General features: G+C 68.9%; 46 protein-coding genes, 1 tRNA gene and 1 pseudogene (1 of these 48 running past the window's edge). 31 read left to right on the top strand and 17 right to left on the bottom strand.

The annotated features are described in order from the left end of the window. Positions 1 to 75 precede the first annotated feature (75 nt). The 15 genes and pseudogenes from AC3WQR_RS15570 to AC3WQR_RS15500 all read left to right on the top strand — a co-directional run bounded on the left by AC3WQR_RS15570 (position 76) and on the right by AC3WQR_RS15500 (position 14,792). A complete protein-coding gene (locus tag AC3WQR_RS15570; protein WP_354344627.1) occupies positions 76 to 438 on the top strand; it encodes a phenol hydroxylase subunit P4 in 363 nt (120 codons plus the stop codon). Positions 439 to 460: 22 nt separating this feature from the next. After that, complete coding sequence (locus AC3WQR_RS15565) at positions 461 to 1,519, top strand: NADH:ubiquinone reductase (Na(+)-transporting) subunit F (protein ID WP_369630167.1); 1,059 nt, start codon at positions 461 to 463, stop codon at positions 1,517 to 1,519. Positions 1,520 to 1,532: 13 nt separating this feature from the next. Next, a complete protein-coding gene (locus tag AC3WQR_RS15560; RefSeq protein ID WP_070062844.1) occupies positions 1,533 to 1,877 on the top strand; it encodes a 2Fe-2S iron-sulfur cluster binding domain-containing protein in 345 nt (114 codons plus the stop codon). A gap of 31 nt (positions 1,878 to 1,908) precedes the next feature. Then, on the top strand, positions 1,909 to 2,841 hold the full coding sequence (locus AC3WQR_RS15555; protein ID WP_492742653.1) for a catechol 2,3-dioxygenase: 933 nt from the start codon (positions 1,909 to 1,911) through the stop codon (positions 2,839 to 2,841). A 13-nt stretch (positions 2,842 to 2,854) separates the two neighbouring features. Further along, positions 2,855 to 4,309, top strand: coding sequence for a 2-hydroxymuconic semialdehyde dehydrogenase (locus AC3WQR_RS15550; protein WP_492742652.1), 1,455 nt, complete (start codon positions 2,855 to 2,857; stop codon positions 4,307 to 4,309). Between the two features lie 10 nt (positions 4,310 to 4,319). Continuing rightward, positions 4,320 to 5,144, top strand: coding sequence for an alpha/beta fold hydrolase (locus tag AC3WQR_RS15545; protein WP_492742650.1), 825 nt, complete (start codon positions 4,320 to 4,322; stop codon positions 5,142 to 5,144). A gap of 45 nt (positions 5,145 to 5,189) precedes the next feature. Next, positions 5,190 to 5,972 carry a 2-oxopent-4-enoate hydratase gene (gene dmpE / locus AC3WQR_RS15540; RefSeq protein ID WP_492742648.1) on the top strand — a complete coding sequence of 261 codons (783 nt, stop codon included), beginning with the start codon at positions 5,190 to 5,192 and terminating at the stop codon, positions 5,970 to 5,972. Between the two features lie 13 nt (positions 5,973 to 5,985). After that, positions 5,986 to 6,915, top strand: a complete 930-nt coding sequence (locus AC3WQR_RS15535; protein WP_492742647.1) for an acetaldehyde dehydrogenase (acetylating) — start codon at positions 5,986 to 5,988, stop codon at positions 6,913 to 6,915. 10 nt (positions 6,916 to 6,925) lie between these two features. Then, the gene (gene dmpG, locus AC3WQR_RS15530) at positions 6,926 to 7,999 is read left to right on the top strand and encodes a 4-hydroxy-2-oxovalerate aldolase (RefSeq protein ID WP_492742646.1); all 1,074 of its coding nucleotides are present in this window, start codon (positions 6,926 to 6,928) and stop codon (positions 7,997 to 7,999) included. Further along, positions 7,996 to 8,784, top strand: a complete 789-nt coding sequence (gene dmpH, locus AC3WQR_RS15525; RefSeq protein ID WP_492742644.1) for a 2-oxo-3-hexenedioate decarboxylase — start codon at positions 7,996 to 7,998, stop codon at positions 8,782 to 8,784. The genes dmpG and dmpH overlap by 4 nt, the downstream gene beginning before the upstream one ends. A gap of 33 nt (positions 8,785 to 8,817) precedes the next feature. Further along, positions 8,818 to 9,015 (top strand): annotated as a pseudogene (gene thmT, locus AC3WQR_RS15520) (2-hydroxymuconate tautomerase); the annotation flags it as partial. 264 nt (positions 9,016 to 9,279) lie between these two features. Further along, complete coding sequence (locus AC3WQR_RS15515; protein ID WP_492742642.1) at positions 9,280 to 10,920, top strand: ATP-binding cassette domain-containing protein; 1,641 nt, start codon at positions 9,280 to 9,282, stop codon at positions 10,918 to 10,920. Between the two features lie 29 nt (positions 10,921 to 10,949). Next, positions 10,950 to 12,266, top strand: a complete 1,317-nt coding sequence (locus AC3WQR_RS15510; RefSeq protein ID WP_492742640.1) for an HlyD family type I secretion periplasmic adaptor subunit — start codon at positions 10,950 to 10,952, stop codon at positions 12,264 to 12,266. 18 nt (positions 12,267 to 12,284) lie between these two features. Further along, on the top strand, positions 12,285 to 13,778 hold the full coding sequence (locus AC3WQR_RS15505; RefSeq protein WP_492742639.1) for a TolC family protein: 1,494 nt from the start codon (positions 12,285 to 12,287) through the stop codon (positions 13,776 to 13,778). A gap of 282 nt (positions 13,779 to 14,060) precedes the next feature. Continuing rightward, complete coding sequence (locus tag AC3WQR_RS15500; RefSeq protein WP_492742638.1) at positions 14,061 to 14,792, top strand: hypothetical protein; 732 nt, start codon at positions 14,061 to 14,063, stop codon at positions 14,790 to 14,792. A 71-nt stretch (positions 14,793 to 14,863) separates the two neighbouring features. Here AC3WQR_RS15500 and AC3WQR_RS15495 read toward each other — a convergent pair. Then, positions 14,864 to 14,940 (bottom strand) — tRNA-Met (locus tag AC3WQR_RS15495). A 167-nt stretch (positions 14,941 to 15,107) separates the two neighbouring features. Here AC3WQR_RS15495 and AC3WQR_RS15490 point away from each other — a divergent pair. After that, positions 15,108 to 15,782, top strand: a complete 675-nt coding sequence (locus AC3WQR_RS15490; RefSeq protein WP_492742637.1) for a sigma-70 family RNA polymerase sigma factor — start codon at positions 15,108 to 15,110, stop codon at positions 15,780 to 15,782. Continuing rightward, the gene (locus AC3WQR_RS15485) at positions 15,779 to 17,044 is read left to right on the top strand and encodes a hypothetical protein (protein WP_492742635.1); all 1,266 of its coding nucleotides are present in this window, start codon (positions 15,779 to 15,781) and stop codon (positions 17,042 to 17,044) included. The genes AC3WQR_RS15490 and AC3WQR_RS15485 overlap by 4 nt, the downstream gene beginning before the upstream one ends. Before the next feature lie 45 nt (positions 17,045 to 17,089). Here AC3WQR_RS15485 and AC3WQR_RS15480 read toward each other — a convergent pair whose 3' ends face one another. Next, positions 17,090 to 17,869: an enoyl-CoA hydratase gene (locus AC3WQR_RS15480; RefSeq protein WP_062481985.1), complete on the bottom strand. Its 780-nt coding sequence runs from the start codon at positions 17,867 to 17,869 to the stop codon at positions 17,090 to 17,092. 133 nt (positions 17,870 to 18,002) lie between these two features. Here AC3WQR_RS15480 and AC3WQR_RS15475 point away from each other — a divergent pair, with 133 nt between their 5' ends. Beyond that, entirely contained in the window at positions 18,003 to 18,611 is a 609-nt protein-coding gene (locus tag AC3WQR_RS15475; RefSeq protein ID WP_492742633.1) for a DUF2325 domain-containing protein, read from the top strand. A gap of 10 nt (positions 18,612 to 18,621) precedes the next feature. Here AC3WQR_RS15475 and AC3WQR_RS15470 read toward each other — a convergent pair whose 3' ends face one another. Genes AC3WQR_RS15470 through AC3WQR_RS15460 form a run of 3 tightly spaced genes read right to left on the bottom strand, consistent with a single transcriptional unit; the run spans position 18,622 to position 22,376 of the window. Then, on the bottom strand, positions 18,622 to 20,478 hold the full coding sequence (locus AC3WQR_RS15470; protein WP_492742632.1) for a M61 family metallopeptidase: 1,857 nt from the start codon (positions 20,476 to 20,478) through the stop codon (positions 18,622 to 18,624). 4 nt (positions 20,479 to 20,482) lie between these two features. After that, on the bottom strand, positions 20,483 to 21,202 hold the full coding sequence (locus tag AC3WQR_RS15465) for a DsbC family protein (RefSeq protein WP_070062774.1): 720 nt from the start codon (positions 21,200 to 21,202) through the stop codon (positions 20,483 to 20,485). 46 nt (positions 21,203 to 21,248) lie between these two features. Continuing rightward, on the bottom strand, positions 21,249 to 22,376 hold the full coding sequence (locus AC3WQR_RS15460; RefSeq protein WP_492686528.1) for an FAD-dependent monooxygenase: 1,128 nt from the start codon (positions 22,374 to 22,376) through the stop codon (positions 21,249 to 21,251). A 57-nt stretch (positions 22,377 to 22,433) separates the two neighbouring features. On the opposite strand from AC3WQR_RS15460, the gene AC3WQR_RS15455 reads away from it, so the two are divergent. Further along, positions 22,434 to 23,348, top strand: a complete 915-nt coding sequence (locus tag AC3WQR_RS15455; RefSeq protein ID WP_492742630.1) for an MOSC domain-containing protein — start codon at positions 22,434 to 22,436, stop codon at positions 23,346 to 23,348. 341 nt (positions 23,349 to 23,689) lie between these two features. On the opposite strand, the gene rbsD is transcribed toward AC3WQR_RS15455, so the two are convergent. The 6 genes from rbsD to AC3WQR_RS15425 are packed head-to-tail and all read right to left on the bottom strand — an operon-like array spanning position 23,690 to position 29,773. Next, a complete protein-coding gene (gene rbsD / locus AC3WQR_RS15450) occupies positions 23,690 to 24,085 on the bottom strand; it encodes a D-ribose pyranase (RefSeq protein ID WP_492742628.1) in 396 nt (131 codons plus the stop codon). Beyond that, positions 24,082 to 25,050 carry a ribokinase gene (gene rbsK / locus AC3WQR_RS15445; RefSeq protein ID WP_492742626.1) on the bottom strand — a complete coding sequence of 323 codons (969 nt, stop codon included), beginning with the start codon at positions 25,048 to 25,050 and terminating at the stop codon, positions 24,082 to 24,084. The genes rbsD and rbsK overlap by 4 nt, the downstream gene beginning before the upstream one ends. Next, a complete protein-coding gene (locus tag AC3WQR_RS15440) occupies positions 25,047 to 26,126 on the bottom strand; it encodes a LacI family DNA-binding transcriptional regulator (protein ID WP_492742625.1) in 1,080 nt (359 codons plus the stop codon). Before AC3WQR_RS15440 ends, rbsK begins: the two co-directional genes overlap by 4 nt. Positions 26,127 to 26,150: 24 nt before the next feature. Then, positions 26,151 to 27,155, bottom strand: coding sequence for an ABC transporter permease (locus AC3WQR_RS15435; RefSeq protein WP_062482008.1), 1,005 nt, complete (start codon positions 27,153 to 27,155; stop codon positions 26,151 to 26,153). A 5-nt stretch (positions 27,156 to 27,160) separates the two neighbouring features. After that, on the bottom strand, positions 27,161 to 28,783 hold the full coding sequence (locus AC3WQR_RS15430) for a sugar ABC transporter ATP-binding protein (protein ID WP_492742623.1): 1,623 nt from the start codon (positions 28,781 to 28,783) through the stop codon (positions 27,161 to 27,163). Between the two features lie 36 nt (positions 28,784 to 28,819). Then, the gene (locus AC3WQR_RS15425; RefSeq protein WP_062479141.1) at positions 28,820 to 29,773 is read right to left on the bottom strand and encodes a sugar ABC transporter substrate-binding protein; all 954 of its coding nucleotides are present in this window, start codon (positions 29,771 to 29,773) and stop codon (positions 28,820 to 28,822) included. Positions 29,774 to 30,036: 263 nt separating this feature from the next. Here AC3WQR_RS15425 and ychF point away from each other — a divergent pair, with 263 nt between their 5' ends. Continuing rightward, positions 30,037 to 31,128: a redox-regulated ATPase YchF gene (ychF, locus tag AC3WQR_RS15420; RefSeq protein WP_095948031.1), complete on the top strand. Its 1,092-nt coding sequence runs from the start codon at positions 30,037 to 30,039 to the stop codon at positions 31,126 to 31,128. Between the two features lie 95 nt (positions 31,129 to 31,223). On the opposite strand, the gene AC3WQR_RS15415 is transcribed toward ychF, so the two are convergent. Then, positions 31,224 to 32,213: a trypsin-like peptidase domain-containing protein gene (locus tag AC3WQR_RS15415; protein WP_492742622.1), complete on the bottom strand. Its 990-nt coding sequence runs from the start codon at positions 32,211 to 32,213 to the stop codon at positions 31,224 to 31,226. A 134-nt stretch (positions 32,214 to 32,347) separates the two neighbouring features. Between AC3WQR_RS15415 and AC3WQR_RS15410 the strand changes: the two genes are divergently transcribed. Continuing rightward, complete coding sequence (locus AC3WQR_RS15410) at positions 32,348 to 33,022, top strand: glutathione S-transferase (protein ID WP_492742620.1); 675 nt, start codon at positions 32,348 to 32,350, stop codon at positions 33,020 to 33,022. Between the two features lie 19 nt (positions 33,023 to 33,041). Here AC3WQR_RS15410 and AC3WQR_RS15405 read toward each other — a convergent pair whose 3' ends face one another. Beyond that, positions 33,042 to 33,512, bottom strand: coding sequence for a YqaA family protein (locus AC3WQR_RS15405; protein WP_056577751.1), 471 nt, complete (start codon positions 33,510 to 33,512; stop codon positions 33,042 to 33,044). Positions 33,513 to 33,695: 183 nt separating this feature from the next. On the opposite strand from AC3WQR_RS15405, the gene dusB reads away from it, so the two are divergent. Genes dusB through purH form a run of 3 tightly spaced genes read left to right on the top strand, consistent with a single transcriptional unit; the run spans position 33,696 to position 36,639 of the window. Next, the gene (dusB, locus tag AC3WQR_RS15400) at positions 33,696 to 34,754 is read left to right on the top strand and encodes a tRNA dihydrouridine synthase DusB (protein ID WP_492742619.1); all 1,059 of its coding nucleotides are present in this window, start codon (positions 33,696 to 33,698) and stop codon (positions 34,752 to 34,754) included. Positions 34,755 to 34,778: 24 nt separating this feature from the next. Further along, on the top strand, positions 34,779 to 35,015 hold the full coding sequence (locus AC3WQR_RS15395; RefSeq protein WP_056577757.1) for a Fis family transcriptional regulator: 237 nt from the start codon (positions 34,779 to 34,781) through the stop codon (positions 35,013 to 35,015). Positions 35,016 to 35,031: 16 nt separating this feature from the next. After that, positions 35,032 to 36,639: a bifunctional phosphoribosylaminoimidazolecarboxamide formyltransferase/IMP cyclohydrolase gene (gene purH, locus AC3WQR_RS15390; protein WP_492742617.1), complete on the top strand. Its 1,608-nt coding sequence runs from the start codon at positions 35,032 to 35,034 to the stop codon at positions 36,637 to 36,639. A 72-nt stretch (positions 36,640 to 36,711) separates the two neighbouring features. Here purH and AC3WQR_RS15385 read toward each other — a convergent pair whose 3' ends face one another. After that, positions 36,712 to 37,188, bottom strand: coding sequence for a hypothetical protein (locus tag AC3WQR_RS15385; RefSeq protein WP_062479124.1), 477 nt, complete (start codon positions 37,186 to 37,188; stop codon positions 36,712 to 36,714). A gap of 143 nt (positions 37,189 to 37,331) precedes the next feature. Further along, a complete protein-coding gene (locus AC3WQR_RS15380; protein ID WP_062479122.1) occupies positions 37,332 to 38,228 on the bottom strand; it encodes a LysR substrate-binding domain-containing protein in 897 nt (298 codons plus the stop codon). Positions 38,229 to 38,387: 159 nt separating this feature from the next. Here AC3WQR_RS15380 and AC3WQR_RS15375 point away from each other — a divergent pair, with 159 nt between their 5' ends. After that, positions 38,388 to 39,377, top strand: a complete 990-nt coding sequence (locus AC3WQR_RS15375) for a Bug family tripartite tricarboxylate transporter substrate binding protein (protein ID WP_492742615.1) — start codon at positions 38,388 to 38,390, stop codon at positions 39,375 to 39,377. A 45-nt stretch (positions 39,378 to 39,422) separates the two neighbouring features. Continuing rightward, a complete protein-coding gene (locus AC3WQR_RS15370) occupies positions 39,423 to 40,823 on the top strand; it encodes an amidase family protein (RefSeq protein WP_492742613.1) in 1,401 nt (466 codons plus the stop codon). A 16-nt stretch (positions 40,824 to 40,839) separates the two neighbouring features. Here the strand turns inward: AC3WQR_RS15370 and hemL are convergent, their stop codons facing one another. Continuing rightward, positions 40,840 to 42,120 (bottom strand): glutamate-1-semialdehyde 2,1-aminomutase, encoded by a 1,281-nt coding sequence (hemL, locus tag AC3WQR_RS15365; RefSeq protein ID WP_492742612.1) that lies wholly within the window; start codon positions 42,118 to 42,120, stop codon positions 40,840 to 40,842. Further along, a complete protein-coding gene (gene thiD, locus AC3WQR_RS15360; protein ID WP_062479115.1) occupies positions 42,120 to 43,085 on the bottom strand; it encodes a bifunctional hydroxymethylpyrimidine kinase/phosphomethylpyrimidine kinase in 966 nt (321 codons plus the stop codon). Before thiD ends, hemL begins: the two co-directional genes overlap by 1 nt. A 111-nt stretch (positions 43,086 to 43,196) precedes the next feature. Here thiD and AC3WQR_RS15355 point away from each other — a divergent pair, with 111 nt between their 5' ends. The 5 genes from AC3WQR_RS15355 to AC3WQR_RS15335 all read left to right on the top strand — a co-directional run. Next, a complete protein-coding gene (locus AC3WQR_RS15355; protein ID WP_007838397.1) occupies positions 43,197 to 43,367 on the top strand; it encodes a rubredoxin in 171 nt (56 codons plus the stop codon). Between the two features lie 81 nt (positions 43,368 to 43,448). Further along, positions 43,449 to 43,847: a response regulator gene (locus AC3WQR_RS15350; RefSeq protein ID WP_021012487.1), complete on the top strand. Its 399-nt coding sequence runs from the start codon at positions 43,449 to 43,451 to the stop codon at positions 43,845 to 43,847. Beyond that, a complete protein-coding gene (locus tag AC3WQR_RS15345; protein WP_062479114.1) occupies positions 43,847 to 44,212 on the top strand; it encodes a response regulator in 366 nt (121 codons plus the stop codon). The genes AC3WQR_RS15350 and AC3WQR_RS15345 overlap by 1 nt, the downstream gene beginning before the upstream one ends. A gap of 19 nt (positions 44,213 to 44,231) precedes the next feature. Further along, the gene (locus AC3WQR_RS15340; protein ID WP_062479111.1) at positions 44,232 to 44,765 is read left to right on the top strand and encodes a chemotaxis protein CheW; all 534 of its coding nucleotides are present in this window, start codon (positions 44,232 to 44,234) and stop codon (positions 44,763 to 44,765) included. Positions 44,766 to 44,807: 42 nt separating this feature from the next. Continuing rightward, on the top strand, positions 44,808 to 46,363 hold the 5' portion of the coding sequence (locus AC3WQR_RS15335; RefSeq protein ID WP_492742610.1) for a methyl-accepting chemotaxis protein. It continues 772 nt past the right edge of the window; the window shows 1,556 of its 2,328 coding nt (coding positions 1–1,556); it begins with the start codon at positions 44,808 to 44,810; its stop codon lies off the right edge, out of view.

Below are 46,363 nucleotides of genomic sequence, written 5' to 3'. Positions count from 1 at the left end.
CTCATCGACCCCCGCGCTCCCGCCGTGCCCCACGCACGGCGTGGGCGGCGCTCACCCCGAAACAAGGAGACCAACATGTCTGTTGTTGCACTCGCCCCCGGTTACACCGGCACCGTCATGGACAGCGAAGACCGCTTCCACGGCAACCGCCTGCTCTACATCGGCTGGGAAGACCACCTGCTCTTCTGCGCCCCCGTGTGCCTGCCGCTGCCCGCGGCCATGCCCTTCGGCGCGCTCATCAGCGACGTGCTGCCCGGCGTGTACGGCAGCCACCCCGACTTCGAAAAGGTCGACTGGTCGAAGGTCGAATGGTTCGACTCCGGCAAGCCCTTCGCGCCCGACGCGGCGAAGTCGCTGGCCGACAACGGCCTGGTCCACAAGTCGGCGCTGCGTTTTCGAACGCCCGGGCTCACGGGCATCGGCGGCTCGTTCAGCTGAGCACAGGAAGGAGGGCCTTGCCATGAGCTTCCAGATCATGATCGAGCCGCTCGGCCAGGCCGTGGCGGCGCGCGACGGACAGACCGTGCTCGACGCCTGTCTGCGCGCCGGCGTGTGGCTGCCCCACGCCTGCGGCCACGGCGTGTGCGGCACCTGCAAGGTGCAGGTGCTCGAAGGCGAGTGCGAGCACGGCGACGCGTCCAACTTCGCGCTCATGGACTTCGAGCGCGACGACGGCAAGATCCTCGCGTGCTGCGCGATGGCGCAGGCCGACCTGGTCATCGAGGCCGAGATCGACGAAGACCCCGACGCGCAGTTCCTGCCACTGGAAGACTTCGACGCCGAGCTGGTCGAGGCCCGCATGCTCACGCCCACCATCCGCGGCCTGTGGCTGCGCACCGACCGGCCAGCACCGTTCCAGGCCGGCCAGTACGTGATGCTGCACGTGCCGGGCGTGGAGGGCGCGCGCGCCTTCTCGATCGCCAACGCACCCGACGACCACCTCGTCGAGCTGCACATCCGCCGCGTGCCCAACGGCCGCGCCACGGGATGGCTGCACGACGAACTGCAGGTGGGCCAGCGGCTGCGCTTCACCGCACCCAACGGCCGCTTCTTCGTGCGCAAGTCGGCGGGGCTGCCGATGATCTTCGTGGCCGGCGGCTCGGGCCTGTCGAGTCCGAAGTCGATGGTGCTCGACCTGCTGGCCGAAGGCTGCACCTTGCCGATCACGCTGGTGCAGGGCGCGCGCAACACCGAAGAGCTGTACTACCGCGCGCTCTTCGAGCAGCTCGCCGAGCGGCACCCCAACTTCACCTACGTGCCCGTGCTGTCCGACCTGCCGGCCGACAGCGACTGGCATGGGGCGCGCGGCTTCGCGCACGAGGCGCTGAAGGCCCACTTCGCGAACGACTTCCGCGGCCACAAGGCCTACCTGTGCGGGCCGCCGCCAATGACCGAGGCCTGCATCGCCACGCTGATGCAGGGCCGCCTGTTCGAGCGCGACATCTACACCGAGAAATTCTTCACCGCTGCCGATGCGGCCTCTGCAGCGCCGCGCAGCCCGCTCTTCAAGGCGTTGTGACGTGGAGCCGGTCATGCGCTTTTCCGTCGCCATCGGCAACACCCACGAGCACTACCTGTGCCGCGCCGACCAGACCCTGCTCGGCGGCATGGAGCAGCTTGGCCGCAAGGGCATCCCGGTCGGCTGCCGCGGCGGCGGTTGCGGCGTGTGCAAGGTGCGCATCGAGTCGGGCGCCGTGCGCCGCGAGCGCATGAGCCGCTGCCACGTCAGCGCCGAAGAAGAAGCGCAGGGCTACGTGCTGGCCTGCCGCGCCTACCCGCAGAGCGACCTGGCCCTGCGCGCCGTCGAGAAGCTGGCGCGCTGCATCGAGCGGCGCCTGGCCGCGTCGCAGCCCGCCGTTCCCCGTTCCCCCACCTGAACCTTTCCCTCACCCACCAAAGGAGACTTCCATGGCACTCACTGGCATCATTCGCCCCGGACACGTGCAACTGCGCGTGCTCGACCTCGGGGCCGCCCTCATGCACTACCGCGATGTGCTGGGCCTGATCGAAACCGGGCGCGATGCGCAGGGTCGCATCTACCTCAAGGCCTGGGACGAACACGACCACCACAGCGTCGTGCTGCGCGAAGCCGACGAGGCCGGCATGGACTTCATGGGCTTTCGCGTCGACTCGCCCGCCACGCTCGACCAGCTCGCCGCCGACCTGAAGGCCAGCGGCCTGGCCACCGACATGCAGTGGATCGACGCCGGCGAGCACCTGCGCACCGGCCCGCGCTTTCGCTTCACCGTGCCCACCGGCCATGCCATCGAGCTCTTCGCCGAGAAGGAGAAGGTCGGCAACGGCATGCCGTATGAAAACCCCGAGGTCTACCCCGACGACCTCAAGGGCATGGCGCCCTCGCGCTTCGACCACTGCCTGCTGTACGGCGACGACCTCGACGGCACCATGAAGCTGTTCACCGAGGTGCTGGGCTTCCAGCTGGCCGAGAGCGTGGTGGCGGGCCCCGAGCGCATGTACATCGCGGCCTTTCTCACCTGCTCGACCAAGCCGCACGACATCGCCTTCATCCGCCACCCCGAGAAGAACAAGTTCCACCACGCCTCGTTCCTGCTCGACAACTGGGGCGAGGTGCTCAAGGCGGCCGACATCATCACCAAGAAGCGCGTGTCGCTGGACATCGGCCCCACGCGCCACGGCATCACGCGCGGCGAAACCATCTACTTCTTCGACCCGAGCGGCAACCGCAACGAGGTGTTCTCGGGCGGCTACATCTTCTACCCCGACAAGCCGCCGCTGGTGTGGACCGACGACGAACTCGGGCGCGCGATCTTCTATCACGACCGCAAGCTCAACGAGAACTTCCTGAGCGTGGTGACCTGAAGGAGACGGTGCGATGAAACAGTTCATGAACTTCATCGGCGGCGAGTTCGTCGCCACGACGAAGACCTTCGACAACCGCGCGCCGGTGGACAACCGCGTCATCGGCAAGGTGCACGAGGCCGGCCGCAGCGAGGTCGATGCGGCCGTGCGCGCCGCACGCGCGGCGCTCAATGGCGAGTGGGGCCGCATGAGCGTCGCGCGCCGCGTCGAGCTGCTGCATGCCGTGGCCGACGAGATCAACCGGCGCTTCGACGACTTCCTGGCGGCCGAGATGGCCGACACCGGCAAGCCGCACGCGCTGGCCTCGCACGTCGACATCCCGCGCGGCGCGGCCAACTTCAAGGTGTTTGCCGACATCGTGAAGAACGTACCCACCGAGAGCTTCGAGATGACGACGCCCGACGGCGGGCAGGCGCTGAACTACGCCGTGCGCTCGCCGCTGGGCGTGATCGGCGTCGTGTGTCCGTGGAACCTGCCCCTGCTGCTCATGACCTGGAAGGTCGGCCCCGCGCTGGCCTGCGGCAACACGGTGGTGGTCAAGCCTTCGGAAGAAACGCCGGCCACCGCCACGCTGCTGGGCGAGGTGATGAACGCGGTCGGCATCCCGCCCGGCGTCTACAACGTGGTGCACGGCTTCGGGCCCGACTCGGCCGGCGAGTTCCTCACCACGCACCCGGGCGTGGACGGCATCACCTTCACGGGCGAGACGCGCACCGGCGAGGCCATCATGGGGGCGGCCGCCAAGGGCGTGCGGCCCGTGTCCTTCGAGCTGGGCGGCAAGAACGCCGGCATCGTGTTCGCCGACGCCGATTTCGACAAGGCCGTGGCCGGCATCACGCGCTCGGCCTTCGAGAACTGCGGCCAGGTGTGCCTGGGCACCGAGCGCGTCTACGTGCAGCGGCCGATCTTCGACAAGTTCGTCGCGGCGCTCAAGGCCAAGGCCGAGGCGCTCAAGCCGGGGCCGTCGGAAGAAGTCGGCGTGGGCATCGGCCCGCTGATCTCGCGCGAGCACCAGCAGAAGGTGCTGTCGTACTACGCGAAGGCCGTGAAGGAAGGCGCCACCGTCGTCACCGGCGGCGGCGTGCCATCCATGAAGGGTGCGCTGGCCGAGGGGAACTGGGTGCAGCCCACCATCTGGACCGGCCTGCCCGAGACGGCCTCGGTGATCCGCGAGGAAATCTTCGGCCCCTGCTGCCACATCGCGCCCTTCGACACCGAGGAAGAAGCCATCGCGTTGGCCAACGCCACCGACTACGGCCTGGCGACCACCGTGTGGACCGAGAACCTGGGCCGCGCCCACCGCGTGGCCAAGCAGGTGCAGGTCGGCATCTGCTGGGTCAACAGCTGGTTCCTGCGCGACCTGCGCACCGCCTTCGGCGGTGCCAAGTCGTCGGGCATCGGCCGCGAAGGCGGCGTGCATTCGCTCGAGTTCTATACCGAGCTGCGCAACGTTTGCATCAAGCTGTGAGGGCCCGGCGGTGAGCAACCCCGAAATCGCGAACAGCATCCGCACGGGTGCGTTCCACACCAACGTCCACGACCTGGGCGAGGGCGCGCCGGTGCTCTTCATCCACGGCTCGGGCCCGGGCGTGAGTGCGTGGGCCAACTGGCGGCTGGTGCTGCCGGTGCTCGCGCAGACGCGCCGCGTGATCGCGCCCGACATGGCCGGCTTCGGCTTCACCGAGCGCGTGCCCGGCGCGGCCTACACCATGGACGCCTGGGTGCAGCAGGCGCTCGACCTGCTCGACGCGCTCGACATCGAGCGCCCCGACGTGGTGGGCAACTCCTTCGGCGGTGCGCTGGCATTGGCACTCGCCATCCGCGCGCCGCACCGCGTGCGCCGGCTGGTGCTCATGGGCAGCGTGGGCGTGCCGTTCGCGATCACGCCGGGGCTCGACGCGGTGTGGGGCTACACGCCCTCGTTCGCGAACATGCGCCGGATCATGGACGTGTTCGCGTTCGACCGCGCCCTCGTCACCGACGAGCTCGCGCAGCTGCGCTACGAGGCCAGCACGCGGCCCGGCTTCCAGGAGACCTTCGGCGCGATGTTCCCGGCGCCGCGCCAGCGCTGGGTCGATGCCATGGCGAGCCCGGAGGCTGCCATCCGCGCACTGCCGCACGAGACGCTGCTGATCCACGGCCGCGAAGACCAGGTGATCCCGCTGACCACCTCGCTCACGCTGAGCCAGTGGATTCCCCGCAGCCAGCTGCATGTGTTCGGCCGCTGCGGCCACTGGACGCAGATCGAGCACAGCGCGCGCTTCGCCCGCCTGGTCGGCGACTTCCTGAACGAAGCCGATTGACCGATTGATTGATTCACCCGAGACAGAGCAAAGGAAAGACCCCCCATGGACCCCACCCTCATCCAGCGGCTCGGCGACGAGCTCTACGACGCGCTGCGCGAGCGCAGCGTCGTGGAGCCGCTCACCAGCCGGCACGCAGGCATCACCATCGCCGACGCCTACGGCGTGCAGCAACGCATGATCGCGCGCCGACTCGACGCCGGCGAGCGCGTCGTCGGCAAGAAGATCGGCGTGACCTCGCGCGCCGTGATGAACATGCTGGGCGTGTTCCAGCCCGACTTCGGCTACCTGCTCGACGGCATGGTCATCGGCGAGGGCGAGTCGATCGACAGCCGCACGCTCATCCAGCCCAAGGCCGAGGGCGAGATCGCCTTTCTGCTCAAGCGCGACCTCATGGGCCCCGGCATCGGCAACGCCGACGTGCTGGCCGCCACCGAGTGCGTGATGCCCTGTTTCGAGATCGTCGATTCGCGCGTCCGCGACTGGAAGATCCAGATCGCCGACACCGTGGCCGACAACGCCTCCTGCGGCGTGTTCGTGCTCGGCGACCACGCGGTCGATCCGCGCCGCCTCGACCTGGCCACCTGCGGCATGGTGCTCGAGAAGAACGGCGAAATCATCGCCACCGGCGCGGGCGCCGCTGCGCTCGGCTCGCCGGTGAATGCGGTCGCGTGGCTGGCCAACACGCTGGGCGCGCTGGGCATCGGGCTCAAGGCGGGCGAGGTGATCCTGTCGGGCGCGCTCGCAGCGATGTTCCCCGCCAAGGCCGGCGACAACTTCCGCGTCTCGATCGGCGGCCTCGGCGGCTGCTCGGTGCGCTTCCACTGAAGGAGACAACCCCATGACGACCCCAACGAAGATCAAGTGCGCGCTGATCGGCCCCGGCAACATCGGCACCGACCTGCTCGCCAAGCTGCAGCGCAGCCCGGTGCTCGAACCCGTGTGGATGGTGGGCATCGACCCCGAATCCGATGGCCTGAAGCGCGCCGGCGAGATGGGCCTGAAGACCACGGCCGAGGGCGTGGACGGTCTCTTGCCGCATGTGCAGGCCGACGGCGTGCAGATCGCGTTCGACGCCACCAGCGCCTACGTGCATGCCGAGAACAGCGCCAAGCTCAACGCGCTCGGTGTGCTCATGATCGACCTCACGCCGGCGGCCATCGGTCCGTTCTGCGTGCCGCCGGTCAACCTCAAGAGCCTGCTCATGGCGGGCGGTGCGCGGCCGGCCAACGTCAACATGGTCACCTGCGGCGGGCAGGCCACCATCCCGATGGTGGCGGCGGTGTCGCGCGTGCAGCCGGTGGCCTACGGCGAGATCGTGGCCACCGTGTCGAGCCGCTCGGTCGGCCCGGGCACGCGCAAGAACATCGACGAGTTCACGCGCACCACGGCCGGTGCGGTCGAGCGCGTGGGCGGCGCGGCCAAGGGCAAGGCGATCATCATCGTCAACCCGGCCGAGCCGCCGCTGATCATGCGCGACACGGTGCACTGCCTCACCGAAGGCCCGCCCGACGAGGCGCGCATCATGGCCTCGGTGCACGAAATGATCGCCGAGGTGCGCAAGTACGTGCCGGGCTACAAGCTCGTGAACGGACCGGTGTTCGACGGCCACCGCGTGTCGATCTACCTGGAGGTCGAGGGCCTGGGCGACTACCTGCCCAAGTACGCCGGCAACCTCGACATCATGACCGCCGCCGCGGCGCGCACGGCCGAAATGTTCGCCGAAGCGATGCTCGCCAGCCTCCCGCAACCCGAGCCCGCCGTGGCCTAGGAGCACACCCATGACCACCCCCACGAACACCCACCTGCAGGGCCGCCGCGTCACCCTGCACGACATGACGCTGCGCGACGGCATGCACCCCAAGCGCCACCTGATGACGCTCGAACAGATGACGCACATCGCCAGCGGGCTCGACGAAGCGGGCGTGCCGCTGATCGAGGTGACGCACGGCGACGGCCTGGGCGGCAGCTCGGTCAACTACGGCTTTCCCGCGCATTCCGACGAAGCGTATCTGGGCGCCGTGATCCCGCTGATGAAGCAGGCCAAGGTGTCGGCGCTGCTGATTCCTGGCATCGGCACCGTGGACCATCTGCGCATGGCGCACGGCCTGGGCGTGCACACCGTGCGCGTGGCCACGCACTGCACCGAGGCCGACGTGTCCGAGCAGCACATCACGATGGCGCGCCGGCTCGGCATGGACACGGTGGGCTTTCTCATGATGGCCCACATGGCCTCGCCCGAGACGCTGGTGCGCCAGGCATTGCTCATGGAAGGCTACGGCGCCAACTGCATCTACGTGACCGACTCGGCCGGCCACATGCTGCCGGACGATGTCACGGCGCGCATCGGCGCGGTGCGCGCGGCGCTCCAGGCCGACACCGAGCTGGGCTTTCATGGCCATCACAACCTCGCGATGGGCGTGGCCAATTCGGTCGCGGCCGTTGCGGCCGGCGCCAACCGCATCGACGCTGCCGCCGCAGGCCTGGGCGCGGGCGCGGGCAACACGCCGATGGAGGTGTTCGTGGCGGTGTGCGACCGCATGGGCATCGAGACCGGCGTCGATGTGTTCCGCATCCAGGACGTGGCCGAGGACCGCGTCGTGCCGATCATGGACCACATGATCCGCGTCGACCGCGACTCGCTCACGCTGGGCTATGCGGGCGTGTACTCGAGCTTCCTGCTGTTCGCCAAGCGCGCCGAGAAGAAGTACGGCGTGCCCGCGCGCGAGATCCTGGTGGAGCTGGGGCGACGCGGCATGGTCGGCGGCCAGGAAGACATGATCGAAGACACGGCCATCACGCTGGCCCGCGCACGCCAGGCCGTGCAGCAACCACAGGAAGGAGTGGCGGCATGAAGCTCGACAAGAACACCATCGCCGCGCTCGCCGAGCACCTGGAGACCTGCGAGCTCGAGGCGCGCGACACGCCCAAGATCACCGACGAACATCCCGAGATGGACTGGGACGATGCCTACGCCATCCAGAACGAGATCCGCCGCCGCAAGCTCGCGCGCGGCCACCGCATCATCGGGCTGAAGGCCGGGCTCACCTCGCACGCGAAGATGAAGCAGATGGGCGTGACCACGCCGGTCTTCGGCTTCATGGCCGACAACTACGCGCTGCCCGAAGGCGGCGAGTGCAAGGTGAGCGATCTCATCCATCCGAAGGTCGAGCCCGAGATCGCGTTCGTCACGAAGCGCGCGCTCAGCGGCCCGGGCTGCCACATCGGTGCCGTGCTCGCGGCCACCGACTTCGTGCTGCCGGGCATCGAGGTGATCGACAGCCGCTACCGCGACTTCAAGTTCGACCTGAAGAGCGTGGTGGCCGACAACACCTCGGCCTCGCGCTTCGTGGTGGGCGGGCGCGCCGTGCCCGCGAGCGAGGTCGACCTGCGCACCGTGGGCATCGTGCTGGAGAAGAACGGCCAGCCCGTGGCCTTCGGCGCGGGCGCCGCGGTGCTCGGCCACCCGGCCGCGGCGATCGCGATGCTGGCCAACCACCTGGGCGCGCGCGGCGAGGAGATTCCGGCGGGCACGCTGATCCTGTCGGGCGGCATCACCGAGGCCGTGGCCGTGCAGGCGGGCGATGCCGTCACGCTGAAGGTGCAGGGCATGGGCAGCGTGGGCCTGCGCTTCGTCTGATCTGCATCAACCACTGAAGCACACAGCAGGAGTACACGAATGCCCTTTGCACAGATCTACCTCATCGAAGGCCGCACCGAAGAACAGAAGCGCGCGCTGATCGAGAAAGTGACCCGCGCCATCGTCGAGGCCGTCGACGCGCCGAAGGAGAACGTGCGCGTGTGGCTGCACGACATGCCCAAGGAAAACTGGGGCATCGGCGGCGTGTCCGCCAAAGACCTCGGACGCTGACCGCTTCGCGCTGCGGCGCTGTCTTCTTCAAGGCCCTTGCGAGTCGCTGACTCGCAAGGGCCTTGTGCTTTGTACGAACTCCTGGGGGCTTTGTTCACAGTTTCGCCCTGTGCCTATGTTTGTCGCACCCGCTTTCGGACTCGTCCGATGGATGGAACGGGACCGTCTTCCTAAAGTCATCGGTCAACAAACCGTATGAGCTGGCGCCGCGCGTGCGCGTGCCGCTGCGGTCCCGTTTTTCATTCAGCAAGCACTAGGAATCACATGGCAACGAAGAAGACGAAGGTCGTCGTCAACAGCAACGGCAGGAACATCGATCACACGGTGGAAGCGGCAACGAACGGCACCAAGATCGGTGAAGCCGTGTTCGAGTTCAGCGCGCGCCACGTGCGCTCGCACCTGGTGGACATGGCGGGCAAGAAGGCCGATCTGATCCTGGGCTCGATGCTGTTTCGCAAGCTGCTGTCCACGCGCATGGAGCACAAGCCGCAGTCGTCGGGTTCGTCGGCCAACCAGCTGCGTGAGTTCGAGTCGGTGCGCGACTTCGTGACCTCGGCCACCATCTCGACGCTGTCGGACCTGCCGTTCTGCCTGCTGTTCGTGGGCATCATCTTCATGATCGGCGGGCCGCTGGCGCTGGTGCCGCTGCTGTCCATTCCACTCATCATCCTCATCAGCGTGGCCATCCAGTGGCCGCTGGCCAAGGTGATGCAGGAGAACCTGCGCGAGGGTTCGCTCAAGCAGGGCCTGCTCATCGAATCGATCGAAGGCATCGAGTCGCTCAAGGCCGCGCGCGGCGAGGGCGTGATGCAGCAGAAGTGGGAAAACTTCAGCGCGCTCGCGGCCACCAGCTCCATGAAGTCGCGCAAGCTCTCGAGCATGGCGGTGAACCTCGTCACGCTGATCCAGCAGGTGCAGACCGTGGTGCTGGTGGTGTGGGGCGTGTACCTCATCCATGCGGGTGAGTTCACGATGGGCGCGCTGTTTGGCACGGTCATCCTGGCCGGGCGCTCGACCTCGCCGCTGGCGGCGGTGGTGGGCCTGGCGGTGCGCTACCAGCAGGCCAAGACGGCGCTGACCTCGCTCAACCAGGTGATGGCCAAGCCGGCCGACCGCGTGGCGGAGCGCCGCTACCTGGCCAAGCCGGTGTTCAACGGCCACGTCACGCTCAAGAAGATCAACTTTGCGTACCCCGCGCCGCCGATGCAGCCGGCACCGCCGGTGCTGCAGGACGTGAGCCTCGCGATCAAGGCCGGCGAACGCATCGCCATCCTGGGCAACATCGGTTGCGGCAAGTCGACGCTGCTGCGCGTGATGGCCGCGATGTACCAGCCCGGTGCCGGGCAGGTGCTGCTCGACGGCGTCGACGTGGGCCAGATCGACCCGGCCGACGTGCGCGCCGCCGTGGGCCTGCTGAGCCAGGACGCGCGCCTGTTCCACGGCACGCTGCGCGACAACGTGACCATCGGCCACCCCTCGGCCACCACGGAAGAGTTTCTGCACGTGGCGCGCATCACCGGCATCGACGCGATTGCGGCGCGCCATCCGCGCGGCTACGACATGCCCATCGGCGAGGGCGGCCACGGCCTCTCGGGCGGGCAGCGCCAGCTGGTGGCACTGGCGCGCTGCCTGCTGCTGCGCCCGCGCATCCTGCTGATGGACGAGCCCACCAGCTCGATGGACCTGCAGACCGAACATGAATTCCTGCGCCGCATGGCGCACGTCACGCAGGGCCAGACCCTGGTGGTGGCCACGCACCGGCTGTCGGTGCTCGACCTGGTCGATCGCATCGTCGTGATGGACGGCGACGGCAAGGTGTTTCTCGACGGACCGAAAGACGCCGTGCTGGCGCGCCTGCGTGGCGCGGCCGGCAATGAACCGAACGAACAACCGGTGCCCGCATGAGCGCGCACCCGATGCAAGGAAACGATGCCATGAACACGAATGAAACCACCGCGGGGCCCATGCCCGGCGCGGCCTTGCCGGCGAAGGTGCCGGCCCCCGTGGCGAAGCTGCCCGCGAAGCGCCCGGGCCCGAGCGGCCAGGCACGCAACGAAGACTCGCCCTTCGTGAAGGACCTGCGCGAAGCGATGCTGGTGCAGAAGACGCCGGGCAGCCTGGCGGTGCTGTACCTCATCGCAACGATCCTCGTGGTCGGCGGCGTGTGGGCGCACTTTGCCAAGGTGGAAGAGATCACGCAGGGCGAAGGCCGTGTGATTCCGGCCAGCCGCGAGCAGATCATCCAGAGCCTGGAGGGCGGCATCCTGGAAGAGATGAACGTGCACGAAGGCGACGTGGTCGAGCGCGGGCAGATCCTGCTCGAGATCGACCCGACGCGCGCGGGCGCGTCGTACCGCGAAGGGCTGTCGAAGGTGCAAGCGCTGAAGGGCTCCATTGCCCGCCTGCGCGCCGAGGCCTATGCGCAGCCGCTGGCGTTTCCGCCGGACGTGCAGGGCGTGGACTCGATCGTGCGCGACGAGACGCAGGCCTACAACGCACGCCGCCAGACGCTCAACGAGAGCGTGGGCGCGCTGCAGCGCAGCCTGCAGCTGGCCGAGCGCGAGATCTCGCTGTCGGAGCCGCTGTCGGCGCGCGGCCTGATGTCGGAAGTGGAAGTCTTGCGCATGAAGCGCCAGGCCAACGAGTTCCGCCTGCAGATCGCCGAGCGCCAGAACAAGTACCGGGCCGAGGCCAACGCCGAGCTCACGCGCTTCGAGGGCGAGCTGGCGCAGGCCAAGGAGAACATGGGCGCGCGCGAAGACGTGATGAAGCGCACCACCATCAAGGCGCCCGTGAAGGGCACCGTGAAGAACATCCGCGTGAACACCATCGGCGGCGTGATCCAGCAGGGCGCGGACATCATGGAGATCGTGCCACTGGAAGACCAGCTGCTGGTGGAAGCCAAGATCAAGCCCTCGGACGTGGCCTTCATCCGCCCGACGTTGCCGGCCACCGTGAAGATTTCGGCCTATGACTACGGCATCTACGGCGGCCTCACCGGCACGGTGGAGCACCTGAGCCCCGACACGTTGAAGGACGACGACAAGGCACGCCAGGGCGCGCGCGGCGACACGTCGTACTACCGGTTGCTGGTGCGCACGGACAAGGCCTCCTTGAGCGCGGGCGACAAGGAGTTCCCCATCATTCCCGGCATGACCGCCACGGTCGAGATCCGCACGGGCGAGAAATCAGTTCTGAGCTACCTGCTGAAGCCGGTGCTCAAGGCGCGCGAAGCGTTCCGCGAACGCTGAGCAGGAGTCGAAGTCATCATGAAAACGAAGAAGAACAAATCCATGCAGTCGGGCGTGTGCGCGTTGCTGTCGGTGTCGATGCTGTTCGGCGCCGGTGCGTCGGTGGCGCATGCGTCGCAGGACGAGGCGCCCGCGCTGAAGGTGGCGCGGCGGTTGGCTGCAGCACCGACCGTGGCGGTTGCCGTGGCGCCTGTGGCCATGCCGATGCCGGCGCCGTTCGTGGCCGCATCGCCGCCGCCGTTCCAGAGGCGCAAGGTGGTGGCGTCCGCTTCGGCGATGGGCCTCAGCGCCGACGCGGGCGAGCGCCTGCGCGCCTACCTCGACGAGAACGTGCGCAAGGCGCTCGAGCTCAGCGCCGAGGCGCGCGAGGCGCAGGCCAACTGGAAGGCGGCCGAGTACGACATCGACCAGGCCAAGGGCCAGCGTTGGCCGCAGGTGCAGGTGGGCGTGTCGTCGCCTTCCGCGACCTTCGGCGGCGGCGCCAACAACAGCGGCACGCGCAGCGCGTCGGGCAACCTCGCGATCACCACGCCGGTGTACGACTGGGGGCGCCTGAGCGCCACCATCGACAGCCGCACCGAGACCTCGAAGGCGGCCTACCAGGCGGCGCAGCAGGTGCGCCAGAAGATCGCGTACGACACCGTGTCGGCGCTGCTCGAACAGCGGCGCCACCAGGCGGCGCTCGAGGCCAGCCAGGGTTATGTGAAGCGCATGGAAGAGCTGGTCGACATGCTGAGCCAGATCGTGCAGAGCGACCGCGGCCGCGCCAGCGAACTCACGCAGGCGCGCGCACGCCGCCTGCAGGCCGTGACCGGCCGCGACGCCATCGTGGCCAAGCTGCGCGAAGTGCAGGTGAGCCTCGTGAAGCTGGTCGGCGAAGAGGTGCAGTGGCCGGCCGACCTGGCATGGGAGATCCGTCCGGTCGCGCTGCAGGACGCCCTGATTGCGGGCGCCGAGCATCCGGCCATGCAGCAGGCGCGGGCCGAGGCGAAGGCCGCGGGCCTGTATGCGGAGTCGGTAAAGGCCGGGCGCCTGCCGCAGCTGAACTGGGTGGTCGGCAAGAGCACGCAGGAAGATTCGGCGGGCAACAAGCAGCCGTGGTCCACGGGCCTGTCGCTGCAGTGGAACGCGTTCCAGGGCGGCTCGGGGCGGGCGTCGGAACGCGCGGCCTTCGAGCGCGCGGCGGCCGGCGAGGAAAAGGCCGAGGCCTCGGCGCGCGACCTGGCCTACCGGCTGCGCACCTCCGCCGAGCAGCGCGACGCGGCGGCCAGCCGTGCCGGCGAGTACACCGAGCTGATCCAGGAAACCGACCGCGTGCGCAAGATCTTCTACGAGCAGTGGTACCACCTGGGCAAGCGCACGCTGCTGGACGTGCTCACGGCCGAGAGCGACCACTACAACAACCAGTCGGCCCAGGTGACGACGCGCTTCGACGCCGAGGCCGCCGACCTGCGCATGCGCGCCGACTCGGCCATGCTGCTGGACTGGCTGCGCGGCGCAAAGGTGCTCTGAGGGGCGCGAAAGGCGCGGCTTTTCGGAATAGTCCTATGTACGGGCCGTGCGGGCCTTCCTAGGATGGGTGAACGCCGGGTTGCCTCAGTGGGCCCGCTGCCTTGTGCCGCATCGCATGCGGCATGAAGCGCGGGCGCAGCGGACGCGGCTTCATTCATTCTTTTGAGAATTTCGAGCACCCATGCCGGTCCTGATCACCGGGGTCGCGAACCGCGGCCCGAGCCCCCGAAAGCATTGCCCCGCAGCCGTTGGCGCCACGGCGAACCGCGAGGCCGCTCGCGCATGAGCCGCTTCTTCGCCGCACCCTCGGAGCCCCTGGCGCGCCCCGCCCGCCGCATCGGCGTGCTCGGCCATGCGCTGCGCGAGCGCGAGTACGCGCGGCGCGTGCTGCGCGCGCTGGGCGTGGCGCCGCTGGTCTTCACCAGCATCGACGAACTGGCGACGCTGGGCGACCGCCTGAACCTGCTGTTCCTGGCCGACGTGCCCGAGGCGGCGAGCGAGGAGGCGCCGGACGTGCTGTCGTTGATGGGGACGAAGGTCGTTCCGCTGGCGCAGGAGGCGCCCGCGCCCACGCGGCACCTGCGGGGGCGCCCGCCCGCGGCGGCACCGGCGTTCGACGACTTCTACCGCACCATCCTGCTGTCGCTCCGAACGCGCGGCCTGGCGTGCGCGATGCCAACGCCGCTCGTGTGGGGCGCCTACAGCTTCCAGCCGATGGACCGCAGCGTGAGCTTCCCGGGCCGCACGCAGCGCGTCGACCCGGTCACCTTCGACCTCGCGCTGGAGTTCTTCTTCAACGCCGAGCGCGTGCTGTCGATTCCGCGGCTGCGGCAGATGCTCAACCCCGTGCGCGGCGCGCGCAGGTTCTGGGGCAACGAACTCATCGGCACGCTGACGGACGTGGTGGACGAGTTGCAGCTGCACGGCGCCCACGGCTGGCGCCTGGTGCACTGCGAGCCCGAGGCGTTCCGGCTGGACCGGGTGCCGGTGGGCGAGACGGCATCGGACGCCTGAACGAAAAAAGCCCTAAGTCGTTGAAAACTTAGGGCTTTTTGAGCCATTCCGCCGGGGCGGGGAGGCTGTGTTGGTGGCTCTTCACGGACTCGAACCGCGGACCTGTGGATTATGATTCCATCGCTCTAACCGACTGAGCTAAAGAGCCGTCAGTGCAATTCAGCACCGAGCCCAAAATTATAGCCCAGGCTTTGGGCCCAGTTCAACTCCCGGCGTTTTCAGGTCGATTTTTCTGCAATCGAATGCGTCGGATCGCGTTTCGACCTAACCCCGATCGCCGCCGTGAGCCGTACAAGCTCGGGTGACAATCCTGCGATGTCTGCGCTGCCACGCGCCCCTTCTGCTGCTGCCCGCACCGCCACCGAGCGCGACGCCATGCCCGACGATCAGTTGATGCTGGCCTACGCCCACGGCGACGCCGCCGCCTTCGACGTGCTCTATGCACGCCACGAAGGCGGCCTGTTCCGCTTCGTCAAGCGCCTGCTCGGCGCGCGGCTGGCCGCGCAGGCCGACGAGGTGTTCCAGGACACTTGGGTGCGGATCATCTCGGCGCGCGACAGCTTCTCGCCGCAGGGCGCCACCTGGCGCACCTGGGCCTTCACCATCGCGCACAACCTCGCGATGGACCGCCTGCGCGTGAGCGGGCGCGAGGTGACGCTCGATGGCCATGCGACCGACGACGAAGGCGATGCGGTGCCGGCGCTGGACCGCGGCGTGCACGGTGCCACCGACTTGTCGGCGCATCCGTCGGCCGAAGAGCTGGCGTTCTGGCGCGCCGCCGGTCGTCGGTTGCTGATCTGCCTCGACGAACTGCCGGCCGAGCAGCGCGCGGCTTTTCTTCTGCACCATGAAGACGGCCTCACCGTCGACGCGCTCGCGGCCCGGCTGGAGATCGGCTTCGAGACCGTGCGCAGCCGTCTGCGCTACGGGCTGCAGAAGCTGCGCGGCTGCATGGAACGCTACCTGTCGGTGCTGGAGCAGCGGGCATGAGCACCGGCATGGACGACGACCTGCACGACGCGCGGCTGCGTCGCGCGCTGGACCACGCGCCCGACCGCGACGCCGTGCCCGCGGCCCACACGCGCGAGGCGATCCTGAAGATGGCGCACAACCTCGCCGCGGCCTCCGCGCCGGCGGCCGGCCCTACGGTGCAGGCCGCGCCGTGGTGGCGACGCCTGTTCGGCGGCGGCAGCCCCCGCTCGCGCATGCCGTGGAACGCGGCCTTCGCGACCGTGCTCGTGGCGACCTTCGTCACCGTGCTGTGGCATCGCGAGCCGGTGCCCGACGCGCGGCTTGATGGCGAGGCGCAAGTGGCCGGGGCGCCCGCGCCGGCGTCAGCACCGCCTGCGCAAACGGCGGAAGCGCCGGCAGTGGCAGCGGCTCCTGTGCCACCTGCGCCCGCCGCTGAGCCGGCCGCAACGGCGGACATGACACCGCCCGCAGCGCAGCGCAGCGAAGCGGCGCGCGATGCGAAAGAAACCCTGAAGCAGCGCGAGACGCAGGACACGCGTGAAGCGTCGCGGCGGCGCGAAGCCCCTGCGGCGGCGTCGGTCCAGAAGGACGAAGCACGGACCATGGAAAAGGCGGCGCCCGCGGCCCCGGTGGTGCAAGCCCCGGCGCCCGTGACTGCACCCGCCGCACCGGCCATCGCATCCGCGCCCATGCCGGTCGCGCCGCCCATGGCCGATGTCGGCCAGAGTCCGATGCCCTACGCAGCCGCACCGCCGGCGCCGGCCGTAGCGCCTGCAGCGCCTGCAGCGCCGATGCAGCGCGAGTCCGCAGAGACGGTGCAGTCGCTTGCCGCGCAAGGCGGTGCCAGCGCGAATGTCGCCGGCATGCAGCGCCGCGCCGCTCCCGTGCAAGCCGCGCCGGCTCCGTCGGCCGCCGCCAAGGCGGCGCCGCGCGCAGTCACCGAAGCCGTCGCGACCGGCGGCTTCACGGCCCTGGACCGCTGGACCACCCTCGACATCACGCGCGCCGGCGCCACCACGCGCCAGGCGCGCGGCGACACCGAAGGCCTCGCGGCGCTGGTGAACACCGTGGCGCGCGCGGCCACCGTGTCGGGCGGGGAATTGGGTGCGCCGGTCGAGGCGCGCATCGAACTGCGACGCGACGGCGCGTTGCTGGCCGTGCTCGAGATCGCGGGCGACCAGGTGCGGTGGACGCCGCAGCCGGGCGGCCCCGCCGCCATCGGCATGCCGCCGGCGCAGGCGCTCGACGCGCTGCGCACGGCGCTGTCGCGAGCCCGCTGACGGCAACCGCTGCTGCGGCCGCCGGGCCCGCGACGATCAGTCTGATCAGGCGTTCTTGAAATCCGGCTGGCGCTTGGCCAGGAAGGCGTCCATGCCTTCCTTCTGGTCCTGCGTGGCGAACAGCGCGTGGAACAGGCGGCGTTCGAACATCACGCCGTCGCTCAGGCCGCTCTCGAAGGCGCGGTTGACCGATTCCTTGGCCGCCATCACGGCGATCTGCGAGAAGCCCGCGATGATCAGCGCGGCGCCCAGCGCCTCGTCGGCCAGCTTTTCAAAAGGCACCACGCGGCTCACGAGGCCCGCGCGCTCGGCTTCGGCGGCGTCCATCATGCGGGCGGTGAGCGCCATGTCCATGGCCTTGCTCTTGCCCACCGCACGCGGCAGGCGCTGGGTGCCGCCGGCACCGGGGATCACGCCGATCTTGATCTCGGGCTGGCCGAACTTGGCGTTGTCGGCCGCGATGATGAAGTCGCACATCATCGCGAGTTCGCAGCCGCCGCCCAGTGCGAAGCCGCTCACGGCCGCGATCACCGGCTTGCGGATCGAGCGGATGGTTTCCCAATTGCGCGTGATGTAGTCGCCCTTGTAGGTGTCGATGAAGCTGTACTTGGCCATCGCCGCGATGTCGGCGCCGGCCGCGAAGGCGCGCTCGCTGCCCGTGAGGATGATGCAGCCGATGGCGTCGTCGGCGTCGAAGGCCTTGAGCGCCTGGCCCAGCTCGGTCATCAGCGCGTCGTTCAGCGCATTGAGGGCCTTGGGGCGGTTGAGGGTGATGATGCCGACCTTGCCTGCTTCGGTCCGCACGTCGATGTTTTCGTAGCTCATGGTGTCGCTGTCTCCGGGGGAGGTGGGGAAAAAAACGCGTCCCACTATACCCAGCCAGGCTTCGGGCCCGCTGACGCGCGGGTGTTTCATTTGAGAATTGTTCTCATCTAGAATGGCCGCCATGGACTTCCCGATGCAAGAACATGCCGTGTTGCTGCGGGCCTATGCCCGGGTGCAGGAGCGTTGCTCGCGCCTGCTGGTGGAACAGGCCGCCCGGGTCGAGCGGCTCGAGGCGCAGATCGTGCGGTTGCGCGGCGCACTGGTGGCGCGCGACTCGGCGATCGCCATCGTGCGCGAGGAACTGGCGGCGCGCGCCGACAGAGGCACTGCCTTGCCCCAGCGCCTGCATGCGCTGCTGGCGCCGGGCGGCCGGCGCCACCATGCCTTGCCGCCAGGGCCGCAGATGCCGGCCGACCTGCGGGCCAAGTCGGTGCTGTGCGTGGGCCGTTCGGAAGCGACGCCCGAGGCGCCTTCGCTGGCGCGCCAGCTCGTGGAGATTGCCGGTGGCCGTTACCTGCACCACGACGGCGGCGACGAGGCCGACGACCCCGCGGCGCTCGAGGCGGGCCTGCGCGCCGCCGACCTCGTGATCTGCCAGACCGGCTGCGTGAGCCACGGCGCCTACTGGCGCGTGCAGGACCACTGCCGCCGCACCGGCAAGCCCTGCGTGCTGGTGGGCGAGCCGCAGCCGATGCTGTTCGTGCGGCCGCCGCTGGCGGCGGCCGTCGATCACCCGGCCTGAACGGAAGAAATTACGGCTTGGCTGCGAGCCAGGCCGAGATCCTGGCCGCGTCGTGCGAGAACAGCCGCCACGTGGTCGAGCCCGTCGGCAGCGTGAGCGGCAGGCGCAGCAGCCGGCGGTCGCGGGCGACGAGGGCGGTGCACTTGGTGGCATCACCGAGGTACAGCGCCAGGTCGTCGAGCTTGGTGAGGCGCCAAGCCTGTGCGGGTTGCGCCGCACCCTTGCCGCGACCACCGACGGCCGGCAACTCGATACCGAGCCATTCGTCGTTGGCCGAGAAACCGGCCTTTTCGGCGGCGCCGCCGCGCAGCACCACCTTGATCTGCACGCTGCCGCCGGTTTCGGCCACGCGCAAGCCGAGCGCCTGCGCGGGTTGCGAGGGGTCGTCGAGCGTGGCCACGCCGTGCGCGCGCAGCAGGTCGGCCAGCGGGAGTTCGTCGGTCGAATGCACCCAGCGTGCGAGTTCCGGGGCGTACGAGCGCCCGCCCACGGCTTCGAGCGCGGCGGCGATGTCGGCCTCGCTGATCGGGCCGCCGTTGCTGTGCGTCCAGAGGTGGCGCATCACGTCGTCGAGCGTGCCCTTGCCTTCCTGACGCAGCGTGAGGTCGAAGCACAGCGCCACCAGCGCACCCTTGGTGTAGTAGCTGACGGTGCTGTTGGGCGTCTGCTCGTCCTGGCGGTAGTACTTGACCCAGGCGTCGAAGCTCGCGTCGGCCACCGGCTGCACCAGCCGGCCGGGCGTCTGCAGCACCTGGTTGATGGTCTTGTTGAGCAGGCGCAGGTAGGCGGCGTCGTCGATGCGGCCGGCGCGGCGCAGCAGCAGGTCGTCGTAGTAGCTCGTGAAGCCTTCGAAGAACCACAGCAGCTGCGTGTAGTTCTCGCGGCTGTAGTCGTAGCTCGCGAACTCCGCCGGGCGCATGCGCTTGACGTTCCAGGTGTGGAAGTACTCGTGGCTGATGAGGCCTAGCAGCGTGGTGTAGCCCTCGGGCTGCTTCTTCTTTTCGCCGCGCAGCGGCAGGTCGCGGCGGTTGCAGATGAGCGCGGTGGAGTGGCGGTGCTCGAGCCCGCCGTAGCCGTCGTCCACCGCGTTGAGCATGAACACGTAGCGGTCGATCGGCAGCTTCGGCCCGCCGCGCTTGCCGGCCTTGTCGCCGTGCCAGAAGCGGATCTCGGCTTCGCAGATGGCCTTGGTGTCGGCAATGAGGCGCTCGCCGTCGAACGAGGCCGCGGCGCCCGCGATCACGAAGCGGTGCGGCACGCCGCAGGCGTCGAACTCGGCGCTCCAGAAGGCGCCCATCTCGACCGGGCTGTCGGCCAGTTCGTCGTAGCCGGCGGCGCGGTAGCTGCCGAAGCCGTGCTTGTCGGCCTTCGTCGGCACGAGCGCGGTGGCACACGACCAGCGCGCGGCGTCGGCCGGCAGCGCGGGCGGCACGATCTCCAGCGCGTGCGGCGCCTCGGTCTGGCCTTCGACGCGCAGGCACACGCTGGTGCCGTTGAAGAAGCCGCGCGTGGCGTCGAGCCAGGCGGTGCGCACCGAGTTGTCGTAGGCGCAGACCTGGTAGTGCAGCACCAGCGGCTGGCCCGGCACGCAGTCGAGCTGCCAGCTGCACTTGTCGAGCTGCGTCAGCACCGGCTTGCGGCGGCCCTGCGTGGCGCGCAGGCCCTGCAGGTTCTTGGCGAACTCGCGCACGAGGTAGCTGCCCGGAATCCACACCGGCAGCGCCACGCGCTGCTGCGCGGCGGGCGCGGCGATGGTCAGCGTGACGGCGAACAGGCGCGCATGCAGGTCGGCGCACTCGATGCGGCAATGCACGGCGGGCGCGGCGGTGGCCGCGGCCGTGCGCCGGGAAGCGGAGGTCGTCGCCATCGGATCAGTTGGCGGCGGCGAGCTGCTTCTCGACCTGCTCGGCGGGAATGGCGCCCGGGACGCGGCTGCCGTCGGTGAAGATCAGCGTGGGCGTGCCGGTGATGTTGTACTTGCGGCCGAACTCCACGTTGCGCTCCAGCGCCGTCACGTTGCAGCTGGTGGCTGCGGCGGCGGGCTTGACGTTGCCTTCCATCCAGTCGGCCCAGGCCTTGCCCGGGTCCTTGCTGCACCAGATGTCGCGCGACTTGGCGGTCGAATCGGGGCCGAGCACGGGGTACAGGAACATGTAGACGGTCACGTTGTCGACCTTCTTCATGTCCTTCTCGAAGCGCTTGCAATAACCGCAGTTCGGGTCTTCGAAGACCGCGACCTTGCGCTTGCCGTTGCCGCGCACGATCTTGATGGCGTCTTTCAGCGGCAGCTTGTCGAAGGCGACGGCGGTGAGCTTCTCGACGCGCTCTTCGGTGAGATTGCGGCGGGTCTTGGCGTCGATCAGGCTGCCCTGCAGCAGGTAGCCGCCTTGCTCGTCGGTGTACAGGATCTGGCTGCCGTTGACGCGCACTTCGTACAGGCCCGGCACGGGCGTCTTGGTGACTTCCTCGATGGGCGGCAGCTGCGGGATGTGCGTCGGCAGGTTCTTGCGGATCTCGGCCTCGCCCGCGCCGGCGGTGGAGAGCGTGAGCAGCGCGCAGGCGGCGACGAGAAGGTGGCGGACGAAGGTCATCGGGAAGGTTTCGGGAAAAAGGTGGAGGGCTGGTGGGCGCGGGGCGTCAGGCCTTCAGGCCCATGGCTTGTGCGGTGATCCAGTGCTTCACGAAGCGCGTGCGGTCGAAACCGCGCATGCCCCAGTTGCGCAACGCAGGCAGTGGCCCCAGGTTGTGCGAGAAAAGTTGCTGCAATCCGTCGGTGGCCAGGCTCATCTGCAGCACGTCGGCGCGGCGGGCGCGTTCGTAGCGGCGCAGCAGGCGGGCGTCGCCCACGCTGCGCCAGTAGTCGCGGGTGCGGATCACGTCGGCCAGCGCGGCCGCATCGGCCAGGCCGAGGTTCAGGCCCTGGCCCGCGAGCGGATGCACCGTGTGGGCGGCGTCGCCCGCGAGCACCCAGGACTGGGTGGGCTGGCCCGGCATCGCACCCGACCAGCGGTCGGCGATGGCGCGCGACAGCGGCCACACGGCGCGTTCGCTCGTGAGCCGCAGCGAGCCCAGCTCGCCGTGGCTGGCCTCACTCACGGCGGCATTGAATTCTTCGGCGCCTTGCGCGACCAGCTCGGGCACGCGCAGCTGGTCGACCGACCACACCAGCGCCAGCGTCTTGCCGTGCACGCCGCCCAGCGGCAGCAGGGCGAACACCTCGCCGCGGTCGTTGAACCATTGGCGCGCGATGCCGTCGTGCGTGTGCGCGGCCTCGAGCCGCGCGGCAATGGCGTGCTGCGGGTAGCGCGTGACCTCGTAGCTCACGCCCAGCGCCGCGCGCGAGGCGCTGGCCTTGCCTTCGCACACCACCGTGAGCGGCGCGGCCACGGGCTCGGTCACCACGTCGATCAGGGGCTGGAAGCGCACCGCGTCGGCCAGTTGCTGCTCGAGCGCGGGCACGTCGACGATCCAGGCCAGCGCCTCGACCTTCTGGCGCGCGGCGCTGAACTGCACGCGGCCGCCGTCGTCGCCATGCACCTGCATCTCGTGCACCGGCGTGGCATGGGCGGTGTCGGGCCAGGCGCGCAGCGATTCGAGCATGGTGCGGGACGCCGCGTTGAGCGCGTACGCCCGGATGTCTTCCTTGCCCGCAGGGGCCGGCGGCACCACGAGCGCGACACGCACGCGTTCGCGCGCCAGCAGCAGCGCCAGCGTGCGGCCGACGATGCCGGCGCCGCGGATACAAACTTCGGGAGAAAGGGCCATCGGATGATTGTAGGAGTTGCCTCGCGCGCGGGCGCCGATACCCGTTCATGCGGGAGAATGGCCAGCGATTTCAAAGGAACCCCCACCGTGTCGCAGCCGCCCGCTTTCGATCTCCAGGCCACCATCGCCCGCCTGTTCGTGTACCCCGTCAAGTCGTGCGCCGGCGTCGAGCTCGACGAGATGCTGCTCACCGAAACCGGCCTGGAGTTCGACCGGGCCTGGATGGTGGTCGATGCGCAGGGCGAGTTCGTCACCCAGCGGCAGCTGCCGCGCATGGCGCTCATCCAGCCGCAGATGAAGCACACCGAGGTCGTGCTGCGCGCGCCCGGCATGCTGGCGCTGCACCTGGCCTTCGACCGCGTCGAGCAGCCGGTGCGCGTGCGCGTGTGGAAGGACGAGGTGGCGGCCTACGACATGGGTGACATCGCGGCCCAGTGGTTCAGCGATTTCCTCTCCGAGCCCGGCAAGCCGCAGACGCTGCGCCTGGTGCGCTTCGACCCCGAGCACCAGCGCCTGTCGAGCCTGAAGTGGACCGACGGCGTCGAGGCGCTGAACCAGTTCGCCGACGGCTTCCCGCTGTTGGTGGCCAGCGAAGGCTCGATCGCCGAGCTCAACGAGCGCCTGGCGGCGGCGGGCCACGGCCCGGTCGGCATCGAGCGCTTCCGCCCGAACATCGTGCTGGCCGGCATCGAGTCGCACGACGAAGACCGGGTCGACGCGCTGCACGTCACCACCGGCGAAGGCGAGGCCGAGCTGCGCCCGGTCAAGCCCTGCACGCGCTGCCCCATTCCCGACATCGACCCGGCCACCGCGCTCAGCAGCCCCGAGGTCGGCGACATGCTGCGCACCTACCGCGCCGACGCGCGTGTGGACGGCGGCATCACCTTCGGCATGAACTGCATCGTGGTGCAGGGCGTGGAGCACATGCTCAAGGTGGGGCAGTCCGTCGGCGCGAACTACCGCTTCGAGTGAAGGGCATGGCGCGCGCCTGAGCGGCGTGCGGTCAACTCGGGGTGCGTGCACAGGACACCGGGTACTCCCCTCCGCGAATGTCCCCCGGCCTGCGGCCTCCTCCTTGATTTCGCTGCGGGGAGCCCCCGATGCCCTGCGCACGAGGGCACGCTCTGCGCTTGCGGGCGATCAACGACTGCTGCGAACAACGCTCACGCTGATGGGGTGCCTTGCGCAGCGAAATCAAGGGGGAGGCCGAAGGCCGGAGGACATTCGCGGAGCAAGGTGCCCCGTCGGCGGGAGCGCGCCCTGAACAATGCCCGATCTGACCCCAGACAGACCGTGGGCAGTCGCTCAGAGCCTCAGAACTTCACGCCGGCGACCAGGATGATGTTCGCGTAGGGCGTGCATTCACCCGTGCGCACGATGGCGCGGGCCTTCGCGCTGCGGCGCTTGAATTCCTCGTGCGACACCGTTTGTGGCGCGATGCCCAGCGACTGCGGGTACCAGCCTGGCAGCGCCTTCGCATCGCCTTGCAGCGCTTCGTCGGCCACCACGATGGCTTCGACCTGCATCTCGGACAGCACCGCCTTGAGCACATCGCTGATCCCCGGCACACCGCGTGCCACGGCCAGGTCGATGCGGCGCGGGCCGTCGGGAATGGGCAGGCCGGCGTCGCCGATCACCAGCATGTCGCCGTGGCCCATCGAGGCGATCACGTGGGAGAGTTCGGCGTGCAGCAGGGGAGAGCGTTTCACAGCGTGATCCAGTCGGGGGGCAGGGGGCTGCGCAGCACGGCGTCGCGCAGCGGAATGGAGGGTTGGGCGCCGGGCTGCTGGATGCACAGCGCGGCGGCGCGGATGCCCAGGCGCACGGCCTCGTCGAACGATTGGCCTTCGCCCAGCGCCACGGCAAGCGCGCCCAGGAAGGTGTCGCCGGCGGCGGTGGTGTCGACGGCCTGCACCTTCGGCGCGGGATGGTGGCGGGCGCCGTCGGCGTCGACCGCCACGGCGCCGCGCGAACCCAGCGTCACGACCACGCGGGCGATGCCGCGCGCGCGCAGTGCCTGGCCGGCCTGCGCTGCTTCCTCGGGGCTGTCGGCGTTCTGGCCTGACAGGGTCTGCGCCTCGATCTCGTTGACCACCAGCGTGTCGATGCGGGGCCAGAGCGCCTCGGCGATGGCTTGCACCGGAGAGGGGTTGAGCATCACCGCGCAGCCCGCGTCGTGCGCGGCGTTGATGGCGCGTGTCACCTGGTCCATCGGGGTCTCGAACTGCGCGACGAGGAAGGCCGCGCCCTGCACCTGCTGCGTCAGCGAGGCTTCGTCGATGGCGACGCGCGCGTTGGCGCCGGGAATCATCACGATGCGGTTCTGGCCGCTGTCTTCCACGAGGATCAGCGCCGTGCCGGTCGGCTCGCCCGCCACGGTGCGCAGCGCGGCGGTGTCGATGCCGTCGCGCGCGAGCGCATTGCGCAGGGCCGCGCCATGTGCGTCGTCGCCCACGCAGCCGATCATCTGCACCTGCGCGCCTTGGCGTGCGCAGCTCACGGCCTGGTTGGCGCCCTTGCCGCCGGGAATGGCGTCGATCGAGCGGCCCAGCAGGGTTTCGCCCGCGGCTGGCGCGTGCGGCACGCGCAGCACGATGTCCATGTTCAGGCTGCCGAGCACCACGATGCGCGGCGGCGAAGACGGCGTGGAGGAAGAAAGAGGCTGAAGGCTCACGAGCTGCGGGACTTGGAAGGTGTGGCGGTGGTGGAAGGAGCGGGCGTCACGCCGGCTTCGCGAAAGCCCGCGTGGCGCGCGGTCGAGGCGCGCACGCGCAGCTCGGGCTGCAGCACGACCTTGCGCGCGTCGCGGCGCTTGCCGCCCATGCGCTCCAGCAGCATGTCGACCGCCAGCGCGCCGATGCGCTCCTTGGGTTGGGCCACGGTGGTGAGCGGCGGGCTGGTGTAGGCCGACAGTTCGATGTCGTCGAAGCCGACGATGGACAGTTCGTCGGGCACGCGCACGCCGCTTTCATGCGCGGCGCGCAGCGCGCCGATGGCCATCAGGTCGTTGCACACGAACACGGCCGAGGGCTTCTGCTCGGTGCGCAGGATGGCGTGCATCGCCTCGTAGCCGCCTTGGCTGGTGAAGCCGCCGCGCCACAGCAGCGCGTCGGCGTTCGGTGCCGATCCGGTCTCCGCCAACGCCATGCGCCAGCCTTCGATGCGCTGCTCGCTCGAGGTCACGCCCAGCGGACCGCCGATGCAAGCGATGCGCTTGTGGCCCAGCGACAGCAGGTGCCGCACCGCGAGCAGGCCGCCCTGCATGTGCGCGGTTTCCACCAGGTCGCAGGCCGGGTCGGCGATCTCGCGGTCGACCAGCACGGTGGGAATGCGCAGGCCGCGCAGCTGGGTGGCGAGCGAGTCGTCTTCATCGGCGCCGGTCGACACCACGATGAGCCCGTCGATGCGGCGCTCGGCCAGCACCTGCAGGTACACGCTCTGGCGCCGGGGCTCGTCGTCGGTGTTGCACAGCACCAGCGTGTAGCCGGCGCCGAAGCAGCGGTCTTCCACGATGCGCACGATCTCGGCGAAGTAGGGGTTCGAGCTGTTGGGAATCAGCATGCCCAGCGTCGAGGTGGTGTTGCTCTTGAGGCTGCGCGCCATCGCGTTGGGCACGTAGCCCAGTTCGCGGATCGCCAGCTCGACGCGCTCGCGCACCTTGGCGCTCACGTGGCGCGTGTCGTTGACGACGTGCGACACGGTGGTGACGGAAACGCCCGCCTGGAGTGCGACGTCCTTGATGGTGGCCATGGTTTTCTCTGGGTTCCTTGAGGCTCAGGCCAGTCGACGATCGGCCCGGCGCTGGCGCAGGGTGTCGATGATGACGGCCACCACGATCACCGCGCCCGTGATGATGCGCTTGCTTGGTTCGCTCGCGCCCACCTGGGCCAGGCCGGCTTCGAGCACGGCGATGATCAGCACGCCGAAGAAGGTGTTGACCACCGAGCCGCGCCCGCCCATGAGGCTGGTGCCGCCGATGACCACAGCCGCGATCACCTGCAGCTCGATGCCCACGCCCGCGTTCGGGTCGGCCGCTTCGAGGCGGGCCGACTGCATCAGGCCCGCGAGCCCGGCCAAGAGGCCGGTCACGGCGAACACGATGATGCGGATCGGCCGCGGGTCGATGCCCGCCAGGCGCATGGCTTCTTCATTCGTGCCGATGCCCACCACGTGGCGGCCGAACACGCTGCGCGTGAGCACCAGCTGCCCCACGGCCACCAGCACCACGGCGAGCACGAAGGCGGCCGAGATGCCGCCGATCCACGGCGCGGCCAGGCCCGAGATGGCGTCGCCCACGTACTGCGTGCGCGAGTCGGTGACCAGGTAGGCGCCGCCGCGCACGGCCTCGAGCATGCCCAGCGAAACGATGAAGCTCGGCAGCCGCCACGCGACCGACACCGCGCCCGTCACCGTGCCGCAGATGAGGCCGGTGGCCAGGCCGAGCAGGGCGGCCAGCGGCACCGAGAGTTTCCATTCGAGGATGGCGGCGGCCGTGACGGCCGCGCTCAGCGCGAGCACCGAGCCCACCGACAGGTCGATGCCCGCGATGATCAGCACGAAGGTCATGCCCACGGCCATCACGGCCAGCGCCGGGATCTCGTTGGCGATGGAGATGAAGGTTTCGCGCGTGAGGAAGTATTCGCTCATCGAGCCGAAGAGCGCAATCATGCCCAGCAGCACGACCGTCAGGCCCAGGTAGGTGCCGAGCTGGCCCTTGAGCGCAGACGGCGGCTTGCCGGCGGCGGCGGAAGCAGGAGAAGAGGGAGAGGCTGCGTTCATGGTCGTCAGGCGTCGGCGGAAGTCGGGGCGGATGCGGAAGGGGCGGAATCCGCCGGGGAACCGGGCACGCGGCCCGTGGCGTCGCTGAAGGCGGCGGCGAGCAGCGACTGTTCGCTCCACTCGCCGCGCTCGAACACGGCGACCAGGCGGCCGGCGCTCATCACGCCGATGCGGTCGCACATGGCCATCAGCTCGCGCAGGTCGCTGGACACCATCAGGAGCGCCTTGCCGGCGTCGGTCATGCGGTCGAGTTCGGCGTACAGGTCGGCGCGCGCGCCCACGTCCACGCCGCGCGTGGGTTCGTCCAGCAGCAGCACCTTGCATTCGCGGTGCAGCCAGCGGGCGAACACCACCTTCTGTTGGTTGCCGCCGCTGAGCGTGGACACGGGTTGTTCGATGCTGCGCGAGCGGATGCGCAGCAGCTCGACCAGCCGGCGCGCAATCTGCCGTTCCTTGGCGCGGCGCAGCCAGCCGGCGTGCGAGATGGCGCCGAGGTCGCTCAGCGTGGCGTTGACGCGGATCGGCTGCGTGAGCAGCAGGCCCTGCGACTTGCGGTCTTCGGTCACGAGGCCGATGCCCGCGCGAATGGCCTGCATCGGCGAGCGCCAGCCCTTGCGCGCATGCCGCACGGGCTGCGCGGCGGGCGTGCCGTCGTGCAGCACGACCTCGCCGCGGTCGGCGCGGTCGGCGCCGAACAGCAGCCGCACGAGCTCGGTGCGGCCCGAGCCGACCAGGCCGGCCAGGCCCATGACTTCGCCCGCGCGCAGTTCGAGATCGACGTCGCGCACCACCTGCGCCCGGCCGATGCCGCGCGCGCTCAGCAGCACCGGGCCCGCCACGCGGCGCGCGCGGCCTTCGTGCTCATGCACCGCACGCCCGACCATGCGCTGCACCAGTTCGGATTCGCGCACGCCGGCCATGGCGCGCACGTCGACCAGCTTGCCGTCGCGCAGCACCGCCACGCGGTCGGCGATGCGCTGCAGCTCTTCGAGGCGGTGCGACACGTAGACGATCGCCACGCCGCGCAGCTTCAGCAGTTCGATCTGCTCGAACAGGTGCGCGGTTTCGCGCGGCGTGAGCATGGCGGTGGGCTCGTCGAGCACCAGCACGCGCGTGTCGTCCTGCAGGTTGCGCGCGATCTCCACCATCTGCTGCTGGCCGATGCCCAGCCGCGCCACCGGCGTGGCCGGGTCGATGCCGTCCAGGCCGATCTTGGCGAGCTGGCGCTCGGCCAGCTCGTGCAGCGTGGCGCGGCGGATCCAGCCGCTCTTGTGCGGCAGGCGGTCGAGCAGCAGGTTCTCGGCCACCGACAGCGTGGTGACGAGGCCGAGTTCCTGCATGACCATGCGCACGCCCAGCCGCTCGGCATCGCGGCGCGAGGCCGGCGCGAAAGGCTGGCCATCGAGCAGCATGCCGCCGCGCGTGGGCTGCACCAGCCCGCAGACGATCTTCGACAGCGTGCTCTTGCCCGCGCCGTTCTCGCCCGTGAGCGCGAGCACCTCGCCGGCGCGCAGCTCGAGAGAAACGCCGTCGAGCACCGGCGCCGCATAGTCCTTGCCGACCGTGCTCAGGGAGAGCACGGCGGTGGGTAAGGGCGGGTGCAGGGCGGCGTCGGTGGCGGCAGTCAAAACGGAGTCTTCTTCTTGTTGAGGGGAGCGGAGGGCTTACTTGGAGGATTTGGTGACGAGCACCACGTCGGTCTTCACTTCGGCCGGCATTTCCGATTGCTTCTTCTTGTCGGCGATGGCCTTCAGCGCGGTCTCGATACCGAACACCGCCTGCTTGGCGGCGAACTGGTCGGCGGTGGCGAGCACGCGGCCGTCCTTCAGCATCGGCTTGATGGCGCCGATGTTGTCGTAGCCCACCACCAGCACCTTGCCGGTCTTGCCCGCGGCCTTGACGGCCGCCACGGCGCCCAGCGCCATGCTGTCGTTGCCGGCCAGCAGGGCCTTCAGGTCGGGGTGCTCGCGCATCATGCCGGCGGCCACGGTGTTGCCCTTGTCGATTTCCCACTGGCCCGACTGCACGCCGACCACGGTCATGCCGCCGGCCTTCATGGCGTCCTGGTAGCCCAGCGTGCGCTGCTGCGCATTGAAGGTGGTCGACACGCCTTCGATGATGCCGACCTTGTCGCCCGACTTCAGCTCCTTGGCCAGCGCGTCGCCCACCAGCTTGGCGCCGGCGCGGTTGTCGGGGCCGACGAAGGGCACCTGGATACCCTTTTCCTTCAGGGCGTCGGCGTCCAGCCGGTTGTCGATGTTCACGACCAGGATGCCCTTGTCGATGGCCGCCTTGATCACCGGCACCAGCGCCTTCGAATCGGCCGGCGCGATGACCAGCGCGTTGATCTTCTGCGCCACCATCTGCTCGACCATCTTGATCTGGGCGGCGGTGTCGGTCTCGTCCTTGATGCCGTTGGCCACCAGCGTGTACTGCGCGGCGTTGGCCTTCTGGTGCGCCTTGGCGCCGTCTTCCATGGTGCGGAAGAACTCGTTGGCCAGCGACTTCATGACCAGCGCGACCTTGGGTTTGTCCTGCGCGAAGGCGGGCGTTCCGGCGATGGCGCCCAGCAAGGTCAGTGCGGCAGCGCTTTGCAGGGTACGGCGGGTGAACTTCATGGTGGATGTCTCCTGAAATGAGGGGTCAGAGCGGAACGCCGGTCTGTGCCGGGGGCTCCGATGTTAATCGAGGGAAACGTTTGCGCAAACGTTTGCCAGTCGGGTCAAACCCTGAGCCTTTCAGCCCTCGAAGCCTCTGCCAGAGGGCTTTCGTGCGGAGTCGAGCGCCTTGGAAAAGGACGCGCCGGCGTGGCGGGAAGGGCGCCTGGCCAGGGGGAGAACCCGGTCAGCCTAAAATCGGGGGTTACCCAAGAGGACCTCCCATGAGTTTGCAATGCGGCATCGTCGGCCTGCCCAACGTCGGTAAATCCACCCTTTTCAATGCGTTGACCAAGGCCGGCATCGCAGCGGAAAACTATCCGTTCTGCACCATCGAGCCCAACGTGGGCGTGGTGGAAGTGCCCGATCCGCGGCTCGACCAGCTGAGCGAGATCGTCAAGCCCGAGCGCGTGGTGCCCGCCATCGTCGAGTTCGTCGACATCGCCGGCCTGGTGGCCGGTGCCAGCACCGGTGAAGGCCTGGGCAACAAGTTCCTGGCGCACATCCGCGAGACCGACGCCACCGTGAACGTGGTGCGCTGCTTCGACGACGAGAACGTGATCCACGTGGCCGGCAAGGTCGACCCGATCTCCGACATCGAAGTGATCCAGACCGAACTCTGCCTGGCCGACCTGGCCACGGTCGAGAAGGCACTGCACCGCCACACCAAGGTGGCCCGCTCGGGCGACAAGGACGCGCAGAAGCTCGTCGGCCTGCTCGAACGCTGCCAGGCCGCGCTGAACGAGAACACGCCCGTGCGCGCGCTCGAGTTCACGAAGGAAGAGATGCCGCTGGTGAAGAGCTTCACGCTCATCACCGCCAAGCCCGCCATGTTCGTGGGCAACGTGTCGGAAGACGGCTTCGAGAACAACCCCTACCTGGACCGCCTGCGCGAGTACGCCGCCAAGCAGGGCGCGCCCGTGGTCGCCATCTGCGCCAAGATCGAAGCCGACCTGGCCGAGATGGACGACGAAGACAAGAAGATGTTCCTCGCCGAGATCGGCCAGGAAGAGCCGGGCCTGAACCGCCTGATCCGCGCCGCCTTCAAGCTGCTGGGCCTGCAGACCTACTTCACCGCCGGCGTGAAGGAAGTGCGCGCCTGGACCATCCACATCGGCGACACCGGCCCGCAGGCCGCCGGCGTGATCCACGGCGACTTCGAAAAGGGCTACATCCGCGCCCAGACCATCGCGTTCGACGACTACATCGCCTTCAAGGGCGAGCAGGGCGCGAAGGACGCGGGGAAGATGCGGTCGGAAGGCAAGGAATACGTCGTGAAGGATGGCGACGTGATGAACTTCCTGTTCAGTTCCTGATTTCGCTCGCCCCTTGCGGGGGCAGCACCTGAGGCCCGGCAAAGCCGGTTCCTCGGTGTTTCACGAACGGGCCGCCTTGCGGCGAGCCGCTTCGATCACTCGGTCTTCTGCTTGCCCCACACCACGGTGTCGTCCACCGCATAGGCCGCGCACGTCACCTTGCGTTCAGTGCAGCCTTTCAGATGCCCGGTCAGCGCGGCCGAGTTGGTGGCAGTGCCGAACTTCTGATCGCCGGTGATCAGGAAGATCCGGGGCCGGGCCTGCAGCAGGAACTGACGGTACGCATTGCGCACCGGGGTCGGGTCGGCGCCGATGGAGGGCAGGGCCTGCAGGTCCGACAACTCGGCATGGCCGGACGGCGCGGGTTCCCCGTTGGGGCCGAACACCACGCCGGTGCTCTTCAGCAGGTCGCGCCATGTCGCCAGCTCCGTGGTCACGCGCTGCGGCAGCTCCATCACCCATTGCGCCGGATAGGCAAAGCCGAGGTTCGCGCCGCCGGGCGCCACGCTGTCGGTCACGCCGACCAGCCGGCCTTCGGTGTCGAACAATCCGCCGCCGCTGGAGCCTGAAGATACGGGCGCCGACGTTTGCACGATCGGCAGTTGCCCGGGCGCGCGCGGACGCAGCGCCGAGATCAGGCCCTCGCTCAGCGTGCGTTCGAGGCCGTGCGGGCTGCCGACCGCGAACACGCGCTGGCCGACGCGCAACTCGGCGGCGGGGACGATCTGCACGGCGGGCAGCTGCAGCGGCGTTTCGCTCGTGAGCACGCACAGGTCGCGCGACGGATCGGGGTCGCGCACGATGCGGGCGATGCGCAGCGTGGTCGGGCCCTGCACCACGGTGACGGCGACGGCGCCGTCGACCACGTGGCAGGCCGTGGCCAGCGCGCCCGAGGTCACGGCCACCGCGCTGCCGATGGCGGTCTGGTTGTTGCCGCGCTCGCCCTTCACGGTCCAGACCGCGGGCGCGACCTTGCGGAACACCTCCTCGGGCGTGAGTGCCCAGGCCTGGCAGGCCGCAAGGCTGAGCCAGAGTCCGGTGATGAACAGCGAGATGCGGCGGCGCCGCGTGGAGTGAGGAGCCATCCGGGCCAGTGTAGGAAGCAGGTCCACGGTTTGCCGTAGGCGGTGACGCTGTCGCAGCGGGCGCCTGAAAGCCGCGTGCGTTGTGGTTAGACTGCGCGCCCGCTGCATCCTCTGCCGGAAGGCCTTCATTCGCCATGCTCACTGTCCACCACCTGAACAACTCGCGCTCGCAACGTGTGCTCTGGCTGCTCGAAGAGCTCGAGCTGCCCTACGAGATCGTCCATTACCAGCGCGACCCCAAGACCATGTTGGCGCCCGCTTCGCTGAAGGCCGTGCATCCGCTGGGCAAGTCGCCCGTGGTGACGACCGACGACGGCGCGACGCTGGCGGAATCGGGCGCGATCATCGAGTCGCTCATCGAGCGCTACGGCCAGGGCCGGCTCGCGCCCGCGCCGGGCACGCCCGAGGCCTTGCGCTACCGCTACTGGCTGCACTTCGCCGAAGGCACGGCGATGTCGCCGCTGTTGCTCAAGCTGGTGTTCGACCGCATCGAGACGAGCAAGATGCCCTTCTTCGCCAAGCCGATCGCCAAGGCCATCGCGGCGAAGGCGAAGTCGGCCTTCATTCATCCGAACATCACGGGCCATCTGAATTTCATGGAGGCCGAACTCGGCCGCAGCGAGTGGTTCGCGGGCAATGAATTCACGGGCGCCGACATCCAGATGAGTTTCGTGGTCGAGGCCTCGCAGGCGCGCGGCGGGCTCGATGCGCGGCGGCCCAAGCTCATGGCCTATCTGGAGCGCATCCATGCGCGCCCGGCCTACAAGCGCGCACTGGAACGCGGTGGCCCCTACGAACTGCTGAGCTGAGTTTTTTCGACCGCGCGCTTCATGACGGGAAGACGTATAGAAGCGCGTAAGTCATGGTGACGTAGCGCAGGAACTTGCCGATCGCCATGTAGCCCACGCAGGGCCAGAACGGCAGCTTGAGCCAGCCGGCGACCGCGCACAGCGGATCGCCCACGATCGGCAGCCAGCTCAGCAGGCAGGCCTTCGGGCCCAGCCGCTCGAGCCAGCCGAGCACGCGCAGGTGGTGTTTCGAGTGCGAGTACTTGTCGGCCACCTTGTGCGCGCCGTAGCCCATCCACCAGTCGACCGCGCCGCCCAGCGTGTTGCCGATGGTGGCCACGGCAATGGCCTGCCAGAACATCTCGGGGTTGAGTTTCAGCAGGCCGAACAAAATCGGTTCGGAGCCCACCGGCAGCAGCGTGGCCGACACGAAGGCCGCGATGAACAGCGTCGAAAGTCCGTACTGGGGGAGCGCGAGGAGCGCCAGGAGTGCGTCGAGCCAGGCTTGCATAAGGTCGGCGAAGTATAGGCAGCGCTCACGTCGCAAGCGCGTGGGAGAAGGCCCCGCGAAATACTGGTGTTTACGCCTGTGTCGCAAGCGCAAAAAGGCGTAAATCGTTTCAGTCGCTGAAATGCCACGTGGCTACAATCGTGCCTCATTTTTCAGCAGCCGACCCGCACAGCACTCCTTCCCATGACCTTGCAGATCGGCACCCACACGCTGGAAAACCGGCTGTTCGTCGCGCCCATGGCCGGCGTGACGGACCGGCCCTTCCGCATGCTGTGCCGCGAACTCGGCGCGGGCTATGCGGTCAGCGAGATGGTCACCTCGCGCAAGGAACTCTGGAACACGCTGAAGACCTCGCGGCGCGCCAACCACGACGGCGAGCCGGGCCCCATTGCGGTGCAGATTGCCGGCACCGACGCGGCCATGATGGCCGAGGCCGCGGTCTACAACATCGAGCGCGGCGCGCAGATCATCGACATCAACATGGGCTGCCCGGCCAAGAAGGTCTGCAACAAGTGGGCCGGCTCGGCGCTCATGCGCGACGAGCCGCTGGCGCTGGAAATCGTGCAGGCCGTGGTCGATGCGGCGCAACCATTCAACGTGCCGGTCACGCTCAAGATGCGCACCGGCTGGAGCGAAGACCACCGCAACGCGGTGAAGCTCGCGCGCGACTTCGAATCGGCCGGCGTGCAGATGCTCACCGTGCACGGGCGCACGCGCGAGCAGGGCTACAAGGGCCACGCCGAGTACGACACCATCGCCGCCGTGAAGGCCGCGGTGCGCGTGCCGGTGGTGGCCAACGGCGACATCCGCTCGCCCGAGAAGGCGCGCGACGTGCTCGCGGCCACGGGCGCCGACGCCGTGATGATCGGCCGCGCCGCGCAGGGCCGGCCGTGGATCTTCCGGGAGATCGCGCATTTCCTGGACACCGGCACCCACCTGGCGCCGCCGCTGGTGGCCGAGGTGCGCCGGCTGCTGCTCGATCACCTGGTGGAGCACTACGCGCTGTACGGCGAGTTCAGCGGCGTGCGCACGGCGCGCAAGCACATCGGCTGGTATGTGCGCGCGCTGCCCGACGGCGAGGCGTTCCGCGCACGGATGAACGCCATCGAAGACTGCGCCGGCCAGCTGCGCGCGGTCGACGACTATTTCCAGGGGCTCGCGGACCGCATGGACCGCATGCCCGCCCCGACGGCAGACGAGGAGCCGTCGGGAGAAGAGGAGACGGCCTGCGCCGTCGATTGAGCGAAGACAAAAAGAGAAGAAGCAATGAGCAAGAAACACATCGAGGACTGCGTTCGCAGCAGTCTGGACAGCTACTTTCGCGATCTGCGGGGCACCGAACCCGACGGCATGTACGAGATGCTCGTGCGCGTGGTCGAGAAACCCCTGCTCGACGTCGTCATGACGCGCGCCGAAGGCAACCAGTCCCGGGCCGCCCAATGGCTGGGCCTGAACCGCAACACGCTCCGCAAGAAATTGGTCGAGCACAAACTTTTGAAATAACTCCACGGCATATCCCATGGCTCAGACCGCACTCCTTTCCGTTTCCGACAAGACCGGCATCCTTGAATTCGCGCAGGCCCTGCATGGCCTGGGCGTCAAGCTGCTGTCCACCGGCGGCACCGCCAAGCTGCTGGCCGACGCCGGCCTGCCGGTGACCGAGGTCGCCGACCACACCGGCTTTCCCGAAATGCTCGACGGCCGCGTGAAGACGCTGCACCCGAAGATCCACGGCGGCCTGCTGGCGCGCCGCGACCTGCCCGCGCACGTCGCCGCCATCAAGGAACACGGCATCGACACCATCGACCTGCTGGTGGTCAACCTGTACCCGTTCGAAGCCACCGTGGCCAAGCCCGGCTGCACGCTGGAAGACGCCATCGAGAACATCGACATCGGCGGCCCGGCCATGGTGCGCAGCGCCGCCAAGAACTGGAAGGACGTGGGCGTGCTCACCGACGCCTCGCAGTACGCCGTGGCGCTGGCCGAACTCCAGGCCGACGGCAAGCTCAGCGACAAGACCAAGTTCGCGTTCTCGGTGGCCGCGTTCAACCGCATCGCCGACTACGACGGCGCGATCAGCGACTACCTCTCGGCCATCGACTTCGACGCCAGCATCGGCCAGCCCGCGCCCACGCGCTCGCTGTTCCCGGCGCAGAGCAACGGCCGCTTCGTGAAGGTGCAGGACCTGCGCTACGGCGAGAACCCGCACCAGCAGGCTGCCTTCTACCGCGATCTGTACCCGGCGCCCGGTTCGCTCGTGTCGGCCAAGCAATTGCAGGGCAAGGAACTCAGCTACAACAACATCGCCGACGCCGATGCGGCGTGGGAATGCGTGAAGAGCTTCGACGTGCCCGCCTGCGTGATCGTGAAGCACGCCAACCCCTGCGGCGTGGCCGTGGGCGCCGACGCGCTCGAGGCCTACAGCAAGGCCTTCAAGACCGACCCGACCTCGGCCTTCGGCGGCATCATCGCCTTCAACCGCCCGGTCGACCTGGCCACCGCGCAGGCCGTCAACAAGCAGTTCGTCGAAGTGCTGATGGCACCGGGCTACACGCCCGAGGCGCTGGAAGTGTTCCAGGCCACCAAGGCCAAGCTCAACGTGCGCGTGCTCGAGATCGCGCTGCCGAAGGGCGGCAGCACGGATTGGGACAACGGCCGTAACGCGATGGACGTCAAGCGCGTCGGCTCGGGCCTCCTGATCCAGACCGCCGACAACCACGAGCTGGCCCTGGCCGACCTCAAGGTGGTCAGCAAGAAGCAGCCCACGCCGCAGCAGCTGCAAGACCTGCTGTTCGCCTGGAAGGTCGCGAAGTACGTCAAGAGCAACGCGATCGTGTTCTGCGCCGACGGCATGACCATGGGCGTGGGCGCCGGCCAGATGAGCCGCCTCGACTCCGCGCGCATCGCCAGCATCAAGGCCGAGCATGCGGGCCTGTCGCTCAAGGACACGGCGGTGGCGAGCGACGCCTTCTTCCCGTTCCGCGACGGCCTCGACGTGGTGGTGGACGCGGGCGCGGGTTGCGTCATCCAGCCGGGCGGCTCGATGCGCGACCAGGAAGTGATCGACGCGGCCGACGAGCGCGGCGTGGTGATGGTGTTCTCGGGCGTGCGCCACTTCCGGCACTGAGCCTGCGGCCCCGCGGGGCCTGCCCGAACAAGGCCAGGGTCGCTCACGCGGCCCTGGCCTTTTTTGTGGCCGCTACTCGTGCGTGCCGAAGCGGTACTTGAGCTGGAAGCTGATCGCGCCGTAGAGGCGGTTCCTGATCGTCGGCACGTAGGCGATGTTCAGGCCCCAGTTCTTGCCCTCGATGGCGGCCGTCGGAATGATGGCGGGAAACCAGTTGCCGTTGCGGTAGTCGGGGTAGCCGTCGAAGCCGCCCACCACCGCGCCGAATTTCACGCCGTAGAACTCGAAGGGCAGGATGTACAGGCCGACGTAGTGCGACTGGCGCCGGTTGCTGTTGTGGAAGGTGCCGGCCGTGACGCGGTAGGTGTCGTTCAGCGGGTACTCGAAGCCCAGGCCCGGGTTGGCGTTTTCCAGGCCCTTGCCGCTGTCGAAGTGGGCCGAGTAGAAACCGGGGTTGACCCAGATGTTCTTCGGCTCGAAGGACTGCGCCAGCGCGAGGCCCGGCAAAAGAAGGGCACTCAGCAGCGGCAGCATGCGCAAGGGGGTCATGGGCGGGGCATCCTGAAATTGGTCTGTCTCGCGGCTTCGATGGTGGCTGCGATGACGGCTTCCCTTGGGTCTGCGTGCGTGGGAGCGGCCCCGCGAACGCCGGCGCAATATACACGCGGCGATCGCGAAAACGATGACATCGCTCAGGCGGGCCGCGCCAGGTACTTGCGGAACAGCTCGGCCAGCCGCAGCGCCGCCAGCGACAGCGGCTTGCCGCGCGGCGAGACGATGCCCAGCTCCAGCGGCGGCACCGGCATCGCGAGCGGCACGCGCTCCACCAGATCGGCATACGGCGGCATCGTGAGCATGCCGGCCGGCCCGACCATCAGCGCGTCGCTGCGCGTGAGCAGGCCCCAGCTCACGCCGAACGACGCCACCTCGATGCGGTGCTCCGGCAGCGGCAGGCCCTGCGCGGCGTACTGCTCGAGCAAAAAGGTGTGCTGGCTGCCCGGCGCCAGGTGCATCAGCCATTCGGCGCCCGCGACCTCTTCCCAGCGGGTGGCGCGGTTCAGCGGATGGCCGCGCCGGCAGAGCACCGCCATCTCGATCATGTCGAGCCGCTCGAACGCGAAGTCGGCATCGAGCGCCGCGGCCACCGGGCCCGCCACCGCGAAGTCGATCGTGCCTTCGCGCAGCAGCGGCAGCACCTGGGGAATCAGGCCGTCGAAGAGCTTGAGCTGCGCATGCGGCATCGCCTTGCGAAAGGCGCGCACCACCTCGGGCAGCACGCCCAGGAACACCATCGGCGTCACGGCGACGGCCACGCGCCCGTGCTGGCTGCCCTGCAGGATGCGGATGTCCTGGCGCGCGAGTTCGAGCTGCTGGTGCGCCAGCCGCGCGCGCACGGTGAGCTGGCGGCCGCACTCGGTGAACTCGATGCCGCGCGAGCTGCGCAGCACCAGTTGGGCGTCGACCTCGGCCTCGAGTTCGCGGATCGCCTTGGTCACTGCCGCCTGGCTCAGGTGCAGGCTGCGCGCGGCGGCGCGGATGCTGCCGGTGTCGGCCAGCCGCAGCCAGGCCTTGAGCTGGTGGTCCTTCATGCGGCGCATTCTGCCGCTCGGCGCCACCGGGTGATCCCCAGACAAACGCAGGTTGTCATCGCGACAAGCGATTGTCTTTTCCGGCGCGCGGCCGATTTCTAGACTTTGCGCACCGGTCGTCTCATGGTGAGCGGCGGGACTCTCACAGGAGATCGCTTCGTGCCTGCACTGTCATTCGCGTGGACCCGCCGCACCGTCCTGGCCGGGCTGGCCGCCGTTGCTCTGAGCGCTTCGATGGGCGCCTCGGCCCAGTTTCCCGAGCGCCCGTTGAAATTCATCGTGCCCTACGCCGCCGGGTCGGGCGTGGACGTCGCGGTGCGGCCGGTGGCCGACGCCATGGGGCGCGAGCTGGGCCAGGCCCTGGCGGTGGACAACCGCCCCAGCGCCGGCGGCATCGTCGGCACGCAGGCGCTGGCCACCTCCGCGCCGGACGGCTACACGGTCGGCTACGGCAACCTCGTCACGCTGAGCATCAACCCGGCCTTCTTCTCGAAGCTGCCCTACGCGCCCGAGAAAGACCTGGTGCCGGTCGGCCTGATCTCGAGCAACGCCTACGTGCTGATCGTGCGCAAGGACCTGCCGGTGCGCAACCTGCAGGAGCTCATCGCCTACGGGCGCGAGCACCCCGGCAAGCTCTCGGCCGGCTCGCCCGGCATCGGCAGCGCGGGCCACCTGACCGGCGAGCTGCTCAAGGCCGAGACCGGGCTGACGATGGTGCAGGTGCCGTACAAGACCGGCACGCAGGCGGTCGGCGACATGGTCAACGGCCAGCTCGACGTGACCATCGAGAACATCTCAGCGGTGCTGCCGTTCATCCAGCAGGGCCGGGTCAAGGCGATCGCCGTCACCAGCGCGAAGCGCGCCGGCGTGCTGCCCGAGGTGGCGACGGTGGCCGAGAGCGGCGTGCCCGGTTTCGAGGTGGTGGCCTGGGGTGCGCTGATGGCGCCGGCGGGCACGCCGCGCAAGACGGTCGACCGGCTCAACACCGCGCTGCGTACCGCGCTGGCCGACCCGGCCGTGGTGCGCGCCAACGCTGCGCTGTCGATCGAGGCGCTGCCTTCGAGCCCCGAGGAACTCAGCGCGCTGATGAAGCGCGAGAAGCCGCGCTGGGCCGACGCCGTGCGGCGCGCGGGCGTCAAGGGCGACTGACGCAGGTCCGATCGATCGATTTCATTTTTCCCAAGGAGACAACGCATGCAACTCTGGCAACTGGAAGCCGCCGACCTGGCGCGGCGCATCAAGGCGCGCGAGGTCTCGTGCGTCGAGGCGGTGCGCAGCAGCCTGGCGCGGCTGGAGGCCGTCAACCCGCGGGTGAACGCGGTGGTCGACGGCTGCGCCGACGAGGCCCTCGGCGCGGCGGCGCAGGCCGATGCCGTGCTCGCGAAGGGCGAGGCGACCGGGCCGCTGCACGGCGTGCCGGTCACCATCAAGGTCAACGTCGACCAGCGAGGGCATGCCACCACCAACGGCGTGGAGGCTTACCGCAGCGTCGTGGCGAAGGACGACAGCCCGGTGGTCGCGAACCTGCAGCGCGCCGGCGCGATCGTGGTCGGCCGCACCAACACGCCCGCGTTCTCGATGCGCTGGTTCACCGACAACGCGGCCCACGGGCGCACGCTGAATCCGTACAACGCCGACGTCACGCCGGGCGGTTCAAGTGGCGGCGCGGCGGCGGCGGTCGCGGTCGGCATCGGCGCCATCGCGCACGGCAACGACCAGGGCGGATCGATCCGCTACCCGGCCTATGCCTGCGGCGTGTACGGTCTGCGCCCGAGCTTCGGGCGCGTGCCGGCCTTCAACCCGTCAGGGGCGGGCGAGCGGCCGATGGTGGTCCAGCTCACGTCGGTACAGGGGCCGCTGGCGCGCAGCGTGCGCGACCTGCGGCTGGCCTTTGCCGCGATGGCGCAGCGCGATGTGCGCGACCCGTGGTGGGCGCCCGCGCCGCTGGAATCGGCCATGTCGGGCAGCCCCGTCAGCGTGGCGCTGTGCACCGAGCTGCCCGGCTACGCCTGCGACCCCGAGGTGGCCGATGCCTTGCAGCGCGCCGCGCGCCGCCTGGAGCGCGCCGGCTACCGCGTCGAGCCCGCGCAGCCGCCGCGCCTGCGCGAGACGGCCGACCTCTGGCTGTCGCTGACGATGGCCGACAGCCGGCTGCTGGTGGAAGAGGCGCTGATGCGCGACGGCGACGACACCATCCGCCAGGCCTACCGCGCCATGGATGCGCACGCGCCGCAGTTCGACACAGCAAGCTATATGCGCGCCCTGGCTGCGCGCACGGGCCTGATGCGTGAATGGGCGCTGTTCCTTCAACGACATCCGCTGCTGCTGATGCCCGTGTCGTGGCGCCATCCGTTCCCGGTCGACGCCGACCAGCGCGGCAGCGCCGCGATGCGGGAGATTCTGGATGCGCAGAGCCCGCTGCTGTCCACCGCGATCCTGGGCTTGCCGGGGCTGTCGGTGCCGATGGGGCTGCGTCACGGGCTGCCCACGGGCGTGCAGCTCGTGAGCGACCGCTTCCGTGAAGACCTCTGCCTGGCCGCGGCCGAGGTGCTCGAAGCCGAGGCCGGGCCGGTGGCGGCGGTCGACCCCGCCTGAGCGGGGAGGGTGCGCGTCAGCGCTTACTGAAGATGTCGCGCGCCGCGGCGATGGTGGCCGCGATGTCGTCCTCGCTGTGCGCGGCGCTCACGAAGCCTGCTTCGTAGAGTGCCGGCGCGATGTACACGCCGCGATCGAGCAGGCCGTGGAACAGCGCATTGAACTGGGCGTTGTCGGTGGTCATCACCGTCGCGTAGTTCTGCGGCAGTTCGTTCATCAGGAAGAAGCCGAACATGCCGCCTTCGCTGTCGGCGTTGAAGGGCTGGCCTTCGGCGGCCGCGGCGGCCTTGAGGCCGTCGACCAGCGTGCGCGTCTTCTTGGCCAGCGCTTCATAGAAGCCGGGCTTCGAGATTTCCTTCAGCGTGGCCAGGCCGCAGGCGGTGGCCACCGGGTTGCCCGACAGCGTGCCGGCTTGGTAGACCGGGCCCAGCGGCGCGAGCTGTTCCATGATGGCGCGCGGGCCGCCGAAGGCCGCCAGCGGCATGCCGCCGCCGATGACCTTGCCGAGCACCGTGAGGTCGGGCGTGATGCCCAGCACGCCTTGCGCGCCGTGCAGGCCGACGCGGAAGCCCGTCATCACCTCGTCGAAGATCAGCAGCGCGCCGTGCTGCGTGCACAGCTCGCGGCAGCGCTTGGCAAAGGCCGGCGTGGCGCGCACGAAGTTCATGTTGCCGGCGATCGCCTCGATCATCAGGCAGGCGATGTCCTTGCCGTGCAGCGCGAAGGCTTCCTCGAGCTGCTGCAGGTTGTTGTACTCGAGCACCAGCGTGTGCTGCACCACCTCGGGCGGCACGCCGGCCGAGGTCGGGTTGCCGAAGGTGGCCAGGCCGGAGCCGGCCTTCACCAGCAGCGCGTCGGCATGGCCGTGGTAGCAGCCTTCGAACTTGACGATGGTCTTACGGCCGGTGGCGCCGCGCGCCAGGCGCAGCGCGCTCATGGCGGCTTCGGTGCCCGAGCTCACGAGGCGCACCATCTCCATCGACGGCACCAAGGCCAGGATGGCTTCGGCCAGCTCGATCTCGCGCTCGGTCGGCGCGCCGTACGAGAAGCCTTCGAGCACGGCTTTCTGCACCGCCTCGACCACGGCGGGATGGCCGTGGCCCAGGATCATCGGGCCCCAGGAGCCGATGTAGTCGATGTAACGCTTGTCGTTGGCGTCCCAGAAATAGGCGCCTTGTGCGCGCTGGATGAAACGGGGCGTGCCGCCGACGGCCTTGAAGGCGCGCACGGGCGAGTTCACGCCGCCGGGGATCACGGCGCGGGCGCGCTCGAAAAGAAGGTCGTTCTGGTCAGTCATCAGTGTCGCGTGTCGTGGGGGGGTAAAGCGAAATCGGGAGGGGTGTCGGGCGCGTCGTCATCGTCTTCGTCGTCCTCGGGCTCGGCCCAGAACAGGCGGTCGGGCAGCACGTGGCCCATGCCGGGGCGGAAGCCCGCGTCGAGGCAGCGGTCCATGTAAGCGAGCGCTTCGGTCGTGGCGGCCACGAGGTCGGTGCCGCTGGCGAGCAGGGCGGCGAGCGCGGCCGAGAGCGTGTCGCCGGCGCCGGCGAAGACGGCTTCGAGCCGTTCGTACTTCTCGCTGGCCAGCACCGACTGCGGCGAGGCCAGCACGTTGTCGATGAACTGGTCGGGCAAGACCATGCCGGTGACCAGGGTGTAGGGCACGCCGAACTCGCCGGCGGCCTTGGCGATGTCGCGCGCGCCGGGCGGGCGCTCGCCGCTCCAGTCGGGCAGCAGCCAGCGCCACAGGGTGCTGTGGTTTCCAACCAACACCGTGGTCTGGGGCAGCACGAGGTCGCGAAAAGCGTCGAGATAGGCCTCGATCAGGTTCTCGTCCCACCACGACAGGTTGGGCATGTAAGCCACCACGGGCACGTCGGGATAGTCGGCGGCGGTCTCGGCGATGGTGCTCAGCGCCTCGGGGGTGCCGGCAAAGCCGACCTTGATCAGCTGGACCTCGACGTCTTCCAGGATGGCGCGCGCCTGCTCGGCCACGGCCTCTTCCTCGAAGGCGAAGTGGTCGAAGATCTCGGCCGTGTCGCGGGCGTAGGCGCCCGTCACCACCGGCAGGATGTGAGCGCCCACCGATCCCATGGCCAGGGCGTCGGCGCCCAGGCCGCCCGCGCCGCTCGGATCGCTGGCATTGAACACCAGCACGCAGGGGGGATTCAGGTCGCGTTCGCTCAGCGCCTCGTCGTCCTGCGAGGGGTCGTTAAGATTGCCCGGTTTGCGGGCGTTCTCGTCTGGATGTAAGTAGATGGTCATACGCCTAGCGAAATCCCCTGGATGGTGGCATAGGCGCGACGTTTACGGTCTGCCAGTGAGATACGCATAGATACACTCGTTGCATTTAATGAACAAGGACTTTAAGCTCCGATGAACACGAAAACTTGGATGTGCCTGATTTGTGGGTGGATCTATGACGAAGCGGTTGGTGTACCGGAAGACGGCATCGCGGCAGGCACGGCCTGGGCCGATGTGCCGATGAACTGGACCTGTCCTGAGTGCGGTGCGCGCAAGGAAGACTTCGAAATGGTTGAGATCTGACAAGCATGGCATAGGGCTACGCGATCTGCGTCGATGTTCGGCGCGGCGGGCATCCAAGTCTCATGAGCAGGAGCGTTTGCAATGGGCCCGAATGGATCTGGTTACAAGGTGCTGGTCATCGATGACAGCAACACCATCCGGCGCAGTGCCGAGATTTTTCTGAAGCAGGGTGGGCACGAGGTTCTTCTCGCGGAAGACGGCTTCGACGCGCTCTCCAAGGTTAACGACCACAAGCCTCACCTGATTTTCTGCGACATCCTGATGCCTCGCCTCGACGGCTATCAGACCTGCGCCATCATCAAGCGCAACGCGCATTTCTCCAATGTCCCGGTCGTCATGCTGTCTTCGAAAGATGGCGTATTCGACAAGGCCCGCGGCCGCATGGTCGGGTCCCAGGACTATCTCACCAAGCCATTCACCAAAGACCAGCTGCTGCAGGCCGTGCAGCAGTTTGGCATTGTTCAACAGGAAGTGCAGTAATGCCCATTCGAAAAATCCTCGTCGTTGACGACTCCAAGACGGAACTGGTGTTCCTGACCGACCTCCTCCAGAAGAACGGTTTCTCCGTGAAGACGGCCGAAAACGCCGACGACGCGATGCGCCGCCTCGAGGAAGACCACCCCGACCTGATCCTCATGGACGTGGTCATGCCCGGCCAGAACGGCTTCCAGCTCACGCGCGCCATCGCTCGCGACCCGAAGTACGCCGCCATTCCGATCATCCTGTGCACCAGCAAGAACCAGGAAACCGATCGTGTCTGGGGCATGCGCCAGGGCGCACGCGACTACATCGTGAAGCCGGTCAACGCGGCCGATCTGATGTCCAAGATCAGCGCGCTCGCCTGAGCGGGAACCTGCGCACTCCATGGCGAATCGCGACGCGCTGCGCGCCTTCCAGTCCCGGCTTGCGAGCCGCCTCCAGGCCGCGCGCACCACGGGCGTGGCCGCGAGCTGGCTGGCGGTCGAGGCGGGTGAGGGCAAGTACCTCTTTCCGCTGGCGCACGCCGGCGAAATCTTTCCCTGGACGCCGCCCCAGCCCGTGCCCTACACGGAGCCCTGGTTCCTCGGCGTCGCCAACCTGCGCGGCGGCCTGTACGGCGTCGTGCAGCTGTCGGCGTTTGCGTCCGGTGCGCCGGGCGCCCCCGCCGCCACCGAGGCGGCACGCATCCAATCGCGGCTCGTGGCATTCAACGAGCTGCTCGAAGTCAACTGCGCTTTGCTGGTCGATCGACTGGCGGGGTTGCGGGGTGCGGAGGCCTTCACGGCCGCCGACGCCCCGGGCGCAGAGGCCCCGGCCTGGCACGGGCATCTGTACACCGACGCAGCAGGGGAGCGCTGGCAGGAAGTCAACCTGCAGGCGCTTTCGCAGCAACCCCAGTTTTTGAGTATTGGTGCGTAGTGCTTCGGCACATGGCACTGGCAACCACCTGAAGGACCGACCGTGAGCTCGATCGCCGACAAGTTCAAGAAATTACTCCCCGCGACCAACGGGAACGACAAGGCCCGCGTCGACGGCTCCGGTTCGATATCGCTCGACGATGTCGACACGGTTCAGGTTCCGGACGAAAAAACGATCCGCCTCGCCAAGAAGGGCGAGGGCGCATCCGCCGCCGCAGCCGACACCGGCTTCGGCGGCATCGACGCGCTGGGCGATCCGGCGTCCGTCGAGGCTGCCAACGCGGCCACGCTCGAAGCGGTGCCGCTGGCCCCCGCCGTGGGCGGCGGCATGGGCGCCAACCCCGCCAAGCAGCAGCGCGTGCTGGCCATCATGCTGGCCATCGTGGTGCTGGCACTGTTGCTGGTGGCCGGCTCCGCCATCCTTCGCGCGGAACGCCTGGCGCAGCAGGTGGCGGCCACCGGCCAATCGCTGATGCAGTCGCAGCGCCTGGCCAAGTCGATCTCGCAGGCCCTCGTCGGCAGCGCCTCGGCGTTCGTCGAAGTGAAGGACAGCGCCGACGACCTCTCGCGCCGCGTGCAGGGCCTGACCAACGGCGACGACGCCTTGCGCCTGGAAGCCGTCGGCAACCAGTACGACGAGGAGATGAACAAGATCAACCCGCTGGTCGCCCGCGCCGACACCAGCGCCAAGGCCGTGCTGGCCCAGCGCCAGATCCTGACGCAGGTGGGTGCCGCCTTGCGCGACATCAACCAGCAGTCGTCCACGCTGCTCGAAATGACGGAAACCGTCGCGTCGCTGAAGATGCAGCAGAACGCCACGCTGCCCGAGATCTCGGCCGCCGGCCAGCTCGTGATGCTGACGCAGCGCATCGGCAAGTCGACCAACGAGTTCTTCACGGTCGAAGGCGTGAACCCCGACGCCGTGTTCCTGCTGGGCAAGGACCTGAACACCTTCCAGGAAACCACCCGCGGCCTGCTCGACGGCAACGCGCAGCAGCGCTTCCCCGGCTCGAAAGACCCGCAGACGCGCCAGCAGCTCGAAGCCATCCTGAAGACCTACGAGCAGATGCGCACACAGGCCTCGGCCATTCTGGGCAACCTGCAAGGCCTGGTGGCCGCGCGCGAAGCACAGGCGTCCATCCTGACCGACAGCGAGCCGCTGCGTAAGTCGCTGGGCGAACTGCAAGAGAAGCTGTCCGCACGCACCGGCCTGGGCGCCGGCACCATCGTGCTGCTGTTCGTGCTGTCGCTGGCCGCCCTGGCTCTGGCCGGCGCCATCGGTTTCGTGCAGGTGCGCGAAGGCCGCGAACGTGCCGCCGTCGCCGAACGCGAGCGTCTGGCTGCCGAGCAGGCTTCTGAAGAAGCCGGCCGCGTGAACAACGCCAACCAGGCCGCCATTCTTCGCCTGATGAACGAACTGCAAACGGTGGCCGAAGGCGACCTGACGCAGGAAGCGACCGTGACCGAGGACATCACCGGCGCCATCGCCGACTCGGTGAACTACACGGTGGAAGAACTGCGTTTGCTGGTGGGCAACGTGCAGAACACGGCAACCCGCGTGGCGCAGACGACGTCGCAGGTGGAAAACACCTCGACCGA

It is taken from the genome of Variovorax sp. FW305-3-2-15-B-LB1, from assembly GCF_058787635.1.
Note: the sequence above shows the minus strand (reverse complement) of the source record. Positions and strands in the feature narration are given on the sequence as shown.

Excerpts from the sequence above, each read along its gene's own strand:
- AC3WQR_RS15570 (WP_354344627.1), top strand. The coding sequence starts at position 76 with ATGTCTGTTGTTGCACTCGCCCCCGGTTACACCGGCACCGTCATGGAC.
- AC3WQR_RS15565 (WP_369630167.1), top strand. The coding sequence starts at position 461 with ATGAGCTTCCAGATCATGATCGAGCCGCTCGGCCAGGCCGTGGCGGCG.
- AC3WQR_RS15560 (WP_070062844.1), top strand. The coding sequence starts at position 1,533 with ATGCGCTTTTCCGTCGCCATCGGCAACACCCACGAGCACTACCTGTGC.
- AC3WQR_RS15555 (WP_492742653.1), top strand. The coding sequence starts at position 1,909 with ATGGCACTCACTGGCATCATTCGCCCCGGACACGTGCAACTGCGCGTG.
- AC3WQR_RS15550 (WP_492742652.1), top strand. The coding sequence starts at position 2,855 with ATGAAACAGTTCATGAACTTCATCGGCGGCGAGTTCGTCGCCACGACG.
- dmpE (WP_492742648.1), top strand. The coding sequence starts at position 5,190 with ATGGACCCCACCCTCATCCAGCGGCTCGGCGACGAGCTCTACGACGCG.
- AC3WQR_RS15535 (WP_492742647.1), top strand. The coding sequence starts at position 5,986 with ATGACGACCCCAACGAAGATCAAGTGCGCGCTGATCGGCCCCGGCAAC.
- dmpG (WP_492742646.1), top strand. The coding sequence starts at position 6,926 with ATGACCACCCCCACGAACACCCACCTGCAGGGCCGCCGCGTCACCCTG.
- dmpH (WP_492742644.1), top strand. The coding sequence starts at position 7,996 with ATGAAGCTCGACAAGAACACCATCGCCGCGCTCGCCGAGCACCTGGAG.
- AC3WQR_RS15515 (WP_492742642.1), top strand. The coding sequence starts at position 9,280 with ATGGCAACGAAGAAGACGAAGGTCGTCGTCAACAGCAACGGCAGGAAC.
- AC3WQR_RS15510 (WP_492742640.1), top strand. The coding sequence starts at position 10,950 with ATGAACACGAATGAAACCACCGCGGGGCCCATGCCCGGCGCGGCCTTG.
- AC3WQR_RS15505 (WP_492742639.1), top strand. The coding sequence starts at position 12,285 with ATGAAAACGAAGAAGAACAAATCCATGCAGTCGGGCGTGTGCGCGTTG.
- AC3WQR_RS15500 (WP_492742638.1), top strand. The coding sequence starts at position 14,061 with ATGAGCCGCTTCTTCGCCGCACCCTCGGAGCCCCTGGCGCGCCCCGCC.
- AC3WQR_RS15490 (WP_492742637.1), top strand. The coding sequence starts at position 15,108 with ATGTCTGCGCTGCCACGCGCCCCTTCTGCTGCTGCCCGCACCGCCACC.
- AC3WQR_RS15485 (WP_492742635.1), top strand. The coding sequence starts at position 15,779 with ATGAGCACCGGCATGGACGACGACCTGCACGACGCGCGGCTGCGTCGC.
- AC3WQR_RS15480 (WP_062481985.1), bottom strand. The coding sequence starts at position 17,869 with ATGAGCTACGAAAACATCGACGTGCGGACCGAAGCAGGCAAGGTCGGC.
- AC3WQR_RS15475 (WP_492742633.1), top strand. The coding sequence starts at position 18,003 with ATGCAAGAACATGCCGTGTTGCTGCGGGCCTATGCCCGGGTGCAGGAG.
- AC3WQR_RS15470 (WP_492742632.1), bottom strand. The coding sequence starts at position 20,478 with ATGGCGACGACCTCCGCTTCCCGGCGCACGGCCGCGGCCACCGCCGCG.
- AC3WQR_RS15465 (WP_070062774.1), bottom strand. The coding sequence starts at position 21,202 with ATGACCTTCGTCCGCCACCTTCTCGTCGCCGCCTGCGCGCTGCTCACG.
- AC3WQR_RS15460 (WP_492686528.1), bottom strand. The coding sequence starts at position 22,376 with ATGGCCCTTTCTCCCGAAGTTTGTATCCGCGGCGCCGGCATCGTCGGC.
- AC3WQR_RS15455 (WP_492742630.1), top strand. The coding sequence starts at position 22,434 with ATGGCCAGCGATTTCAAAGGAACCCCCACCGTGTCGCAGCCGCCCGCT.
- AC3WQR_RS15440 (WP_492742625.1), bottom strand. The coding sequence starts at position 26,126 with ATGGCCACCATCAAGGACGTCGCACTCCAGGCGGGCGTTTCCGTCACC.
- AC3WQR_RS15435 (WP_062482008.1), bottom strand. The coding sequence starts at position 27,155 with ATGAACGCAGCCTCTCCCTCTTCTCCTGCTTCCGCCGCCGCCGGCAAG.
- AC3WQR_RS15425 (WP_062479141.1), bottom strand. The coding sequence starts at position 29,773 with ATGAAGTTCACCCGCCGTACCCTGCAAAGCGCTGCCGCACTGACCTTG.
- ychF (WP_095948031.1), top strand. The coding sequence starts at position 30,037 with ATGAGTTTGCAATGCGGCATCGTCGGCCTGCCCAACGTCGGTAAATCC.
- AC3WQR_RS15415 (WP_492742622.1), bottom strand. The coding sequence starts at position 32,213 with ATGGCTCCTCACTCCACGCGGCGCCGCCGCATCTCGCTGTTCATCACC.
- AC3WQR_RS15410 (WP_492742620.1), top strand. The coding sequence starts at position 32,348 with ATGCTCACTGTCCACCACCTGAACAACTCGCGCTCGCAACGTGTGCTC.
- AC3WQR_RS15405 (WP_056577751.1), bottom strand. The coding sequence starts at position 33,512 with ATGCAAGCCTGGCTCGACGCACTCCTGGCGCTCCTCGCGCTCCCCCAG.
- dusB (WP_492742619.1), top strand. The coding sequence starts at position 33,696 with ATGACCTTGCAGATCGGCACCCACACGCTGGAAAACCGGCTGTTCGTC.
- AC3WQR_RS15395 (WP_056577757.1), top strand. The coding sequence starts at position 34,779 with ATGAGCAAGAAACACATCGAGGACTGCGTTCGCAGCAGTCTGGACAGC.
- purH (WP_492742617.1), top strand. The coding sequence starts at position 35,032 with ATGGCTCAGACCGCACTCCTTTCCGTTTCCGACAAGACCGGCATCCTT.
- AC3WQR_RS15385 (WP_062479124.1), bottom strand. The coding sequence starts at position 37,188 with ATGACCCCCTTGCGCATGCTGCCGCTGCTGAGTGCCCTTCTTTTGCCG.
- AC3WQR_RS15380 (WP_062479122.1), bottom strand. The coding sequence starts at position 38,228 with ATGAAGGACCACCAGCTCAAGGCCTGGCTGCGGCTGGCCGACACCGGC.
- AC3WQR_RS15370 (WP_492742613.1), top strand. The coding sequence starts at position 39,423 with ATGCAACTCTGGCAACTGGAAGCCGCCGACCTGGCGCGGCGCATCAAG.
- hemL (WP_492742612.1), bottom strand. The coding sequence starts at position 42,120 with ATGACTGACCAGAACGACCTTCTTTTCGAGCGCGCCCGCGCCGTGATC.
- thiD (WP_062479115.1), bottom strand. The coding sequence starts at position 43,085 with ATGACCATCTACTTACATCCAGACGAGAACGCCCGCAAACCGGGCAAT.
- AC3WQR_RS15355 (WP_007838397.1), top strand. The coding sequence starts at position 43,197 with ATGAACACGAAAACTTGGATGTGCCTGATTTGTGGGTGGATCTATGAC.
- AC3WQR_RS15350 (WP_021012487.1), top strand. The coding sequence starts at position 43,449 with ATGGGCCCGAATGGATCTGGTTACAAGGTGCTGGTCATCGATGACAGC.
- AC3WQR_RS15345 (WP_062479114.1), top strand. The coding sequence starts at position 43,847 with ATGCCCATTCGAAAAATCCTCGTCGTTGACGACTCCAAGACGGAACTG.
- AC3WQR_RS15340 (WP_062479111.1), top strand. The coding sequence starts at position 44,232 with ATGGCGAATCGCGACGCGCTGCGCGCCTTCCAGTCCCGGCTTGCGAGC.